This window comes from Mesorhizobium sp. M6A.T.Cr.TU.017.01.1.1 (genome assembly GCF_004023115.1).
In the GTDB taxonomy this organism is placed as follows: domain Bacteria; phylum Pseudomonadota; class Alphaproteobacteria; order Rhizobiales; family Rhizobiaceae; genus Mesorhizobium; species Mesorhizobium mediterraneum.
Map to the genome: position 1 here is coordinate 1 of NZ_RZTA01000038.1, position 54635 is coordinate 54635.

Annotated in this window: 60 protein-coding genes; 28 read left to right on the forward strand and 32 right to left on the reverse strand. The window is 62.6% G+C overall.

What is annotated here, in order from left to right:
* Both EOB36_RS14565 and EOB36_RS14570 read left to right on the forward strand, forming a co-directional pair.
* On the forward strand, positions 1 to 587 hold a 587-nt coding region (locus EOB36_RS14565), incomplete at its 5' end, for an ATP-dependent helicase (RefSeq protein WP_164897525.1).
* 157 nt (positions 588 to 744) lie between these two features.
* Entirely contained in the window at positions 745 to 1047 is a 303-nt protein-coding gene (locus tag EOB36_RS14570) for a DUF982 domain-containing protein (protein ID WP_095483233.1), read from the forward strand.
* 102 nt (positions 1048 to 1149) lie between these two features.
* On the opposite strand, the gene EOB36_RS14575 is transcribed toward EOB36_RS14570, so the two are convergent.
* Positions 1150 to 1662, reverse strand: a complete 513-nt coding sequence (locus EOB36_RS14575) for a DinB family protein (protein ID WP_095483231.1) — start codon at positions 1660 to 1662, stop codon at positions 1150 to 1152.
* Between the two features lie 171 nt (positions 1663 to 1833).
* Here EOB36_RS14575 and EOB36_RS14580 point away from each other — a divergent pair, with 171 nt between their 5' ends.
* The 3 genes from EOB36_RS14580 to ndk all read left to right on the forward strand — a co-directional run bounded on the left by EOB36_RS14580 (position 1834) and on the right by ndk (position 3836).
* A complete protein-coding gene (locus EOB36_RS14580; protein WP_128285102.1) occupies positions 1834 to 2526 on the forward strand; it encodes a glutathione S-transferase family protein in 693 nt (230 codons plus the stop codon).
* Positions 2527 to 2675: 149 nt separating this feature from the next.
* The gene (gene bluB, locus EOB36_RS14585) at positions 2676 to 3311 is read left to right on the forward strand and encodes a 5,6-dimethylbenzimidazole synthase (protein ID WP_128285103.1); all 636 of its coding nucleotides are present in this window, start codon (positions 2676 to 2678) and stop codon (positions 3309 to 3311) included.
* Positions 3312 to 3413: 102 nt separating this feature from the next.
* Positions 3414 to 3836: a nucleoside-diphosphate kinase gene (gene ndk / locus EOB36_RS14590; RefSeq protein ID WP_095483228.1), complete on the forward strand. Its 423-nt coding sequence runs from the start codon at positions 3414 to 3416 to the stop codon at positions 3834 to 3836.
* A gap of 71 nt (positions 3837 to 3907) precedes the next feature.
* Here the strand turns inward: ndk and EOB36_RS14595 are convergent, their stop codons facing one another.
* Positions 3908 to 4669 carry a YbaY family lipoprotein gene (locus tag EOB36_RS14595; RefSeq protein ID WP_128285104.1) on the reverse strand — a complete coding sequence of 254 codons (762 nt, stop codon included), beginning with the start codon at positions 4667 to 4669 and terminating at the stop codon, positions 3908 to 3910.
* A gap of 282 nt (positions 4670 to 4951) precedes the next feature.
* On the opposite strand from EOB36_RS14595, the gene EOB36_RS14600 reads away from it, so the two are divergent.
* From EOB36_RS14600 to EOB36_RS14615, 4 genes are read left to right on the forward strand one after another with little or no spacing between them, the layout of a single operon-like run.
* Positions 4952 to 5275 (forward strand): DUF2282 domain-containing protein, encoded by a 324-nt coding sequence (locus tag EOB36_RS14600; RefSeq protein WP_095483227.1) that lies wholly within the window; start codon positions 4952 to 4954, stop codon positions 5273 to 5275.
* Between the two features lie 33 nt (positions 5276 to 5308).
* A complete protein-coding gene (locus EOB36_RS14605; RefSeq protein ID WP_128285105.1) occupies positions 5309 to 6232 on the forward strand; it encodes a DUF692 domain-containing protein in 924 nt (307 codons plus the stop codon).
* Positions 6219 to 7019 (forward strand): DNA-binding domain-containing protein, encoded by an 801-nt coding sequence (locus tag EOB36_RS14610; protein WP_128285106.1) that lies wholly within the window; start codon positions 6219 to 6221, stop codon positions 7017 to 7019. Before EOB36_RS14605 ends, EOB36_RS14610 begins: the two co-directional genes overlap by 14 nt.
* Positions 7020 to 7021: 2 nt before the next feature.
* Positions 7022 to 7519: a DoxX family protein gene (locus EOB36_RS14615; protein ID WP_095483224.1), complete on the forward strand. Its 498-nt coding sequence runs from the start codon at positions 7022 to 7024 to the stop codon at positions 7517 to 7519.
* A gap of 34 nt (positions 7520 to 7553) precedes the next feature.
* Here EOB36_RS14615 and EOB36_RS14620 read toward each other — a convergent pair whose 3' ends face one another.
* The 5 genes from EOB36_RS14620 to EOB36_RS14640 form a co-directional block, all read right to left on the reverse strand.
* Complete coding sequence (locus EOB36_RS14620; RefSeq protein ID WP_128285107.1) at positions 7554 to 8042, reverse strand: molybdenum cofactor biosynthesis protein MoaE; 489 nt, start codon at positions 8040 to 8042, stop codon at positions 7554 to 7556.
* Between the two features lies 1 nt (position 8043).
* A complete protein-coding gene (gene moaD, locus EOB36_RS14625) occupies positions 8044 to 8301 on the reverse strand; it encodes a molybdopterin converting factor subunit 1 (RefSeq protein WP_128285108.1) in 258 nt (85 codons plus the stop codon).
* Between the two features lies 1 nt (position 8302).
* Positions 8303 to 8899 (reverse strand): CDP-diacylglycerol--glycerol-3-phosphate 3-phosphatidyltransferase, encoded by a 597-nt coding sequence (gene pgsA, locus EOB36_RS14630; RefSeq protein ID WP_095483221.1) that lies wholly within the window; start codon positions 8897 to 8899, stop codon positions 8303 to 8305.
* A gap of 97 nt (positions 8900 to 8996) precedes the next feature.
* A complete protein-coding gene (uvrC, locus tag EOB36_RS14635) occupies positions 8997 to 11087 on the reverse strand; it encodes an excinuclease ABC subunit UvrC (RefSeq protein WP_128285109.1) in 2091 nt (696 codons plus the stop codon).
* Positions 11084 to 11860, reverse strand: coding sequence for an SDR family oxidoreductase (locus EOB36_RS14640; protein ID WP_126107110.1), 777 nt, complete (start codon positions 11858 to 11860; stop codon positions 11084 to 11086). Before EOB36_RS14640 ends, uvrC begins: the two co-directional genes overlap by 4 nt.
* Positions 11861 to 12267: 407 nt before the next feature.
* On the opposite strand from EOB36_RS14640, the gene EOB36_RS14645 reads away from it, so the two are divergent.
* Positions 12268 to 12918: an outer membrane protein gene (locus EOB36_RS14645; RefSeq protein WP_128285110.1), complete on the forward strand. Its 651-nt coding sequence runs from the start codon at positions 12268 to 12270 to the stop codon at positions 12916 to 12918.
* Positions 12919 to 13014: 96 nt separating this feature from the next.
* On the opposite strand, the gene EOB36_RS14650 is transcribed toward EOB36_RS14645, so the two are convergent.
* Both EOB36_RS14650 and EOB36_RS14655 read right to left on the reverse strand, forming a co-directional pair.
* A complete protein-coding gene (locus tag EOB36_RS14650; protein ID WP_206637170.1) occupies positions 13015 to 13626 on the reverse strand; it encodes a Pr6Pr family membrane protein in 612 nt (203 codons plus the stop codon).
* A 25-nt stretch (positions 13627 to 13651) separates the two neighbouring features.
* Complete coding sequence (locus tag EOB36_RS14655; RefSeq protein WP_128285111.1) at positions 13652 to 14248, reverse strand: glutathione S-transferase; 597 nt, start codon at positions 14246 to 14248, stop codon at positions 13652 to 13654.
* Positions 14249 to 14791: 543 nt separating this feature from the next.
* Here EOB36_RS14655 and EOB36_RS34675 point away from each other — a divergent pair.
* Positions 14792 to 15097, forward strand: a complete 306-nt coding sequence (locus tag EOB36_RS34675; protein ID WP_206532270.1) for a hypothetical protein — start codon at positions 14792 to 14794, stop codon at positions 15095 to 15097.
* A gap of 82 nt (positions 15098 to 15179) precedes the next feature.
* On the opposite strand, the gene EOB36_RS14665 is transcribed toward EOB36_RS34675, so the two are convergent.
* Positions 15180 to 15365: a hypothetical protein gene (locus tag EOB36_RS14665; RefSeq protein ID WP_128285112.1), complete on the reverse strand. Its 186-nt coding sequence runs from the start codon at positions 15363 to 15365 to the stop codon at positions 15180 to 15182.
* A 261-nt stretch (positions 15366 to 15626) separates the two neighbouring features.
* Between EOB36_RS14665 and EOB36_RS14670 the strand changes: the two genes are divergently transcribed.
* Entirely contained in the window at positions 15627 to 15968 is a 342-nt protein-coding gene (locus tag EOB36_RS14670) for a transcriptional regulator (RefSeq protein WP_164759264.1), read from the forward strand.
* On the opposite strand, the gene EOB36_RS14675 is transcribed toward EOB36_RS14670, so the two are convergent.
* The 11 genes from EOB36_RS14675 to EOB36_RS14725 form a co-directional block, all read right to left on the reverse strand.
* Complete coding sequence (locus EOB36_RS14675; protein ID WP_095483215.1) at positions 15938 to 16390, reverse strand: hypothetical protein; 453 nt, start codon at positions 16388 to 16390, stop codon at positions 15938 to 15940. The genes EOB36_RS14670 and EOB36_RS14675 overlap by 31 nt on opposite strands.
* 123 nt (positions 16391 to 16513) lie before the next feature.
* Complete coding sequence (locus EOB36_RS14680; RefSeq protein ID WP_128243675.1) at positions 16514 to 17359, reverse strand: 23S rRNA (adenine(2030)-N(6))-methyltransferase RlmJ; 846 nt, start codon at positions 17357 to 17359, stop codon at positions 16514 to 16516.
* Between the two features lie 3 nt (positions 17360 to 17362).
* The gene (locus EOB36_RS14685) at positions 17363 to 17980 is read right to left on the reverse strand and encodes a hypothetical protein (protein WP_128285113.1); all 618 of its coding nucleotides are present in this window, start codon (positions 17978 to 17980) and stop codon (positions 17363 to 17365) included.
* Positions 17981 to 18239: 259 nt separating this feature from the next.
* Complete coding sequence (ugpC, locus tag EOB36_RS14690; RefSeq protein ID WP_128285114.1) at positions 18240 to 19340, reverse strand: sn-glycerol-3-phosphate ABC transporter ATP-binding protein UgpC; 1101 nt, start codon at positions 19338 to 19340, stop codon at positions 18240 to 18242.
* A gap of 10 nt (positions 19341 to 19350) precedes the next feature.
* Complete coding sequence (locus EOB36_RS14695; RefSeq protein WP_128285115.1) at positions 19351 to 20184, reverse strand: carbohydrate ABC transporter permease; 834 nt, start codon at positions 20182 to 20184, stop codon at positions 19351 to 19353.
* Between the two features lie 18 nt (positions 20185 to 20202).
* Positions 20203 to 21138 carry a sugar ABC transporter permease gene (locus EOB36_RS14700; RefSeq protein WP_128285116.1) on the reverse strand — a complete coding sequence of 312 codons (936 nt, stop codon included), beginning with the start codon at positions 21136 to 21138 and terminating at the stop codon, positions 20203 to 20205.
* 104 nt (positions 21139 to 21242) lie between these two features.
* Complete coding sequence (locus EOB36_RS14705) at positions 21243 to 22502, reverse strand: sugar ABC transporter substrate-binding protein (protein WP_095483209.1); 1260 nt, start codon at positions 22500 to 22502, stop codon at positions 21243 to 21245.
* A 27-nt stretch (positions 22503 to 22529) separates the two neighbouring features.
* Complete coding sequence (locus EOB36_RS14710) at positions 22530 to 23705, reverse strand: PLP-dependent transferase (protein WP_128285117.1); 1176 nt, start codon at positions 23703 to 23705, stop codon at positions 22530 to 22532.
* Positions 23702 to 24433: a FadR/GntR family transcriptional regulator gene (locus EOB36_RS14715; RefSeq protein WP_128285118.1), complete on the reverse strand. Its 732-nt coding sequence runs from the start codon at positions 24431 to 24433 to the stop codon at positions 23702 to 23704. Before EOB36_RS14715 ends, EOB36_RS14710 begins: the two co-directional genes overlap by 4 nt.
* Positions 24434 to 24709: 276 nt before the next feature.
* Positions 24710 to 25954, reverse strand: coding sequence for a glycerate kinase (locus tag EOB36_RS14720; protein ID WP_095483305.1), 1245 nt, complete (start codon positions 25952 to 25954; stop codon positions 24710 to 24712).
* Positions 25955 to 25986: 32 nt separating this feature from the next.
* Complete coding sequence (locus tag EOB36_RS14725; RefSeq protein WP_158302505.1) at positions 25987 to 27483, reverse strand: SLC13 family permease; 1497 nt, start codon at positions 27481 to 27483, stop codon at positions 25987 to 25989.
* 268 nt (positions 27484 to 27751) lie between these two features.
* Here EOB36_RS14725 and EOB36_RS14730 point away from each other — a divergent pair, with 268 nt between their 5' ends.
* On the forward strand, positions 27752 to 28474 hold the full coding sequence (locus tag EOB36_RS14730; protein WP_095483304.1) for a haloacid dehalogenase type II: 723 nt from the start codon (positions 27752 to 27754) through the stop codon (positions 28472 to 28474).
* A 129-nt stretch (positions 28475 to 28603) separates the two neighbouring features.
* On the opposite strand, the gene EOB36_RS14735 is transcribed toward EOB36_RS14730, so the two are convergent.
* The 3 genes from EOB36_RS14735 to EOB36_RS14745 form a co-directional block, all read right to left on the reverse strand.
* Entirely contained in the window at positions 28604 to 29053 is a 450-nt protein-coding gene (locus EOB36_RS14735) for a DNA polymerase III subunit chi (RefSeq protein WP_095483205.1), read from the reverse strand.
* 19 nt (positions 29054 to 29072) lie between these two features.
* Complete coding sequence (locus tag EOB36_RS14740; RefSeq protein ID WP_095483303.1) at positions 29073 to 30584, reverse strand: leucyl aminopeptidase; 1512 nt, start codon at positions 30582 to 30584, stop codon at positions 29073 to 29075.
* Between the two features lie 101 nt (positions 30585 to 30685).
* Positions 30686 to 31861 carry an NAD(P)/FAD-dependent oxidoreductase gene (locus EOB36_RS14745; RefSeq protein WP_128285119.1) on the reverse strand — a complete coding sequence of 392 codons (1176 nt, stop codon included), beginning with the start codon at positions 31859 to 31861 and terminating at the stop codon, positions 30686 to 30688.
* 28 nt (positions 31862 to 31889) lie between these two features.
* On the opposite strand from EOB36_RS14745, the gene EOB36_RS14750 reads away from it, so the two are divergent.
* From EOB36_RS14750 to rsmA, 7 genes are all read left to right on the forward strand, one after another.
* Positions 31890 to 32207, forward strand: coding sequence for a hypothetical protein (locus EOB36_RS14750; RefSeq protein ID WP_126107128.1), 318 nt, complete (start codon positions 31890 to 31892; stop codon positions 32205 to 32207).
* Complete coding sequence (gene lptF / locus EOB36_RS14755) at positions 32204 to 33406, forward strand: LPS export ABC transporter permease LptF (protein ID WP_095483204.1); 1203 nt, start codon at positions 32204 to 32206, stop codon at positions 33404 to 33406. The genes EOB36_RS14750 and lptF overlap by 4 nt, the downstream gene beginning before the upstream one ends.
* Positions 33407 to 33422: 16 nt before the next feature.
* Positions 33423 to 34505 (forward strand): LPS export ABC transporter permease LptG, encoded by a 1083-nt coding sequence (gene lptG, locus EOB36_RS14760; protein WP_095483301.1) that lies wholly within the window; start codon positions 33423 to 33425, stop codon positions 34503 to 34505.
* Positions 34505 to 36928, forward strand: coding sequence for an LPS-assembly protein LptD (locus EOB36_RS14765; protein ID WP_164547244.1), 2424 nt, complete (start codon positions 34505 to 34507; stop codon positions 36926 to 36928). The genes lptG and EOB36_RS14765 overlap by 1 nt, the downstream gene beginning before the upstream one ends.
* Positions 36929 to 37178: 250 nt before the next feature.
* A complete protein-coding gene (locus EOB36_RS14770) occupies positions 37179 to 38114 on the forward strand; it encodes a peptidylprolyl isomerase (protein WP_164759297.1) in 936 nt (311 codons plus the stop codon).
* A 12-nt stretch (positions 38115 to 38126) separates the two neighbouring features.
* The gene (pdxA, locus tag EOB36_RS14775; RefSeq protein WP_095483203.1) at positions 38127 to 39155 is read left to right on the forward strand and encodes a 4-hydroxythreonine-4-phosphate dehydrogenase PdxA; all 1029 of its coding nucleotides are present in this window, start codon (positions 38127 to 38129) and stop codon (positions 39153 to 39155) included.
* Between the two features lie 22 nt (positions 39156 to 39177).
* Positions 39178 to 40017, forward strand: a complete 840-nt coding sequence (gene rsmA, locus EOB36_RS14780; RefSeq protein WP_095483202.1) for a 16S rRNA (adenine(1518)-N(6)/adenine(1519)-N(6))-dimethyltransferase RsmA — start codon at positions 39178 to 39180, stop codon at positions 40015 to 40017.
* A 34-nt stretch (positions 40018 to 40051) separates the two neighbouring features.
* Here rsmA and gmk read toward each other — a convergent pair whose 3' ends face one another.
* The 6 genes from gmk to EOB36_RS14810 all read right to left on the reverse strand — a co-directional run bounded on the left by gmk (position 40052) and on the right by EOB36_RS14810 (position 45514).
* Positions 40052 to 40726, reverse strand: a complete 675-nt coding sequence (gmk, locus tag EOB36_RS14785; RefSeq protein ID WP_164759298.1) for a guanylate kinase — start codon at positions 40724 to 40726, stop codon at positions 40052 to 40054.
* 5 nt (positions 40727 to 40731) lie between these two features.
* The gene (locus EOB36_RS14790) at positions 40732 to 41622 is read right to left on the reverse strand and encodes a YicC/YloC family endoribonuclease (protein WP_095483201.1); all 891 of its coding nucleotides are present in this window, start codon (positions 41620 to 41622) and stop codon (positions 40732 to 40734) included.
* Positions 41623 to 41799: 177 nt separating this feature from the next.
* Positions 41800 to 43026 carry an endolytic transglycosylase MltG gene (gene mltG / locus EOB36_RS14795; protein ID WP_128285120.1) on the reverse strand — a complete coding sequence of 409 codons (1227 nt, stop codon included), beginning with the start codon at positions 43024 to 43026 and terminating at the stop codon, positions 41800 to 41802.
* A 102-nt stretch (positions 43027 to 43128) separates the two neighbouring features.
* Positions 43129 to 44391, reverse strand: a complete 1263-nt coding sequence (gene fabF, locus EOB36_RS14800) for a beta-ketoacyl-ACP synthase II (protein WP_095483199.1) — start codon at positions 44389 to 44391, stop codon at positions 43129 to 43131.
* 34 nt (positions 44392 to 44425) lie between these two features.
* On the reverse strand, positions 44426 to 44662 hold the full coding sequence (locus EOB36_RS14805) for an acyl carrier protein (protein WP_006203723.1): 237 nt from the start codon (positions 44660 to 44662) through the stop codon (positions 44426 to 44428).
* Between the two features lie 453 nt (positions 44663 to 45115).
* Complete coding sequence (locus EOB36_RS14810) at positions 45116 to 45514, reverse strand: hypothetical protein (RefSeq protein ID WP_095483198.1); 399 nt, start codon at positions 45512 to 45514, stop codon at positions 45116 to 45118.
* A 504-nt stretch (positions 45515 to 46018) separates the two neighbouring features.
* Between EOB36_RS14810 and EOB36_RS14820 the strand changes: the two genes are divergently transcribed.
* The 3 genes from EOB36_RS14820 to EOB36_RS35150 are packed head-to-tail and all read left to right on the forward strand — an operon-like array spanning position 46019 to position 46919.
* A complete protein-coding gene (locus EOB36_RS14820; RefSeq protein WP_095483196.1) occupies positions 46019 to 46420 on the forward strand; it encodes a hypothetical protein in 402 nt (133 codons plus the stop codon).
* A 25-nt stretch (positions 46421 to 46445) separates the two neighbouring features.
* Positions 46446 to 46742, forward strand: a complete 297-nt coding sequence (locus EOB36_RS14825; RefSeq protein ID WP_095483195.1) for a hypothetical protein — start codon at positions 46446 to 46448, stop codon at positions 46740 to 46742.
* A 9-nt stretch (positions 46743 to 46751) separates the two neighbouring features.
* Positions 46752 to 46919, forward strand: coding sequence for a hypothetical protein (locus EOB36_RS35150; protein WP_245329755.1), 168 nt, complete (start codon positions 46752 to 46754; stop codon positions 46917 to 46919).
* Positions 46920 to 47235: 316 nt separating this feature from the next.
* Here the strand turns inward: EOB36_RS35150 and fabG are convergent, their stop codons facing one another.
* Both fabG and fabD read right to left on the reverse strand, forming a co-directional pair.
* The gene (gene fabG, locus EOB36_RS14835; protein WP_095483194.1) at positions 47236 to 47973 is read right to left on the reverse strand and encodes a 3-oxoacyl-[acyl-carrier-protein] reductase; all 738 of its coding nucleotides are present in this window, start codon (positions 47971 to 47973) and stop codon (positions 47236 to 47238) included.
* 59 nt (positions 47974 to 48032) lie between these two features.
* A complete protein-coding gene (gene fabD / locus EOB36_RS14840; protein ID WP_095483193.1) occupies positions 48033 to 48974 on the reverse strand; it encodes an ACP S-malonyltransferase in 942 nt (313 codons plus the stop codon).
* Positions 48975 to 49241: 267 nt separating this feature from the next.
* On the opposite strand from fabD, the gene EOB36_RS14845 reads away from it, so the two are divergent.
* The 5 genes from EOB36_RS14845 to EOB36_RS14865 all read left to right on the forward strand — a co-directional run bounded on the left by EOB36_RS14845 (position 49242) and on the right by EOB36_RS14865 (position 54479).
* Positions 49242 to 51167, forward strand: coding sequence for an LTA synthase family protein (locus tag EOB36_RS14845; protein ID WP_095483192.1), 1926 nt, complete (start codon positions 49242 to 49244; stop codon positions 51165 to 51167).
* A gap of 304 nt (positions 51168 to 51471) precedes the next feature.
* The gene (rpsF, locus tag EOB36_RS14850; protein ID WP_029354402.1) at positions 51472 to 51966 is read left to right on the forward strand and encodes a 30S ribosomal protein S6; all 495 of its coding nucleotides are present in this window, start codon (positions 51472 to 51474) and stop codon (positions 51964 to 51966) included.
* Positions 51966 to 52214 (forward strand): 30S ribosomal protein S18, encoded by a 249-nt coding sequence (rpsR, locus tag EOB36_RS14855; RefSeq protein ID WP_006203718.1) that lies wholly within the window; start codon positions 51966 to 51968, stop codon positions 52212 to 52214. Before rpsF ends, rpsR begins: the two co-directional genes overlap by 1 nt.
* 213 nt (positions 52215 to 52427) lie before the next feature.
* Positions 52428 to 53012, forward strand: coding sequence for a 50S ribosomal protein L9 (rplI, locus tag EOB36_RS14860; protein ID WP_095483191.1), 585 nt, complete (start codon positions 52428 to 52430; stop codon positions 53010 to 53012).
* Between the two features lie 177 nt (positions 53013 to 53189).
* Complete coding sequence (locus EOB36_RS14865) at positions 53190 to 54479, forward strand: cyclopropane-fatty-acyl-phospholipid synthase family protein (RefSeq protein ID WP_095483190.1); 1290 nt, start codon at positions 53190 to 53192, stop codon at positions 54477 to 54479.
* Positions 54480 to 54635: the final 156 nt, after the last annotated feature.

A 54635-nucleotide genomic window follows, 5' to 3' on the forward strand; every position in this document is an offset into this window, starting at 1 on the left:
ATCTCGAACAGGTCAGGCTCTGGTATGAGCCGCATCTCGACCGCATCCACGAGGACGCAACGACGCGCCGGGCCGATATTCTGCAGCTCGAGCAGATCGCCTCGGGCTATGCCTCGCGCGAGCGTTTCCTCACCGAGCTGACGCTCGATCCGCCGGATGCAACCAGCGACGAGGCCGGACCGCCGCATCGCGACGAGGACTATTTGATCCTGTCGACCATCCATTCGGCCAAGGGCCAGGAATGGAAGAACGTCTTCGTGCTCAACACCGTAGACGGCTGCATCCCGATCGACCTCGCCGTCGGCTCGAAGGAGGATATCGACGAGGAGCGCCGCCTGCTCTACGTGGCGATGACGCGGGCCAAGGACGGCCTGCATCTGGTCATGCCGCAGCGCTTCTTCGTCCACGGCCAGGCGGCGCGTGGCGATCGCCACGTTTACGCCTCGCGCACCCGCTTCATCCCAGCCTCGATCCTCGGTGCCTTCGAACAGACATCATGGGCGAGCGTCCAGGCCAAGGACGATCCGCGTCGCCAGCCGCAAGTGCGCGTCGACCTCGGCGCCCGCATGCGTGACATGTGGAAGTAGGCCGCCTCTTCGGCACGGCGCTCATGCCACTGAGCTTGGTGGCGAAAATCAAATCTCGGCAACATGGAACCTGATGCCGCAATCCGCGTTTCTGGGCGTCCGACCCAGATCGGAGAGCGGCGTCCGCCGTCACCTCCGCCCAATACGAGAGGCCAGAATGCACGACACGATGCCCTTCACCCCGGTCGCCGTTACCGTCGGCGCCGGCCATAAGCGCATGATCGCTTCGCTCTTCGACATGCATGAGTTCCTGACCGAGTTCCCGCCATCGCGACGACGCCTGAGCTATGGCGCGGCGGTGAAGGCCTGCGAGGCAGCACGCGCCGGCGAGATCTCGCCGGAAGCGGCACGCGATGCCTTGATCACCTTCGCGGTGACGGCAGGCATTCTCTGGCCTTCGGCGCAGCCGGCGGTCTCAGTCAAGCCGGTCGCCCGAGGCCAGGGCGGATACGCCGCCTGACGCCTGGCTAGGCCTCCTTTGCGAGCGTGACCCGTCGAGATGCTGCACATCTTCGACGGGTTTTACTTTCAATCGATCATGATCGATCCGGATGATCCCAAATCAGGCGTAGGCGCGCCCCTCGTCGCTACGCTGGAACAGCGTCAGGTCGAGTGACACCGAAGGCCGGCCCAGAACGGTTAGGATCGTGTGCGCCTGGCCGCGGTGATGGGTCTGGTGGTTGAAGAAATGATCGAGCGCCGGCGCCAATCTCTGCGACACGGTGCGCATGTCAGAGACGGTCATGTAGGAGAAGCGGCCGGACAAAGCCTTGTCGCTCAACGCCCCGACCCAGTCGATGATCCTCTTGTCTTCGGCCTCGCGCGCCAGCCGCAAGCCCGGCAAGGCGCGGTGCAGGATCGTGTCGAGCCTGGCCGGCGCGTCGCCCTCGCCGGTAAACCGCCTCATCCAGATGCGGTCGGCGGTCAGAACATGGTTGAGCGTGCCCATTATCGAGCCGAAGAAAGCACCGACATTGCGGTGGAATTCTTCGTCGTCGAGATCGGCCGCGGCATCGTAGATGCGGCTATTGGCCCACTGATTGTAGGCCGCAAACATCATGAAGTGCTGTCTCATCTTTTTCTCCCGACCCGCAAGACCCCGTTCCGGGTGCCTACCGCATCGGCCCAAAAATCGGTACCGTTTTTCGGAAAAAACACGATGCGTAGATTCAAAAACGCTAGAGCATACTTTGTGCATCCAAGTGGACGCACCTCGTTCTAGTAGACCGCAAGGAAGCCGCCGCCAATGACCATTCTGCTCTATGACCTCGTCGGACGCGATGCTGCCCGTCCGTTCAGCCCGCATTGCTGGAAGGTGGCGATGGCGCTCGCCCACAAAGGGCTCGACGTCTCAACCGTGCCGACACGTTTTCTCGAAGTGCCCACTGTCGAAGGCGGCGTTTCAAAGCTCGTTCCGGTGATCCGCGACGGCCAGAAGGTGGTCGCCGATTCCTTCGCCATCGCGCTCTATCTCGACGAGGCCTATCCTGAGCGGCCGACATTGTTTTCCGGCGACGGCGGCAAGGCGATGGCGCGCTTCATCGAACGCTGGTCGCAACTGACCATCCACCCTTATGTCACCACTGCGGCGATCATGGACCTCCACGCCATGCAGGACGAGGCGAACGCCGCCTATTTCCGCCAGAGCCGCGAGCAGCGCTTCGGCAAGAGGCTGGAAGAGGTGATGGCGGCGCGAGACACCGGCCTAGACGCCTTCCGCGCCTCGCTGGAGCCGTTGCGCTCGACGCTCAGCTATCAGCCGTTCATCGGCGGCCAATCACCGCTGTTTGCCGACTACATCGTCTTCGGCGCGCTGCAATGGGCGCGCATCGCCTCGCCCTACCGGTTGCTCGACGACAGCGATGCGGTGGCGCAGTGGTTAGAGCGCTGCCTCGATCTGCATGACGGCCTCGGCCGCAAGGTGGCGGCGGCTGTATAGGGGAGTACGGGAATAGGGGAGTAGGGCAGTAGGTATGCGCGTCGCCGTGACTTCCCTTACTACCTTACTGCCTTACTGCCTTACTGCCCTATTCCCCTACTCCCCTACTGCCCTATTCCCCTACTCCCTCCCAAAGGCAACACGACACCATGACGTCAGGCCCGCAATTCCCGGAAGATTTTCGCGCCCAGCTGGTCGACCTCTTCCGGTGGCGGCGGGACGTCAGGCGATTCAAGCCGACGCCGCTTCCCGAAGGCGCGCTGGAGCGGCTGCTTGATGTTGCCAGCATTGCGCCCTCGGTCGGGCTGAGCCAGCCCTGGCGTTTCGTCATGGTCGAGAGTGCGGAATGCCGTGCCGCCGTCAGGGCCTGCTTTGAGCACTGCAATGCGGAGGCGCTCGCATCGTTCGGCGGCGAACGCGCCGCGCTCTATGCGCGCCTGAAGCTCGCCGGGCTGAACGAGGCGCCTTGTCAATTCGCGGTTTTCGCCGATCGCGCGACAGAACAGGGGCATGGCCTCGGCCGCCTGACCATGCCCGCGACCATCGAGTATTCGGCGGTGATGGCGATCCATACCTTTTGGCTGGCGGCGCGCGCCGAAGGAATAGGCATGGGATGGGTCTCGATCCTCGATCCGGCCGAGATGGCGACGATCCTCGACGCGCCGCCCGAGTGGACGCTGATCGGCTACTTCTGCGTCGGCTACCCCTGCGAGAACCACAGCGTGCCGGAGCTGGAACGGGAGGGCTGGGAGGTCCGGCGCGCTTCGACCATCATAACGCGCTGACTGAGCACCTCCCCTGTCGAGCACCTCCCCTTGGCAACAAGCCGGGCGGCTTGTATAGAGCCCGCCACCCTCAATTCCATTCTCCATCACAAGGACGACCCCATGGCGCTCGAACGCACATTTTCCATGATCAAGCCGGACGCGACCCGGCGCAATCTCACCGGCGCCATCACCCAGATGCTCGAAGAAGCCGGCCTGCGCGTCGTCGCCTCGCGCCGGGTGTGGATGAGCCGCCGCGAGGCGGAAGGTTTTTATGCCGTCCACAAGGAGCGGCCGTTCTTCGGCGAGCTGGTCGAGTCCATGTCGTCGGGCCCGACCGTCGTGCAGGTGCTGGAAGGCGAGAACGCCATTGCCAAAAACCGCGACGTGATGGGCGCCACCAACCCGGCCAACGCCGCCGAAGGCACCATCCGCAAGGTGCACGCGCTGTCGATCGGCGAGAATTCGGTCCACGGCTCCGACGCGCCGGAGACCGCCGCGCAGGAAATCAAATACTGGTTCTCCGACACCGAGATCGTCGGCTGAGCTGATAGTCCGGATCAACACGTCATATGCAGAAAGGCCGGCGCAATGCTGGCCTTTTTTCGTTGCGGCGATCAGGTCGCGGCATTGAAGCGCAGGATGACGCGATCGTCCTTGTCGACGATGATGAGCTTGCCGGCGTCGACGTGATATGATGCCGCCTTGGCCAGCGCCTCGAACAGCGCCTTTTCCTCGGCCATGATCTCCCGCGCGCAGGCCTTGAAGGTCGAACCAATGTCGCTGATCTCGATCTTGGCTCCATCCACCTTGGCGGTGGCGAAGTAGACGTTGCAAGGGCCGCTGCCGCCGGCCTTGCCGGCCTCGTCGATCCTGAACGTCGCCTGCGGCTCGGCGATCACACCAATGCCGTCGATATATTCGATCAGCCAGCTCTGCCCGAATACCGGGGCCGATGCCGGTTTTTCGCTCACCATCTTCAGCATGATGGTCTGCGGCGCGTCGCTCAGCGGATCGACCTGGTGGCGCGTATCGGAGATGAACAACAGCCTGTCGTCGACGGTGATGCGCGCCTGCAGCGCATAGGTCATGCCAGGCCGGATCACCTGGGGATCAAAGCTGATCTCGAACTTGATCGGCACCTGGCCGGCCGGCGCGACCTTATGCTCGCCGATGACAGTGGCTGGCGCATCGGCCAGCGAGACATCGGCAAGCTGCACGGAAAGCATGGCGTTGGGCGGCAGCGCGATGCGCTCGCGATACATCACCTCGCCCTTCAGGGTCTTCTCGGCAGCAACGGACAACTCAGGCACCACCAATATGCCAACAATCAGCGGCACGACACCGAAGATGAAGAACTCGGCGATCCTGCCCAGCATGATCCTGCTCCCCATAGCGCACCAAACTGATCGGAAGGTCTCGCAGGATTGCGGTGGTTCCGTGGCGCCCACACGGACTATTCGCACGACCGTGCGTTCCGGCGGCTTGCGTCCTTGTCGTCGGCCTCTTTTGGCGTGACCGGCAAAATTTTGCTCGAGCCAGCCCCCTCGCGATCACGAAGTCGTGTTCCCAAAAGATGTAACACAGCGAGCCTCGGGACCGAACTGACCAGTGCGCGCTTGAGGAACGGCGCGCTCAACAACCCAACCGGAGGTGAAATCATGTCAACAAGATCAACCGTGAGCGCGGCATTTCTGGCCGGCGCCGTTGCCACGGCTCTTGCTTCTTTTGCGACGGCCGCGCCGCTGTCCGAGGCAGAGGTCAAGGCAGCGATGGATGCCGGCAAGGAGAAGTGCTTTGGCGTCGCCCTGAAGGGGCAGAACGACTGCGCAGCAGGACCTGGCACGACCTGCCAAGGCACCTCGACTGTCGATTACCAGGGCAACGCCTGGAAGTTTGTCGATGGCGGCACCTGCACGACGATGGACCTGCCCGGCGACCGCAAGGGCTCGCCCACGGAGCTGACCCGCGACATCCCGTCCTAAGCAATGCAACCTGCCCGGAAAGCGGAGACGAAGATGTACGGTCTGGCCACTCACCCAGCGTCGCGCATGTCGAAAACCTCGCGCTTTCCGGCGCACCGGGTCGCTGGCCTTGCCGGCACCAGTTTCAAGCACGAGCATCTACCCGCGATCCTCGGCGACGACTCAAAAGACGGTTTCTTCGAGGTCCACGCCGAAAACTACATGGGCGCCGGCGGCCCGCCGCACGATGCGCTGACCAAGATCCGCCGCGACTATCCCGTTTCACTGCATGGGGTGTGCATGTCGATTGGCGGACCGCGGCCGCTCGACAAAGCCCATCTCGGTCGTTTCAAGGCGCTCGTCGATCGCTACGAGCCGGCGCTTGTTTCCGAACATCTCGCCTGGTCGACCCACGACACCACCTATTACAACGATCTGCTTCCCCTGCCCTATACGCCGGCAACGGTTTCGCGCGTGGCGGATCACATCGATGAAGTGCAGGGAGCGATCGGCCGCCCGATCCTGCTCGAGAACCCCTCGACCTACGTCCTTTTTCCGGAAGCGACGATGAGCGAGACGGATTTCATCCGCGAGCTGGTGCGGCGTACCGGTTGCGGCTTGCTGCTCGACATCAACAACGTCTTCGTTTCGGCCACCAATCACGGCTACTCAGCGCTTTCCTACCTCGCGGATTTCCCGCTCGATCATGTCGGCGAAATCCATCTGGCCGGGCACGCCGAGCAGGAGGATGACGAGGGCGATCTGCTGCTCATCGACAGCCATGACGGCCCGGTCGCCGACGCGGTCTGGACGCTTTTCGATATCGTTATCGGCCGATGCGGGCCGCTGCCGACGCTGATCGAATGGGACAGCGACATTCCCGAGTGGCCGGTGCTCAAGGCGGAAGCCGTCGCCGCCCAAGCGATCCTCGACCGTCATGCCGACAGCTTGTTCGGAAAAGCTCATGCCGCAGGATGAGCTCCAATCGGGCGATCTCGGCCGCCGGTTCGACTATGCCGCGGCATTCACCGCCGGTTTGCTCGATCCTGACCGTGCCCCGCCTGGCGCTGTCTCGGGGCCGAACGGCAAAGCTGCGGTCAAGCGATATGCCGTCTACCGCAACAACGTCACGGTCAGTCTGATCGATGCGCTGGCCGCCAGCTTTCCGGCGACGATGCGCATCACCGGCCCGGACTTCTTTCGCGCGATGGCGCGCTTTCATGTTCGCGAAACGCCGCCCACCTCGCCGCTTCTGTTCGAATACGGCCGCGACTTTCCCGATTTCATCGAGTGCTACGAATACGCGCAATCGATGCCCTGGCTGGCCGACGTGGCGCGCCTAGAGCGGGCCTGGCTCGACGCCTATCATGCCGCTGACGCGGAACCGTTGGCTTCCGGAGCGCTGGCGTCGATCCCGCCCGAACGACTGGCCGATACCGTGTTCATGCCGCACCCGGCAACGCGCGCCATATGCTCGCGCTATCCGGTCGTAACGATCTTTGCGGCAAACCGGAGCGACGGTCCTGTCGGGCGGATCCAGGCGGGCGGCCCTGAAGACGCGCTGGTCACGCGGCCCGGCCTCGAAGTCTTTGTTCGCCACCTGCCGCCCGGCGGCGCAGTTTTCTTGGATCGTCTCATGACGGGCGAGCCGCTCGGCGCGGCGGCCGCGGCGGCATTTGCGGAGCGTGCCGAATTCGATCTTTCCGCCAACATTGCCGGACTGCTGCAAGCGGGCGCCTTCACAGCGGCACACCAGGGAGGATGACCATGACGAACCATGGGCAGAACGCCAGCACCGAGCCGCGAGGGATCGCCGCCCTCGTCGAGAGGGTGAATAGAGCCCTTCGCACGAGTGCCACACCGTCGCTGACGCAGCTCGTCCTGCGCTGCGCACTCGCCGTCCCGTTCTGGCGGTCGGGCATCAACAAATGGGACGGTGTTTTGCAGCTGAATGACGTCGCAGTGCTGCTTTTCAGCTCGGAACTCAAGCTGCATCTGCCCGGCGGCCCTTACGATTTCCCCGCACCTGGGCTGGTGGCGTTCGTCTCAGGATCGGCGGAAATCCTGCTGCCAATTCTTCTTGTCCTCGGCCTGGCGACACGACTGGCGGCATTCGGCCTGCTGCTGATGACGCTGGTCATACAGCTCACCGTGCCGGACGGCTGGCCGCTGCACATCACCTGGGCGGCGATGGCGCTTGGCATCATGGCGTGGGGACCCGGCCGGATTGCGCTCGATCACTGGATCGGCGCCGACAAGGGCTGATGGGCTTCCACGCCTCTGGCGGTGACGCGAAGCATCAATTTCGTTTCGGCACGGCCTGCTTCCAGCGGCTTGCGGCCTCGTCGTCGGCCTCCTTGGCATCGACCCAGCCGCCTTGCGAGCCGTCGGTATGGTGTTCCTTCTTCCAGAACGGCGCGCGCGATTTCAGATAATCCATCAGGAAATTCGCCGCCTCGAACGCCGCCTGCCGGTGCGCGGAGGCCGCGACCACCAGCACGATGTTTTCGCCTGGCGCTATCCTGCCATGGCGATGGATGGCGGTGAGCCCCTGCAGCGGCCAGCGGCCGACCGCTTCGGCGGCGATGCGACCGATCTCGGCCTCGGCCATGCCGGGATAATGTTCGAGCTCGAGTGCCGCGAGCCTGCCCGCCTCATCGCGGCAGAGACCCGAGAAAGTCACCACGGCGCCGATGTCGGCGCGGTCTTGCGTCATCTTGATGATCTCGGCGGCGACATCGAAATCCTCCGCCTGGATACGCACCGTCGGCACGACCGCGCCAGGCATTTCAGCCACCCGTCATCGGCGGGAACAGCGCGATCTCGCGCGCGCCTGATATCTTCTCGCGGTGCTCGACATGTTCCTGGTTGATGGCGACGCGGATCACATCAGGATATTGCAGCGCGTTCTCGTACTCCTCGCCGCGCGATTTCAGCCAGCGCAGCAGGTCGGCTACGGTCTCGATGCCGGCGGGCAATTCGACATCCTCTTCCTGCTTGCCGATCCGCTCGCGCACCCAGGCGAAATAAATGAGCTTCGTCGACATCCTACTCGTCCATGATGTGCTTGAGGCCGGCGCGGAAATAGTCGTAGCCGGTATAAAGCGTGACTAAGGCGGCGATCCACAACAGCACCAGCCCGGTCTGCGTGGTCAGCGGGAAGATCTTGTCGCCGGCAGGTCCCGCCAGCAGGAAGGCGATGGCGACCATCTGGATGGCGGTCTTCCACTTTGCCAGCTGCGTCACCGGCACCGAGACCTTCAGCGCCGCCAGATATTCGCGCAGGCCCGAGACCAGGATCTCGCGGCACAGGATGATGATCGCCGCCCACAGCGACCAGCCGGCGATGCCGGCATGGCGATCGGTGTCGGCCGCCAGCAGCAGCAGGCAAGTAGCGACCAGCAACTTGTCGGCGATCGGGTCGAGCATCTTGCCGATATTCGAGGTCTGCTGCCAGGCGCGCGCCAGATAGCCGTCGAGATAGTCGGTGATCGAGGCGAGCAGGAAAATGATCAGCGCCGACCAGCGGGCGAAGTCGCTCGACTTCAGATGCCCTTCGAGAAAAAAACACAGCACAACCAGCGGCACCGCAAGGATGCGGGCGTAGGTGAGCATGTTGGGCAGGTTGAATGCGCGCTGGGCCATATTTTTGGGAACTCTTTCTGCCTGCGTACTCAAATCAGAAGCGAATGTGGGGGGTCAACAGGCGATAGTCGATGGACCAACCGAAAATAGCAATCCATCAACTCTCGTGAAAATGGTTGTAGACCAGCTTCGCCACCTGCTCGGATATACCATCGACCTTGACCAAATCCTCGATCGCGGCGCGGCTAACCGCCTTGGCGGTGCCGAAATGCATGAGCAGCGCACGCTTGCGGCCGGGACCGATGCCGCTGATCTCGTCGAGCGGGCTCTTGACCATCTCCTTCTTGCGGCGGGCGCGGTGCGAGCCGATGGCGAAGCGGTGAACCTCGTCGCGCAGCCGCTGGACGAAGTAGAGCACCGGATCACGAACTGGGAGCGAAAACGAATCCCTGCCCCTGACGAAGAAGCGTTCGCGGCCGGCGTCACGGTCCTGTCCCTTGGCGATGCCGATTGCCACGACACGGTCCTCGATGCCGAGATCGGCGAGCACTTTTCGCACCGCCGTCATCTGGCCCTGGCCGCCGTCGATGAGGATGACGTCGGGCCAGGCCGGGAAACCGCCGGTGTCCTCGATGTCGTCCTCCTGTTCACTCGGGGCGGCGTCGTCCGCCGGCAGTTCGCTCTGCGGCACATCGCCATGTTCCTTCAGCAGCCGCGAAAAGCGCCGCTCCATCACCTCGCGCATCATGCCGAAATCGTCTCCCGGCGTGATCTCGGTCGAGCGGATGTTGAATTTCCGGTACTGGTTCTTGACGAAGCCTTCCGGCCCGGCGACGACCATGGCGCCGACGGCGTTGGTGCCCATGATGTGCGAGTTGTCGTAGACCTCGATGCGCGCCGGCGGCTTTTTCAGGCCGAAGGTCTCGGCGAAGCCAGTGAGCAGCCGCCCTTGCGTCGAGGTTTCGGCCAGTCGGCGGCCGAGCGCCTCGCGGGCATTCTGCAGTGCGTTGTCAGTCAAATCCTTCTTCTCGCCGCGCTGCGGCACCGAGATCGCCACCTTGCGACCCGCGCGGGTGGAGAGAGCCTCCGCCAGCAATTCCTGGTCCTCGACACCATGCGACAACAGGATGGCGCGCGGCGTCGGCTTGTCATCATAGAATTGCGCCAGGAACGAGCCCAGCACTTCCGATCCCTCCAGCGCCGGATCGGCCTTGGGGAAATAGGCGCGGTTGCCCCAGTTCTGGCCGGTGCGGAAGAAGAACACCTGGATGCAGACCTGGCCGCCTTCCTGGTGGATGGCGAAGACATCGGCCTCGTCAACGGTCTGCGGGTTGATGCCTTGGTGGCTCTGCACATGCGACAGCGCCGCCAGCCGGTCGCGATAGATGGCGGCCCTCTCGAAATCGAGATTTTCCGAGGCCTGCTGCATGGCGGCGGAGATATCGGTCTTCACCTTCTGGCTGCGGCCGGAGAGGAAGTCCTTCGCCTCGGCGACCAGCCTGGCATAGTCGCCATGCGAGATCTCGCCGGTGCACGGGCCGGCGCAGCGCTTGATCTGGAACAGCAGGCAAGGCCGGGTGCGGTTCTCGTAGAAGGAGTTGGTGCAGCTCCTGAGCAGGAAGGCGCGCTGCAGCGAATTGATGGTGCGGCCGACCGCGCCGGCCGAGGCGAAGGGGCCGAAATAGTCGCCCTTGCGCGAACGCGCGCCGCGATGCTTGTAGATGCCGGGCGAGACATGATCGCCGGTCAGCAGGATATAGGGGAACGACTTGTCGTCCCGCATCAGAACATTGAAGCGCGGCCGCAAGCGCTTGATAAGGTTGGCTTCCAACAGCAGCGCTTCGATCTCGGTGCGGGTGACGACGAATTCCATCGTCGACGTCTCGCGCACCATCCGGCCGATGCGGCTGGTGTGGAAACGGCCTTGCGCGTAATTGGTCACCCGTTTCTTCAGGCTGCGGGCTTTGCCGACGTAGAGCACGTCGCCTGCGGCATTCATCATGCGGTAGACGCCGGGCGCGTTGGGCAGCCGTTTGACCAGTGTCTGGATGACTTCGGCGCCGACCATGCCGTCGGCATCGCCGGCATGCGGCGTCCAATCGATGGCGGTGAAGGCGACCTCCGGGCCACTGGGACCGGGAGCTGAAGACTCGACGATCTCCTCCGCCGCCTCGTCCTCGATGTCGATATCGGGGGGCAGGTCGTCGGCGGCGCTGCCTCGTTTGTGTTTCTGGTCCATGGGACTCATTCGACAATGCCTGTCACATCCGGCGTCTGCCATGCAAGGTGCTGGCCGCCGTCGAGCGCTATCATCTGGCCGGTGACCGAGCGCGCGCCCCAGAGATAGCGGATGGTGGCGCCGAATTCAGGCAATTCCGGGCCGCGCTTCAGGATCAGGCCGTCGACCTGAGCGGCAAAATCGCTGTCGTCCTGGCGTGCGCTCTTCAGCGTCGGGCCGGGGCCGATGGCGTTGACGCGAATACGAGGTCCCAGCGCCTGCGCCATCATCTGCGTCTGCGTCCACAATGTCGATTTCGACAGCGCATAGGAGAAATAGCGTGGCGTCGGGCGCCAAACGCGCTGGTCGATCATATTGACGATCAGCCCTTCCTGGCCTTCCGGCAGCGCGCGGGCGAATTTTTGCGCCAAAAGTGCCGGCGCCTTCACATGGATGGCGAAGTGGCGGTCCCAGGCAAGCCAGTCGAAGTCCTGAACCGTATCGTCCACGAACAGCGAGGCATTGTTGACCAGCAGTGTAACAGGTCCGAGCGCGGCTTCGGCGCGGCCGACCAGGTCGCCGACCGCGGCCATATCGGTCAGGTCGGCGGCGACCACAGCGGCGCGGCCATCCTGGCCAAAATGGCCGCCATTGATCCGCGCGGCCAGCGCTTCCGCCTCGGCCCGCGAGCGGTTGCAATGGATGGCGACGGCAAAACCGTTCGCGGCAAGATCCTCGACGATAGCCTTGCCGATCCGCTTGCCCCCGCCCGTCACCAGTGCCGTTCCAGCGGCCTTGCTCATCCTGTCAATCCTCAATGGCCTCGATTTCAGCCCGACGGCGAAATATGGCCGGCCAAGCGTTAAATGCCGTTCGTACCTTGGGCAGCATTGTGGCAAAGCGGCCGGATCGGTCTTTCGCAACTGGCCAGGGACTCGGCCGCCAGACCGCAATATAGGGTGCTGGACTCCTTGCTCCAAGCCGTGTTCAGCGCAGCATTGCAAAGCCTCCTGACACCATCTGTTGCGCAGATGCAACGTCAAAGTTCGGCCTCATTCGTGCCCGGTAATGACCCAAGTTCAGGTTCGCTTCAGCCGTATTTCGACACGACATTCGGAACCGTTGAGCGCCAGATCCGTTTATCCCCCCGGCGGGTTGAGGGCGCTCGTGAAAAGCAAGCCTGTGCCTGTGGCTTAAGGAGTAAAGAACAATGCAAGCCAATCTTAAATTTGCGCGACCGCTGGCGGTGGCGTTCGGGCTTTTCGCCCTCGGCGGAACCGCCTATGCTGCTGACGTGATCTCGGAAGAGCCGCCGGCACCCGCCCCGATCGCCGAACTTCCCGTCGCGTCCTGGGCCGGTCCCTATGCCGGTGTGAGCGTCGGCTACGGCTTCAGCGGCCATGCCGATGCCACGGATGCCGACGTCGACGTCGGCACCGACGGTTTTGTCGGCGGCGTCTTCGGCGGCTATCAGTGGCAGCAGGACAACTTCGTGTACGGTGCTGAAGCCGATATCGGCTATAGCGGCATCGAGGGCGACGATGCTGGCATCGAGGCTAAAGGCGGCTTCGAAGGCTCGCTGCGCGCCCGCCTCGGCTACGCCGTCACCCCGGAGATCCTGCTCTACGGCACCGCCGGCGGCGCGCTGAAGAACCAGGAGATCGAAGCCGGTGGCGTCAGCGACGAAAACACCATGCTCGGCTGGACGGCCGGCGTCGGCACCGACATCAAGATCACCGACAATGTGTTCGGCCGTGTCGAGTATCGCTACACCGACTTCGGCGACAAGGACTTTGACGGTGTTGGCAAGGTCAAGTCCAGCGACAACCGCGTCACCTTCGGCGTCGGTATGAAGTTCTAAGTCGTCCAAGCCACGACACGAAAAAGCCGGGCCTCGTGCCCGGCTTTTTTTGTGCCCGGCGCCTGCCTGTCGGCACAGCCATGCGTGATCTCAAGTTCAGCGTCGAGCCAGCACCCTGTCGACCAGAACCAGGGCTTCGGCTGCTGCGACAAAACCGAGAGCGATCACGACGGCATTTGACATCGCCCCGACCCAGCCATTCGCGGACACATCTATGAACGGGTAAGCGTATTTCCCTTCAGCGGCGCCACGAGCCAGGGCATAGGCTAGATACACCAGGGGATAGAGCGCCCAGAGAAGCGGATCGCGCCACGAGAGCGTCCCCTTTCGCGTGAACAGCAGCCAGAACAATACGACAAGAACAGGGTTGAGCTGATGGAGCAGAAAGTTTGCTTCAGCGGTGGCGCCAGCCAAGGTGCGCAGCCCTTGGAGCAGCAACGCGAAAATCACGCCGACCAAGGCCATGACGGCGGCAACCCCCGCCACCAACCGTGGGTGATCGAAACGCTCCCCGAGGAATGCGGCGGCTCCGAATACGACGGCGACCAGACCGTTGGTCAGGATCGTGAAATATCCAATCAACACCCATAGCGAGCCGAATATCGAGGCGCCACCATTCATCAAGGTGCTGAGTTCAAGCCCAATGCCAGCGCAAGCGGACAGACAAATGATCAGGGCAAGTAAACGACAGATCAAATCGCCACCCATCGGTCGGCAGCCCCGCTTCAGGCACTCACCCCGGAACGCAGGGTTTCAGCTCCGGGAACTTCTCGTCGAAACGCGCTGCCCAGCGGACCAGCCGGCTGCGGCCCTTTTCCCATTTTCCGGCAAAGCGCAGTGAGAGATAGCCAAGGCAGGCGCGCAGCGCCATCTGGCCAGCGGTGATCTTCTTGGGCAGCTTTGGCGGATTGGCGTTGAGCAGATCGAGCGCGCCGGTTATTTTCGCCCACTGGCGGTCGAGCCAGGGCTGGTACACCATGTCTTCGGGGCGCGTGCGCCGCTCATAGACCATTGACAGCGCGCAGTCGCAGATGCCATCGGCCAGCGCTTCAAGCACTTCCGCCTCAAGGCGCTTGTCGGAATTGCGCGGAAACAGCGCGTTCTTCGACACGCGATTGAGATGCTGGGTAATGGCGCGGCTGTCGTGAATCGAACGACCGTCGTCGAGCACCAGCGTTGGAATCTTGCCGAGCGGGTTGGCGCCGATCAGCTCAGCCGGCTTGTCTTCGGTTTTTACCGGCACGAGATCGACGGCAATGCCGGCATAAAGCGCGGCCATGCGCACCTTTGAACTGTAGGGGGACGTGGCAGCGTAGAGCAGTCTGGGCATGATCGGGTTCCTGTTTGCCAGCGGGCACTGTTGACCGATCAGCTTCCGCCGATCAACGGCCAAAAGCGGGAAAACCAGCCGCCAGCAAGCAGCAGTTGTCTCAACATCGATCTAGACGCGATAAGCAGAGCAGACGTGAGCAGATCTGTCCTTCCGGGCGCAAGGAAATGCCCCACCGGACTTCGCCGTAGGGCGAAGTCCTGGGAGCTGCGAAAAGCTGTCTTCCCTCCGCCTCTGTCTGCTCGCCCGAGCACCGAACCAGCGAGCGAGGCGCCTGTCCGGCACCCGCCCTCAACTGTCCTCAGTACTGCCCTCCGCGTGCGAAGAAAGGCGATTTACTTCTTGGCCTTCGCCTTCGCAGGCGCCGCCTTCGGCTTGGCCGCAGGCGCTGCTTTCTTCACGGCTGCGGAAGACTTCGCTGCCGCCGCTTTCTTTGCGGGCGCAGCCTTCTTGGCCGGTGCAGTCTTGGCAGGTGCAGCTTTTTTCACTGCCGGCTTTGCCGCGGCCTTTGCAGCTGGCTTCTTGGCCGGAGCTGCTTTTGCCTTGGCCGGCGCAGCCTTGGCCTTGGCAGGTGCCGCTTTGGCCTTGGCAGGCGCTGCTTTCTTCACTGCCGGTTTTGCCGCGGCTTTCGCGGCCGGCTTCTTGGCCGGCGCTGCTTTTGCCTTGGCCGCGGCGGCCTTCGGCTTGGCAGCAGGTGCCGCTTTCTTCACAGCGGTTGCGACTTTCGCCGCCGCTGCTTTTGCCGGTGCTTTCTTTGCTGGTGACTTCTTTGCCGGTGACTTGGATGCCGGCGCTTTGGATGACTGTTTAGCCATGTCATGCCCCTTCCGTTGTGCCGACGGCCATTAGTGACCCGGCGTGCAATGCATATCTGACTCGCGGCTTGCTAGCCAGCGAAGCATCAGCATGAATTTTGCAGTTTAAGTTTTGGTTACAGGCGACACAAGCTCGCGCTGATTTCACAAAATGCCGCTGCTGCTCTTCGACCTTTGCCGAGGGTTTGCGACAGACATTCTGCCCGCTTTACCGGAACCAATCCCGCTACGAAACGCTGAAGGTTAGCAAGCGTTTTTGCTCGTTGATCATCGACCGGCAACACCATGATGCGCTGCTTCATTGATCTCGTCGTCTTGTGCAAACGGACGGTCTACACAAGCGACAAAAGCAAAGCGCGATCCGTTCTGCGCCATGAGCTTGCCTGATCTCTATGAGGGCAACGGCCTTCGCTTGCATCGTTCCTTTTTGCTAGGATTGACAGATTACTCCATCTCACAGAGTATTCTGCAGTACGCGGGAGCAGCGCAATGTCATTCGCGCAAGATCGAGTAGCGCTGGCCGAGATCAGTGAGACTGAACGCCGGACACCACAGCAGGCCCGATGATGGCTGCCGACGAAATCATCCACCAGAGCGTGCGGCTCAGGATCATGGCGACGCTGAATTCTCTGGAAAGGCGCGAAGCGCTGGAATTCACCCGATTGAAGGCCATCGTCGATGCGACTGACGGCAATCTCGGCGCGCATATCGATACGCTTGCCAAGGCGGGATATATCGATGTCGAAAAGCTGTTCGTCGGACGCCGGCCGCAAACGCGCGTCAGGGCGACGTCAATCGGACGACGCGCCTTTCGCGGTCACGTCGCCTTCCTTCGCAAAATTCTCGATGAGGCGGAGCAGCCAGTTAAACGCGTTCAGCGCAGGACGCGGCAGCGACCGTTGTAGACCATCCAGCGGTCGAAGCCCGAGACGCAGAATTCGACGTTGTCGCCGATCGAGGCAAAGCCCTGCCCTTCCTCGATCAGATACCAGATGGTGCGGGCGTGGCCGTCGGAGAGGCTGACGGTGGCGCCGCAATAACGGCGGCCGATCGGCCAGGTGTCGTTGGCCGGGAAATAGCGGTGCTGGTGGATGCGCTGGAAATCGGTGATCTCCACATCGGGCAGATTCGGCACGTGGTGCACCTGGTAGGAGAAGCGGCTGGTGATCTTGTTCAGCACCCAGGCCTCGCCGCAAACGCCGCTGTCTTCGTCGGTATAGACGGCAAGGTCGGCCGCCTTTGCTGCCTGAGTGACAGCGAGGGATGTGCCGAGCGGCGTGCAAAGGGCGATCAGTGCGGCAAGGGCGGATTGGGCGAAGCGAGTCATGGCAGCCTCTTATGGTCGATCTGCGCGCACTGTGCGGATTCGCTTGCGCGCGGTCAAGCGGTTGTAGAGACGATGGTTTCTTAGTTTGAAATTGCCTTCAACCGAGGCAGGCGCTCTGCCGCCCTATGCCGCCAGCCATTCCAGCGTCCAGTGCGCCGGCTGTTCGACCACGAGAAGCCTATGTAGCGCCGGCAGCAGCGTGCGCAATTCACCTTCCAGCGTGAACGGCGGGTTGACCACCACCATGCCGCTGCCGTCGAGGCTGGGCTCGGCCGATGGCGGCCTGATCTCGAAGCCGATGTCGAGCAGCTTCGGAATGCCCGACTGCACCAGCGCCTTCCGGAAGGCGGCGACCGCCTTGCGATCCTTGACCGGGTACCACAGCGCATAGATCCCGCCCGGCCAGCGCTTGTGCGCTTTCTGCAGCCCGTCGACCAAGCGGGCGAACTCGCCCTCCTCCTCGAACGGCGGATCGACCAGCACGAGGCCGCGCTTTTCCTTCGGCGGCAGATGCGCGCCGAGCGCCAGCCAGCCGTCGAGCTCGATCACCCGGGTCTGGAAATCGCCTTGGAACAGCGCCCTCAGCTTAGCGGCATCCTGGCGATGCAATTCGATCGCCGACAGCCGGTCCTGCTTGCGCATGAGATGACGCGCGATCAGCGGCGAGCCCGGATATTTTTTCACGCCGCCTTCGGGATTGAGCGAACGGACGGCTTCCAGATAAGGCGCCAGGAGTGCTGCCGCCGGCGCATCCAATGCGGCATCGACCAGCCGGCCGATGCCGCCTTGCCATTCGCCGGTCTTTTGCGCTTCGGTCGACGACAGGTCGTAGCGGCCGATGCCGGCATGGGTGTCGATGACGCGAAACGCCTTGTCCTTCTGTTTCAGATATTCGACGAGCCGGCTCAGCACGACATGCTTGACGACATCGGCGAAGTTTCCGGCGTGATAGGCGTGGCGATAATTCACGAGCTAATTCGAGCCCCTGCCCCAGCGCGGCGGTGGCGGCTGCGAATTCGGATTTTGCGGCCGGCCGCCGCCGCCGAAACGCAGCGCTAACAGCAATCCGATCAGGCCGGCCGCCATCAGCGAAAACCCGACCGGCCGCGCCCGGCTGTCGATCTCGCCGACGCCGGAGCGCAGCAAGAGGTCCACCGCCCGCATCTCGATGCCCTCGGCATCGCCGGGGCCAACGGTGAAGATGTAGGGGCCGGGGCTGACCGTCGCGATCAGGCCTGCCTCATCGCGGAAGACCTTGTCCGGCAGTTGCGGGCTGACCTGGCGCGGATTCTCCGAATGGGTGAACTGCAGCGTCGAGGCGAGCACCGTTCTGCCGCCGGTGGCGGCGGTCAGCGTCAGCACCGTGCGCTGTTGCGAGACGACGATACGTTCGGCCCTGGCGGTGAGGTCGACCAGCACCCGCACCGGCGCGTCGCGAGCGGCCAGCGGCACCGTCACCGGCTTGAACCGGCCCTGTTCGTAGACCCGCCAGGTGCCGATCTCATGGCCGGAGAAATTGGTCATCGCCCAGGGATAGACGACGCCGATGCCGGTGCCGGCGAGCAGGATCAGAAGAAACAGAAAGCGCATGCGCTCAACTACCTAGCCCTCTTGTTGTTTGACCATGATCTTATCCGAAAACCGGTTCCCACTTTTGCTTCGCTGACCTTCGGTTCGGGATCATGGTCTAGCGCCGTCGCGGGCGCGTTCCATCTCGTCCAGGACCCATGTCGAGGCCGAGATCGAATGTCGTATCGAATTCGGCGGTGCCAAGATAGACAATAGCATCGGCCTCTAGGGTGGGAACCGGTTTTGGGAAAATTCGAATGATCTGAAACCGAACGGAGGATCAGCTCTTCCTCTTCTGGAGGCCCGATTCCAATGCGCGCTTTCCAGTCCCATCGAACAAATGCAAATGTTGCGGCGGGAAAGCGACCGTCACCGTCGGACCGGCCGTAAGCGCAGCCCGATCGAGCGTGAAGACGTTGAACGGCAGGCTATGCAGGCCAAGGTGCAGAATGATGCCGAAGCCGGTCGGCTCGATCAGGTCGACCGTCGCCCTCAGGCTGCTCTCCGAAGCCGGCGACATCTCGACATGCTCCGGCCGGATGCCGAGCGTCACCGCCGCGCCTTCCTCGAGTTGATAGGCTGACGGCAGCGCAATCAGCGTTCCATCAGGCAGTCGTGCGCCGGCCGTGCTCCCAGTGACCTCATAGCGTGCCGACAGAAAATTCATGGCCGGCGATCCGATGAAGCCGGCGACGAACAGGTTGGCCGGGCGGTCGTAAAGTTCCAGCGGGCTGCCGACCTGCTGCACCACGCCCTCATGCATGGCGACAATCCGGTCGGCCAGTGTCATCGCCTCGATCTGGTCGTGGGTGACATAGATCGAGGTCGCGCCGAGATCGCGGTGCAGCTTCTTGATCTCTGCCCGCATCTGCTCACGCAAGCGCGCGTCGAGATTGGACAGCGGCTCGTCGAACAGGAATGCCTTGGGCTGTCGCACGATCGCGCGGCCCATCGCCACGCGCTGGCGCTGACCGCCCGACAGTGCCTTCGGCCTCCGCGCAAGCAGCGGCTGCAGCTCCAACTTCCTGGCCGCGTTGCTGACGGCGGCTGTGATCTTCTCGCGGGCGGCCTTCCGGATCCGCAGGCCATAGCTCATGTTCTCGGCGACGTTCATATGCGGGTAGAGCGCGTAGGACTGGAACACCATGGCGATGTCGCGGTCCTTAGGTGCCCGCTCATTGACGCGCACGCCGTCGATCCGGATCTCGCCTTCGGTCACCTCCTCGAGCCCGGCGATCATGCGCAGCAGCGTGCTCTTGCCGCAGCCAGACGGACCCACGAGCACCACGAACTCGCCGTTCTTTATCGCCAGATCGACGCCGTGCAGCACGGAGACGATGCCGAAATTCTTGCGAACGTTGCGGATGTCGATCGATGCCATGAAACCTCACTCAGCCCTTGACCGCGCCGGCCGTCAGGCCCTGGACCAGATAGCGCTGGATGAACAGGAAGAAGAGGCAGGCCGGGATCAGCGCCAGCACGCCGGCCGCCATCATCTGCCCGAAATCGACCGAAAACTTCGACACGAAGGTGAGCAGACCGACCGGAAACGTGGCGGCGCTGTTGCCCGAAATCAGCATCAGCGCGAACAGCAGTTCGCTCCACGCGGCGGTGAACACAAAACCCAGCGTCGCGGCAATGCCCGGCAGCGTCAGCGGCAGGACGATCTGGCGAAATGCCATGAACTGCGTGGCGCCATCGATCTTGGCCGCCTCCTCCAACTCCTTGGGAATGCCGTCGAAGAACGACTGCATCAGGAATGTCGCGAAGGGAATGTTGAAGGCGGTGTAGACGACGACCAGTCCGGTCAGGCTGTTGGTCAGCCCGAGCGGCGAGAGCATCTTGAAGATCGGCGCGACCAGCATCACCAATGGAAACATCTGGGTGAGCAGCATCAGTGCGACCAGCCAGTATTTGCCGCGAAAGGTGAAGCGCGACAGCGCATAGCCAGAGAGGGACGCGAGCAGCGTCACGATCACGGCCGTCGCGCCGGCAACGATCATGCTGTTCCTGAAGAAGATCGGGAATGCGCTGTGGGCCAGCACGAAGCGGAAATGTTCAAAGCTCATCCGCGACGGCCACATCCGCACGCCCTCCGAATAGAGCAGGTCGTTCGGCGTGACCGATACTTTCAACAGCCAGAACAGCGGGAACAGCGCAAAGACCACGTAGCAGAGGATCGCCAGGCGGTGCAGCGCGGTGCCGAAGATCGAATACCTGTTCATCTGGTCATCCCCGATCCGTCAGGCCCGGTCCATCAGGACTTGCCGCAGCATGACGATCAGCATCGAATAGGCGAGCAGCAGGACGAGCAGCACCAGCGCAATGGCCGAGGCATAGCCGAAATCGAGCGCTCTGAAAGCCTGCGTGAAGATGTAGCTCGCGACGATCTGCGTGCGGTCGGCCGGCCCGCCGCTGGTCATGACGATGATCAGGTCGGCGAAATTCGAGATCCAGACGGTGCGCAACAGCACGGTGATCGCAATGGTCGGCGCAAGGAACGGCAAGGTGATCGATGTGAACCGCCTGACCGCACCGGCGCCGTCGATCGCCGCCGCTTCGTAGAGGTCGCGCGGGATGGCCTGGAGCGCGGCCAGCAGCGTGATGGCGAAGAAGGGAATGCCCCACCAGACGTTGGCAATGATTGGTCCCCACATGGCAAGCTGCGGATTTGAAAGGATGTTGGCTGGCTCGCTCATGAGGCCGAGGGCATAAAGCCAATGCGGCAGCGGTCCGATGACGGGATTGAACAGCCACGCCCAATTGAGCCCGGTCAGGAAGGTCGGCACCGCCCAGGGCAGGAACACCAGCGCCTGCGCGATGGCGCGGCCGGCAAACGGCCGGTCGAGCAACAGCGCCAGGATCAGGCCGAACACGAATTGCAGCAAGACGGATGCGCCGGTCCACCATAGCGTGTTGCGCAGCGCCCGATAGAAATTGTCGTCGTCATAAAGGGTGCGAAAATGATCGAGCCCGACATAGCCGCCAGAGAAGGGATTGAGCAAGTGCACGTCGCGGAATGCGTAGGACAGGCCAAGCACCAGCGGTGCCAGCATGATGGTGACGATCAGAATCAGCGCCGGGGCGGTGTAAAGATATGGCTCGGCGTGGCGCGTGATCCGGTCGACCAGCGACCGGCGGCGCGATTCCGGGAGGCCGGCGGTGGCGTCAAAAACCATCAGCTAACGCTTTCGTTCCAATTCGCCATCCTTCCAATCGACCATGGACGAGACCTATTCGGAGCCGCCCGCGATAAGCGGCTCCGAAGCTCGCGGTGCGCCGTTTATTTCTTGGCCAGGAATTTCTGCTGCGCCTTGGTCAAATAGTCGGCCCACTGGTTGGCCATTTCCTCGGGCGTGATGTCGCCGAGCAGGGCCTGTTGACTGGTCTTGATGACCATCGAGTCCTTGAAGAAGGCGAACTCCTCGAGGTAGGTCGGCATGACCGTCGGCACCGCATCCTTGTCCTCGAGTTCGGCGAACCAGCCCTTGAACTGCTCGCTCGCGTAGAACGGATCCTTTTCGGCCGACTTGTGGACCGGCAGCGCTCCGGTGCGCTTGTTCCACTCGACATTGCCCTCGGGCCCTTCGAGCGTTTCGATCAGCTTCCAGGAGAGGTCCTTGTTCTGGCTGGCCGCCATCATCGACCAACCGGCGTAGCCGATGGTCGGAAACGTCTTGCCGGACGGCCCCTTCGGCATGGTCATGACGCCGTAGTCTTCCGGCTTCATCCGCTCGGCGATTGCGATCAGCGCGTCTGGATCCTGATCGAGCATGGCACAGGTGCCGGTGTAGAAACCGGCGACGATTTCGTTGAAGCCCCAGTTGACGCTGTCCTTCGGCGCCAATCCCTTCTTGTAGAGGTCGACGACCCAGGTCAGTCCCTTGACCCAGCCTTCGCTGTTCATCGTCGAGGTGCCGTCTTCATTGAAGAATTTGTTGGAGCCGGCCATGGTTGCGCCGAACATCATCCAGCCGTTGAGACCACCCGGCCCGCCGCGCAGGCAGTAGCCATATTTGCCCGGAAGCTTGGAGACTTTCTCCGACGCCGCCACGAACTCGTCCATCGTCTTGGGCGGCTCGGCGACACCAGCCTCCTGGAACAGCTTCTTGTTGTAGAACATCGCCCGAAGATAGAAACCATAGGGCAGCATGTAGGCGGTGTTGTTCACGTCGCGGCCGAGCTCTAGCGCGCGATCGGTGAGGCCCGAGGTGTGCTCCCATTTGGCAAGATAGGGTTCTAGGCTTTCGAGAAGGCCGTTGTTGGCATAGAGCGAGAGCCACGTGTCCGGCATCTCCATGACGTCGGGAATTTCACCGGCGGACACCATGGTCGCGAATTTCTGGAACGCCTCGCCCCAGGGTAGCGAGATGACCTCGACCTTTGTGCCCGGGTTGGCAGCCTCGAATTTGGAGACGATCGATTTCAGGGTTTCGGTGCGCTCGGGGCTGGTGATCACCTCCACGAGCTTCAGCGTCGTGTCGGCGAGTGCAGCACCCGACATCAGCACGGTGGCGAATGCCGCGATAAGAAGCTTCTTCATTTTCCGTTCCCTTCTTGTCTGGTTGCTTCAGGTCTTTTCTTCGGAAGCGGCTGTGATCGCCGTTTCCAGGTCACTCCACAGCGCCTCGGTTCCCTCGAGGCCGACATGGAGACGCACGGACCGCGGATGGACGCCGAACGCCATCGCGGAATTGGGTTGGGCCTTCTGCTGCAGCACGACCTCGCCGGGCACGATGAGGCTTTCGTGGCCGCCCCACGACACGCCCAGTTTGAACAGCTTGAGGCGGTCGGCAAACGTCCGGATGTCGATGCCGTCGCGGAAGACAAATGAGAACAGGCCCGACGTGCCGGTGAGCCCGGCGGGAAGCAGGTTGGCTAACCCCGGATGGCAGACCTTCTCGACGATCGGATGATCCTGCAGGCGCCGTGCGATTTCGAGGCCGGAGGCCTGATGCGCGCGCATGCGGATCGGCAGCGTGCGCAAGCCACGGATCAAGAGCCAGGCATCGAATGGGGACAGTTTGCCGCCGAGATATGGATAGGCTTCGCCGCGGATGCGGCCGATCAAGTCCTTCGAGCCCGCGACCACGCCGGCCACGACATCGCTGTGGCCGCCCAGATATTTGGACGCGGAGTGGACCACAATATCGACGCCGAGCGACAGCGGCCGCTGGAAGACCGGGCTGGCCCAGCTGTTGTCGATGATGGTCGGGATGCCACGGGACTTCGCCAGCGCAGCGAGCGCAGCGATGTCATGCGTTTCCATGACCCAGCTGGTCGGGCTTTCCATATAGAACAGCTTGGCGCCAGGCAGGGCGCTTGCGACGGCCGCTTCGTCGCGCCCGTCGACATAGGTCACCTCGATGCGCATGCGCGCGAGCAGCGTCCCGAACAGCCGGAACGCGTCCGGGTAGATGTGCCTGACCGCGACGATGCGGTCGCCCGGCTCGACGAAACTCAGAACTGCCGACGAGATGGCGGACATTCCGCTAGCAAAACCGATAGCGTCCTCGGCGCCTTCCAGTTTTGCGAGCATTTCCTCGAACATGCGCACGGTCGGGTTCAGCCCGCGCGTGTAGGTCGGTCGCACTTTTTCGCCGCGGTATGTCTCGAGCATCTCGTCATAGTTCGGGAAGGTGAAGAGCGAAGTCTGCACGATCGGCGGCACGACGGCATCGAAGGCGTTGCCCTCGTCATGCGCGGCGATCAACGATGCCTGGTCGAAAAAATCGGGACCGTTCATTTCGACATTTCCTCGATATCCTCTTCCACGATCTCGAGGATCTTCAGCGTTCTTCCGCGTGCCAGCTCCGCGTCCCTGGCGACGATGGCATCGAACAGCTCGCGGTGATGCGGAAACGATCGCCGCGCGAAATCCTGGCGATCGAAAGGATGGTCCCAGAAGCGCTCGAACGCTTCGCGCATCTGCCCCAGGAGCTGTCGAAAAAGCGGGTTATGCGTGGCGTCGTAGACGGCTAGGTGAAAGGCCAGGTCTTCCGGACCCGACGTGCCGGTGGCAAAATGGACGCGCTCCATCTCGATGAGTTTTTCCTCGATCGTCCGCAGATCGTCGGTCGTGCGCCGCCGCGCCGCGATCATGCTCGCCTCGGCCTCGATGCCGCGGCGCACCTCAAGGGTGTGCAAGAGGCCGTCGCGCAGCTCTGCCGTATCGAGCGACAGCGGCAAGTGGATCGTGCCGGCGGATATCGGCTTGAGCAGATAGGTGCCGCTGCCTTTGCGGGTCTCGGTGACGCCGAGCGCTTCGAAACGTCCCATCGCCTCCCGTATCGTCGAGCGTCCGACGGAAAGCGCGGCCATCAATTCGCGCTCGGTCGGAAGCCGGTCACCGCTCTTCAGCGCGGCGCGCTCGACATAGTCGGCCAGCGCTTCCATGACCTGCTTGCCGCGATCCAGCGGCGGGAGCGTGGCGATTGCCACACGCGTGGCCCCGGACAGTTCGCCGCGCGCCATGGCCACCTACATCCAAAATTGGTCTGACATCTTAGCAGTTTTGCGCGCGGTCATCCTTTCGTCAAGTGGCTGGGCAGCATCTCAGTTTGAATTGCGGCTCACGACCCTTCTCCGCCAGAAGTTGAAGCGGAAACCGTGACCCTAGTCGGTCATTCCCCCTACCGAGATGGCATCTCGAAAGCTGACGTTCGAGGCAACTGGCGCTCGTGGGTCGGAGTTCGCATTCGCTAAGGCAAATCGCCGGGTAGGACGGATCTCTAAAGCCCCTTTTCGGCTTTAATCGCTATGAGGCCGCAATAGTCCGGTGTCGCCGCTGTGGCATACCAGGCCGTTTTCTGCCATGCGCCGCACAATGCGGGCTGGAGGTCGGGCGAGCCTTATACCAACGCTCATCAGGCGCACGGCATCCTCGGCGGCTCGCGTCAGCAGCTTGCCGGCATTTTCGATCGCTTCCTCCAGTGAGCACGGCCGTTTGAGAATGCTGGCGAAGGCATCAATGCCGTGCTCGAAGTTGAGCGTCACACCTTTGCCAATCGTTCCGGCGAGTGCAATGACGGGCAGGCCGCGCAGCTTGGCGCGGCGCGCCACCTCGGATGGCACCTTGCCATAGGGCGTTTGGCCATCCAGGCTTCCCTCGGCGGTGATCACCAGGTTCGCGCGATCGATCAACGCGTCGAGGTCAAGATACTGCATCACGATCTCGTAGCGCGGATGGAGCCGGCCCAGAAGAAGGCCGAGCACGGCTGCTCCTAGGCCGCCCGATGCGCCGGCACCCGGAGCGGTGTCAACCTGAATGCCGGTCGCACGCTCGATCGCCTTGGCATGGACTTCCATCGCTGCAGCAAGCTCCTCGACCTGCGCCGGCGTTGCTCCTTTCTGGGGACCGAACACGCGGGCAACACCTTTGGGTCCGAGCAGCACATTGTGCCAGTTGACGGCCGCATCGATCCGCACCTTCGCGAGGCGGGGATCGATGCCCGTCATGTCGATAGAAGCGAGATGCCGGAGCGCGGCCCCGCCTCGCGCGAGCGGGCGGCCGCTATCGTCGAGAAACCGCACGCCGAGCGCCTCGGCCATGCCGGCACCACCGTCATTGACGCCGCTGTCGCCGCAGCCAAGCAGGATTCGCTCGGCACCGGCATCGAGGGCGGCGCCGATGAGCTCGCCGACGCCGAAGCTTGTCGTCAGGCACGGGTCGCGGCGATCCCGTGGAACGAGACGCAGGCCCGCCGCTGCGGCCATTTCTATCACGGCGGTGCGGACTGGCTGACCACCCATGAATCCGATGAAGGAGTCTACCGGGTCCCCCACCGGGCCAGTGACGGATAACCGGTGCAGCGTGCCACCGGTCAGATTGACCAGTGCGTTGGTGAAGCCCTCCCCGCCATCGACCATCGGCGCCTTGAGAATGGTCGCGTCCGGCATCGCCCGTAGAATTCCGGCAGCGATGCACGCCGTCGCTTCATCGGCAGTCAGGCTCTCCTTGAAACCGGAAGGCGCAATCAGGATCGTCATCGACATTTTGGTTTCCTTTCTAAAATAGCAGGCGGAAGTCATGCCTTGGCGGGCATTGTGGAAAGTGTTTCGATCGGCAGGCCAAGGAGCGGCCAGACGAACAAGGAGAAGGCGACGAGCAGAGCGACGAAGAGCGGCAAGAGGAACAGAGCCAGCCGGAGGAGGTCTGCCTGTGTGAAGGTTAGGGTCTCCGCAGAACCGAACAGGAGAACCGGCTTTGCCGAGACCATCAGCGTCTGACAGAAGCCACTGCCGATCGTCGTCACGAAGATTAGGACCGATGGATCGACGCCGAACGCCGAAAGCGGCAAGGCAACCGCTGGGATGAGGACGCTCGCGCGCGCAGTGCGAGACATAATCACGATATGTGCCAGGCTTGAGATCACGGCAGCGATGGCGATGACCATCCATGGGGCTAATGACAGGTGGCCGCCGAGCGCCGCAAGCGTCTGGTCGACGAGGTAGCGTGCGGTGCCGGAGGTGAGCAGCGCCTCGCCGATCAAAAGCGTGGCCGCGAGGAACAGAAGCAGGTTCCACTCGACACCCTTAAGCGCCTCTTTAAGCGAAATCCCCGACACCGGCTTGGAAGCGGCAAGCAAGGCACCGACGAGCGCGATGACGGCAATATTCTGTCCATGCAGCGCGTTCGTCGCCCAAAGCAGGACGGTCGCGCCCATGATTGTCAGCACGGTAGCATCGCTGCATGAATTTGAACGGTGCCTGACCGGTAGCGTGCCGATCGCGGCCCTGCGGTCCTCGGCGGACAGAAACAGAAGTTGGATCAGGCCGCAGGCAAGCAGACTCGTGACGAACCCGAACGGCCCGCCGAGAAGCGCCCAGTGGGCGAAGCCGATGTCTGTGTCGCTGACACGCCTCATGAAATCGGCGGCAATCAGATGTGCGCCAGCTCCGGTCAGCGAAGCACAGGCTGAGAGCAAGATGACGGAGGGAAACAGAAGCGCGAGCCCTCTGGTCACGGATGGTCTGCCGATCGCACTCGAAAGACCGAAGAACACGGGCATGAGGATCGCCGCGCGGGCTGAGGTAGAAGGAATCACGAAGGCGGTCAGCGCAATGACCAGCGTCGCGCCCCAGAACATTCGGGAAACCGTCCTGCAGCGCGTCAGCGCGACGCCTGCCAGGCGCTCGGCGGTACCGCTGCTGCGCATGACCGACGCCATGACGAAAGCGGCAATCAGGAGCCAGATGATTTCGCTGCCGAGCGTGGCAAAGAGGGCCTCTTCGTCGACCGCACCCGAAACAACAAGGGCAAGCGCGCCGGCGAGCGCCACAGGCATGTCGGGCAGGCCGAGCACTACCCAGGCGATCAGGACCCCGGCGAAGACCGAGAGCGACAGTCGGCCTTCAATCGGCAGGCCGTCCAATCCGTAAAGAATGACAAAGGTGCAAGCTTGCAGGGAAAGCAAGCCGATGACCAATCTGGGTGATAGCGGCCGGAACAACCATGCCTGCCGCCCTTCGGCATCGGCGAATGCACCGACTGTGGCCCTCGTCGTGGGAACGCTATGCAGCATGGAAGCACCTTCCATCTCCGGTTGAGATGGCGGGTTAACGGGCCAAGCCGAGGCCTATTCCAGCTCACCTGACACTTTTTTGACAGGTAGATGACGGCGATGAGGTCGAGAACACGGAACCGGTGCTGCCAGAAGATCGACGGCCGGTTAATCCATGAAGGGCAAGCTGAGTTGGCGAACCAGCCCGTTTCCGACCGGGTCCGTGCGGTCGACTTCTCAGGCCGATCCATGCCAAAGACGCAGTGTGCGGATCAAGGAGCCGAATGTGATGCCATTGGATGGTGTACGTGCCTTGGTATTCGACGTATTCGGCACTGTCGTCGATTGGCGCAGCGGCGTGGCGCGCGAAGCTGAACCGTTCCTGAAGCGGCATGGAGCCGGAACGGCCATTCCTACCGCTTTCGCGGATGCGTGGCGCCGCCGTTACTCCCCAGCGATGGAGGAGGTGCGCAGCGGCCGACGGCCCTTTACACGGCTCGACGTGCTGCATCGGGAGAATCTGGAAGCTGTTTTGCCAGAATTCGGGATCGACCCGGCGTCGGTGCCGGCGTCCGAGCTGGACGAACTGAACCTGGCATGGCACCGATTGGAGCCATGGCCGGACGCGGTGGCAGGCCTCACACGGCTGAAGGCCCGCTATATCATCGCGCCGCTCTCGAACGGGAACATCGTCCTCATGCTCAACATGGCGAAGCGTAGCCGCATCCCCTGGGATGCGATCCTCGGCGCCGAAGTCGTGCGAGCGTACAAGCCGATGCCGGAAGCCTATCTTCGCACCGCTGACGTCCTGGCAATGAAGCCAGATGAGATCTGTCTTGTGGCCGCTCACAATGGCGACCTTGCAGCGGCTCGGGCATGCGGATTGCGAACAGCCTTTGTCCCGCGTCCGACCGAGCACGGATTAGCGCAGACCACGGACTTGCACCCTGATCAGGCCTGGGACCTGGTGATCAGCGACTTCATTGAATTGGCTGAACGGCTTCAGTTGTAGCGCGTCTCAACGATCAGCAAACCACCCTTTCAGGGTTCTTCCACTTTTGGTCCGATGCTCTTTATTCGACATCGCGACCCGATTGCTCGGCGATCTGATCCCAGGTTGACGATAGCCAAGGCGGCAGCTTCACGCCTTGCGTTCCCAGCGCCGATCTGAAGTCTGCTGCCAGTAGGTGACCGCGTGGCCGGCTTCCTTCATCGTCTTCCAGTGCATGCGCGCCGCCTCGACCTGGGCCGCATCGTGGCCGTCGAATAGGAACACGGCGCGCTCATAACTACCAAGCTCCGGCGGCGCCGCGCCGTCGACCAGGAAGCGTATCTGCGCCTCGTTCGGATTGTCCTGGCCGGTGGTCAAAAGGATCGGCTGCTCGGCCAGATGGGATTCGCGGTCCGTCGCGTGCGCCAGGAACGAATCGTCTCTGAATATCCACAGATGCTGGTCCAGCGCGTCGCGCCGCTCCTCAGTGCCGGCCTGCACCACGGCGCGCCAACCGCGATCGACGCTGCGCTCGAGCAGGCCGGGGAGCGCATCCTCCAGCGTCGATTCGGTCAGGTGATAGAATAGGACGTCAGCCATGATTGCGCCTTGAAAGGCCTCACCCCTCGTAATTGTCGCGCATCAGTCGGTCGAGCAGCCTGACGCCGAAGCCGGAGGCCCATGACTGGTTGATCTCGCTGGACGGCGCGCCCATCGCGGTGCCGGCGATGTCGAGATGCGCCCAGGGCGTATCCTTGACGAAGCGCTGCAAGAACTGCGCCGCGATGATGGCGCCGCCGTAGCGGCCGCCGATGTTCTTCATGTCGGCATTTTTCGAATCGATCAGCTTGTCGTATTCGGCGCCGAGCGGCATCCGCCACACTCGTTCCTGCGTCGCCTGCCCGGCGCTCGTCAGCCTGTTCGCCAATTCGTCATCGTTGGAGAACAGCCCGGCATAGTGCTGGCCGAGCGCGACCATGGTGGCGCCGGTCAGCGTCGCCAGATTGACCATGAATTTCGGCTGGAAGCGATCGTTGCAATACCACAGCGCATCGGCCAGAACGAGGCGGCCTTCGGCGTCGGTGTTGAGCACCTCGATGGTCTGACCCGACATCGAGGTGACGATGTCACCGGGACGCTGCGCGTGGCCGTCGACGGCATTTTCCACTAGCCCGATGATGCCGACGACGTTGGCCTTGGCCTTGCGCGCGGCCAGCGCGTGCATCAGCCCTGTCACGGCGGCCGCGCCGCCCATGTCGCCCTTCATGTCCTCCATGCCGGAGGCCGTCTTTATCGAATTGCCGCCGGTGTCGAAAGTGACACCCTTGCCGACGAAGGCAACCAGGCTGTCCTTGGCCTTGCCGCCGTTCCATCGCATGACGGCTATGCGGGCGCCACGCGGCGAGCCTTGCGCAACGCCGAGCAGCGCGCCCATGCCGAGCTTCTTCATATCCTTCTCGACCAGGATCTCGACCGTGACGCCGAGCGCTTCCAGTTCGCTGACGCGGGCGGCGAATTCCACCGGCCCGAGTATATTGGCCGGTTCGTTGACCAGGTCGCGCGCCAGGAGCACCCCGTCGATCACCGCCACCTCGTCGGCGAAGGCCCTTTTCGCCGCCGCCGGATCGGTGGTGTGGATGGTCACCTTGACCGGCTTTTTGGGCTCGGCCTTCTTGCCATCGCGCTGGCCGTCATTATTGTCCTTTTTCGTCTTGTACTTGTCGAAGGTATAGCTGCGCAGAAGGATGCCCGCGGCAAGCTGTGCCGCTTGCCTGCCGCCGACGTCAGCATCCGGCAGATCGAGCACGACGGTCACCTCGGTGGCCTTGCGCAAGGATGCAGCGATCGTGCCGCCGAGCTTCAGCCAGGCATGGTCGTCGAGCCCCGAGACCTTGCCGACGCCGACCGCCACCAGCCGGTCGAGCGATGTGCCCTCCGGCGCCAGCACTTCGACCAGGCTGGCGAACTTGCCGGAAAAGTCGGCCACCGGAAACGCCCGCTCCAGGGTCTTTGCCGGATCGCAAGCCTTTGCCGCATCGCCGAGACCGCCATCGTTGGCCGCCAGCACGAAGACACTGCCCTTTTTGGGCGCTGCGAATTTGGCGAAGGCGATCGAAGGTCTCGAAGTCATCATGTCCTGCTTTCGGGAACGGCGTTGGGTTTTGGAAGAGTGCCTTGACGAAACCCGATACTTGGCCGTTTCCGACCGCAAGCACCACCCTATTTTTCAGTTCATCGCCTCTGCCTGACGATCTGCTGCGCGATTGCCTTGGCCTGAATTCGGGCATTGGCGAAGCAACCGCGAATGCTTGGCCGCATGCCGGTAAACCACAGGCCGGGCAATTTCGGGTCGGTCTCGCCGCCGTTGAAAAGGGGAACGCCCCTGCCGTCGAGGACGCCGAGCTTGCCAACCATGCGTTCGAGCCCGGTGCGGTAGCCGGTCGCCGCGATGACGATATTGGGAGCGATCAGGTTGCCGTTGTCGAGGATGACGCCGTCGCGGGTAAATTCCCTTACCTGCGGCAGTACCACGACCTGACCGGCCTTGATGGCGCGAACGGCGCCGTCGTCGGTGGCGATCGCAGTGTAGTCGTCGGTCAGGCGGCTTGCGCCCCCCGAGGACGCGGGCGGCAAGCCAAACTTCGTCAGGTCGCCGAAAACCAGGCGCTGCGTTGCCGCCATCACCGCATCGGCGAGCCAAACCGGCAATCGCGCCAAGAACGGCGAAAGCCTGTGGACGGCGATCTTGCCGATGCGTTTGGGCAGCAGCGAGGGGCCGTTGCGCGCCGACAGCCAGATAGAGGCGGCGTTCGCCCCCGCCAGATGATTGAGCACGTCGAAGCCCGAATTGCCAGCGCCGACAACCAGCACCTTTTTTCCCGCATAATCCTCGGCTTTGCCAAAATCCGCCGAATGCATGATGCGGCCGGCAAAGTCGTCGGCGCCCTTCCACTGCGGAATGAACGGCTGCCGGTCGCGCCCGGTGGCAACGACGACATGATGCGCCGGCAGGGGCCCGGCACTGGTCTCAACGGTCCATTGATCGCCGTTGAACGCGATCTCCTCGACGGCGACGCCAAGCCGGATCGGAAGATTGTGCGCCTGGCTGAAATCGTTCAGGTGGCGGATGACTGCTGTTTTGTGGGGAAAGGCGGGGGTGCCTGCGGGATAGTCGACGCCAGGCAGCGTCGAGAGATCGCGATGCGAATTGAGATGCAACCGTTCGTGCCGCCGGTACCAGGGCTCGGCAAGCCGCCTTTCCTTTTCCAGGACAAGCGTCGGCACGCCGGCCTTTTTCAGCGCATGGGCGGCGGCCAGCCCCGCCGCGCCGGCGCCGATCACGATCGCACCGTGAAAAATCGATTCCTGGCCGGTTTGACCGCGCAATTCTGTTACTTCTGCTTCCATGTCTGTACCCGTCGCGGCCACGGCGGCCATGACCGTGATCGGCGCGACATTTGGTCGTTTTCCGGCATTTGGCAAGACTTTGCCGGAATCAGATCCCATATGGCGGATGGAATCGACGGCGATTCGTCGCGGCACGGCCCCGCTTTCCTGCCGCAACCTCTTGTTAACCATCGATGTTCGCCCTTTCTTATCCATTGCCGCCGACACTCCGGCCACCGGGAATAACGATGTGGGACGGGAAACCAGATCGAACCGCCAAACGGGACCGGTTGTGCAGGCGTCGCCGGACGACTACTTTGTCTGGAGGCATGATGCCGTTCGGCAAAATCGAGAAAAGCCTCTATGAAGGTCGTTGAACGCTACATCATGCGTCGCGCGCTGGCGGTGTTCCTGGCAGCGCTTATTTGGACGCTGGCGATCGTGTGGACGACGCAGGTGCTCGCCCGCATCGATCTCGTCACCGACAGCGGCCAGTCGGCGCTGACCTTCTTCGAGGTCGCTGCGCTGATCATTCCGTCGATCATCCCGATTGTCGTGCCTTTCGCCCTGGTGGTCGCCGTCGCTCAGACGCTGAGCGCGATGAATTCCGATTCTGAGCTTGCCGTCTTGAACGCCGCGGGCGCCTCGCGCTGGACCATCGTCAGGCCGATCATGCTGCTGGCGCTGGCGGCCAGCGTCTTGTCGTTCGCCGTCGACAACGGCGTCGATCCGTATGCACGCCAGAAAAACCGCCAGCTGGTGGCGTCGTCGCGTGCCGATCTGTTGTCGCTGATCATCCAGGAAGGCACCTTTCGCAAGATCGACGACGGCCTGTTCCTGCAGATTGGCGAGCGGCTTCCGGACAACCGCCTCGGCGGCATCTTCGTCGCCGATTCGCGCGAAGAAGGCGTTAACCTCATCTACTACGCCAAGACCGGAGCCATCATCGAAAACGGCGACGAGAAGGTGCTGATGATGAACGACGGCGTCATCCATCGCGAAACGCTGACCGGCGATCTTTCGGTCATCCGATTCACCTCCTATGCCTTCGACCTGTCCGCCTTCATGTCGGCCTCATCGGACGTGTTGCTTTTGCCGAAGGACCGGACGACCCAATACCTGCTCAATCCCAGTCCGAACGACAAGGCGTTCCAAAAAAAGCCGAACAGGTATCTGGCCGAGCTCAACCAGCGTTTTTCCGAATGGTCCTATTCACTTGTCTTCGCGCTGATCGCGCTTGCGGTCGCGGGAGATGCGCGGTCCCATCGCGAGGCGCGCATCCATCCGCTGATCACGGCCATCGCGATTGCGCTTTTCGTACGTTGGCTTGGTTTCTTTGCCGCCGGTAAAGCCGACAACGTTCCGCAATATGCCTATATGGTCTACGGCGTTCCTATCGTGGCGTCCGCGGTCGCGACATGGTTCATAGTCTCCAACCGGACCATGGAGCTGCCGGTCGCCTGGGCCGACTGGATGACGAATTTCGCCGGTCGCTTCAGTGACGGCTGGAGCGCCATCAAGCTTCGCTTCGCCAGGCGTGGCGCTTCTGGCCAAGGGGCCGGCTAATGGGCTGGACACGCTAATGGGCTGGACCCTGGGTAGATACTTCTTCTTCCGCTACGTGACGATCACCATCTGGTTCTTCATCGGCCTGTTGGCGCTCGTGTTCCTGATCGACTTCACCGAGCTTTCCGGTCGCACGACCGGCTTGCCGGGCTTCACCTACGGGACGGCGTTCGCCATTTCAGCGCTGAGGATGCCGATGATCATGCTGCAGACGGTGCCGTTCGTCGGGCTATTCTCGGCGATGGCGACGCTGGTCTCGCTCAATCGCAGATATGAACTGGTCATCGCGCGTTCCGCCGGCGTATCCGCATGGCAATTCCTGCTGCCGTGCTGCATCGGGGCGCTGCTGTTCGGCGTGTTGTCGGTCGGCGTCATCAATCCGATCGCCGCGCATGCGTTTTCCTGGTCCGAAAAGATCGAAACCCAGCTCCGCTCCGGCAAGTCGAACGCCGTGTCGGCCGACGCCGAGCCCTGGATCCGGCAGAAAACCAGTACCGGCGATACCATCATCGGCGCGCGCGCCATTCTCAATCAGGGCCTCGAGATGGCCGATGCCGTCTTCTTCATCCTCAGCCCGCAAGGCGACATCGTCGAACGCAAGGACGCGGCGCACGCCTTTTTGCGCGATGGCTACTGGGAACTGCAGGACGTCAAGGTTTTCCGGGACGGCAACATCCAATCGGTGGCAAGCGACCGGGTGTCGACCAATCTCAAGCCCGAATTCGTGCAAGAGCGGCTGGCGCGCCCGGAAACCATCCCTTTCTACGATCTGCCCAGCAAGATCGAGGTTGCCCGCTCCTTCGGCCTCAAGGCAAATGCCTTTGCCATGCAGTTTGATTCGCTGGTGGCGCTGCCGTTCCTTCTCGTCGCCATGACGCTGATTGCCGCAACGGTGTCGATGCGATTTGCGAGGATGGGACAATCCGCGACGATGATTCTGGGTGGCGTCCTGGCTGGGTTTCTGCTTTATGTCGTGACGGTGCTGGTCAAGGCATTCGGCGTGGCGGGATTCGTACCCACAGTCGTGGCTGCATGGGTTCCGGTTGTCGTGGCTATGTTCTTCGGGGTGACTTTCTTGCTGTACAAGGAAGACGGCTAGTGAGGGGGGCGGTTTTGCGCATCCATAGGCAGGCCGGTTTGGCGCGCCTCTATGGGGCGAGCGCCTTGGCATGCCTGCTCGCTTGCGTCGTCCCGAATATTCCGGCTTCTGCCCAGGATATCAGCGACATGGCAGCCGACGTCCCCGCCGGCTCGCAAATGCTGCTGGCGGCGGATACGCTGGTCTATGACAACGACAACCAGACAGTAACGGCCGTCGGCGGCGTCCAGATCGACTATGGCGGCAACCGCCTTGTCGCCCAGCGGGTCGAGTACAATCGCAACACCAAGCGCCTCGTCGCCAGCGGCAATGTCGAGGTCATCAACAGCGACGGCACCAAGATCTATTCGCAGCATGTCGACATCACCGACGATTTCGCTGATGGCTTCGTCAACGCGCTGCGTGTCGAAACCGTCGACAAGGCATATTTCGCCGCCGAAAGCGCGGAACGCATGGGCGGCGTGCTGACGACGTTCCACAACGGCGTGTACACGGCCTGCGAGCCATGCGAGGACCAACCAGACAAAGCGCCGACCTGGCGCATCAAAGCCAGAAAGATCATTTGGAACGGCGAGAAGAAGACGGTTCGCTTCGAGAATTCGAATTTCGAGTTCTTCGGCTTTCCGCTTGCCTATCTGCCGGCCTTCGAGATTGCCGACCCTACCGTTAAGCGCAAGAGCGGCTTCCTGATTCCCGGCATTGCCTACAAGAGCGAGCTCGGCGTCGGCGTCAAAGTCCCGTATTATTTCGCGCTCTCACCAACCTATGACCTCACCGTCACCGGCAGCGGCTACACCAAGCAAGGCTTCCTCGGCGAGGCCGAGTGGCGCCAGCGCTTCAACAACGGCCAGTATAGCCTGAAGGTCGCCGGCATCCGGCAAGAGGACCCCGACGAATTCATCGACAGCCACGGCAACAATGTCGATTCAGGTTCGGCCGGCGACCCGAACAAGTTCCGCGGCATGATGGGCACCAAGGGTCAGTTCGCCATCAATCCGCGCTGGGACTTCGGCTGGGATGTCCTGTTGCAGACCGACAAGAACTTCTCGCGCACCTACGCCATCGAAGACTTCAACGAGAGCGTGCACCACTCCTCGATCTACCTGACAGGCCTCAATGGCCGCAACTATTTCGACGTGCGCGCCATGCGCTTCGAGGTCCAGGAAAAGACGCTCCCTGACGATCCGACCGCGCGCGCCGGCAAGCAGCCCTGGGTGCTGCCCTCGCTCGACTACGCCTACATCCCCGACATGGCTGTGGGCGGCGGGCAATTGTCGTTCAACGTCAACGCACAGGCCATCAGCCGTGAAAGGCTGGATAGGATCCTTTCCGATCCGAACAACGCTGCGTCCGTTAATAATGTCCGCGGCATCGAGGGCCAGTCGGGCCGCCTCACCACCGAAGCGGAATGGAAGCGCACCTTCACCACCGATGGCGGGCTGCTGCTGACGCCGCTGCTGGCGCTGCGCGGCGACGTCGGTTATGTGAATGCGTCCTCGGCCTCGCTCACCGCCATCAACCAGATGGCGATGAACCCGGAGATAAATGCCAGCGATGACATGCGGACATCACTCGCCCGCTACATGGCGACCGCCGGGCTGGAAATGCGCTGGCCGGTGCTGTTCTCGTCGACCAGCTCCAGCCACATCTTCGAGCCGATGGCGCAGGTGTTCGTGCGTCCGAACGAGCAATATGTCGGTGGCCTCGCTGTCCCCAACGAGGACGCCCAGAGCTTCGTCTTCGACGCCACGACATTGTTCGAGCGTGACAAGTTCTCCGGCTACGATCGCATGGAAGGCGGCACGCGCGCCAATGTCGGGCTGCGCTATTCCGGCGCCTACGACAATGGCTGGAGCACCAACGCGCTGTTCGGCCAATCCTACCAGCTGGGCGGTCGCAACTCCTTCGATTCGCCGGACCTGGTCAATGTTGGAGCCGATTCCGGTCTTGAGACCGAGACCTCCGACTATGTCGGCCTCGTCGGCTTTAATAGCCCCAGCGGAGTTTCCGGCTCGGTCAGCGGCCGTTTCGACGAGCAGAGCCTTGAGGTTCGCCGCGCCGAGGTGAAAGCAGCCTATTCCGGCCTGCCGATTTCGCTCAGCGCCAAATATGCCTTCATCCAGGCGCAGCCGCTCTATGGCTTCACGACCGATCGCCATGAGGTCACGCTCGGCGCCTCGACGCAACTTGCCGAGAACTGGCGTGTCTTCGGCACCGGCACCTACGATCTGGAGCAAAGTGTCCTGGTCAAGGACGGGGTCGGCTTTGCCTATAGTGATTCATGCTTCACCTATTTGATGACGTTCTCAGAATCCCGCGACCTGGAAACCAAGGAAGTGTCGCAGAACATCGGTTTCAACTTGTCGTTCCGCACGCTCGGCGATTTCGGCTCGTCACAAAGCTCCATCGACACCATTCAGTAGCAGACACTAGCCAGTAGCAGACGGCTGGCCAGCAGCAGACGGCCGGAACAGGCGGCCAACGTGTCGGCCCGAAAGTCGGAATTGATTTTCGGAAAGCACGATGCGTAGATTCAAAGTGTTTAGAGAGTACCTTGTGCGCCCAAGTGGACGCACGTCGCTCTAACGACATCGTTTCGCCGCATAGGGCAGGCACGGGTTTCAGCTCCCTCATAATGAGATAGAATTGGGCCGGAACCGAGATAGAATTGGGATGCTTTCGATGAGGAAATACCTCTTTTCGGCAGGGTTCGCGCTGCTGGTGGCGGCGACCTCGGCCTCGATCACCATGATGACGCCGCCGGCTTTCGCCAGCCAGATCAAATACGTCGTCAACAACGTACCGATCACCACCGGCGACATCCAGCATCGGGCTGCCTTCCTGCGCCTGCAGCGCAAGAAAGGCGACGCCGCCGACGAGATGATCGAGCAGACGCTGCGCGTCGCCGAAGCCAAGCGTCTCGGCATCCGCATCAGCGACGCCCAGGTCGACGCCGCCTATCAGCGCTTTGCCACGACCAACAAGATGCAGCTCAAGCAACTCGATGGCGTCATGGCGCAGTCCGGCGTCGGCAAGGAGCATTTCAAGGAGTTCATCCGCTCCCAGATGGCCTGGAATCAGGCGCTGACCGCGCGCCATCGCTCCGAGAGCGGCGGCGGCGCCATGAGCGAGCAGGACGCAGTCAGGCGCATGCTCGACAAGGGCGGCGCCAAGCCGACCGCCATGGAATACATGCTGCAGCAAGTCATCTTCGTCGTGCCGGCGGCCGAGCGCAGCGCTACGCTGTCCAAGCGCAAGCGCGAGGCTGACGCCATGCGCGCCCGCTTCAACGGCTGCAACACCTCGCGCGAATTTGCCAAGGGCCTGATCGACGTCACCGTTCGCGATCTCGGCCGGGTGCTGGCGCCGCAATTGCCGCCGGAATGGGCCGACCAGATCAAAGCCACCAAGGTCGGGGGTGCCACCAGCACGCGCGAGACGGATCGCGGGGTCGAGTTCATCGGCATCTGCTCGTCACGCGAAGTGTCCGACGACAAGGCCGCCCAGATGGTGTTCCAGAGCGAAGGCGCAACCGGCAAGGACGCCGACGAGCTCTCCAAGAAGTACGTCGAGGAGTTGCGGAAGAAAGCCCGCATCGTCGAGCGCTAAGACACCCTGGGCGTGCCAGAGATACAGCTTCCGCTGGCGTTGAGCGTCGGCGACCCGTCCGGCATCGGGGCGGAGATCGCCATTGCCGCCTGGCAGGCGCGCGACAGCGCCGGTGTGCCGCCCTTCTATCTTCTCGCCGATCCGGCGCTGGTTTCCGCACGGGCGCGCCGGCTCGTCGCCGATATGCCAATCACGGAGACAATGCCAGCCGAAGCGGCGCGCGTCTTTACACGCGCCCTGCCCATCGTGCCGCTAGTCGCCCGCTTCGTCGACGACCCCGGCCGGCCGGACCCAGCCAACGCCGCCGGCATCATCGAGGCGATCGACCGCGCTGTTGACGACTGCCTTGGCGGTCGCGCAGCGGCTGTTGTCACGTGCCCGATCGCCAAGAAGCCGCTCTACGATGCCGGTTTCCGTTTCCCCGGCCATACCGAGTATCTGGCGCATCTGGCGACGCTCCACACCGGCGCCGAAGCAATGCCGGTGATGATGCTTGCCGGTCCCGAATTGCGCACGGTCCCGGTCACCATCCATATTGCGTTGAGCGAGGTGCCGAAAGCGCTGACGACGGACTTGATCGTTGCGACCGCCCGCATCACCGCTGCCGACCTCGAACATCGTTTCGGCATCGCCAAGCCTCGGCTTGCCATTGCCGGCCTCAATCCGCATGCCGGCGAAGGCGGCGCGATGGGCGCCGAGGATCAGCACATCATCCGCCCGGCGATCGACAGGCTGAGGGCAGAAGGCATCGATGCTTTCGGGCCGCTGCCGGCCGACACGCTGTTCCATGCCCGCGCCCGAACCGGCTACGATGTGGCGCTGTGCATGTACCACGACCAGGCGCTGATCCCGGCCAAGGCGCTGGCTTTCGACGAGGCGGTCAACGTCACGCTCGGCCTGCCCTTCATCCGCACCTCACCGGATCACGGCACCGCCTTCGATATCGCCGGCAAGGGCATAGCCCGGGCCGACAGCCTGATCGCGGCGCTAAGGCTCGCCCGCAGGCTTGCCGACACCGGGACGAAGGCTGCCATCGCATGAGGCTTTGCATGAGAGCGGTCGCATGAGCATCGACGGGCTGCCGCCGTTGCGCGCGGTGATCGAACGCCATGGGCTGCAGGCAAAAAAGGCGCTTGGCCAGAATTTCCTGCTCGACCTCAATCTGACCGGCAAGATCGCGCGCACCGCCGGCGACCTGACGGACGCCACGGTGATCGAGGTCGGTCCGGGTCCCGGCGGCCTAACCCGGGCGCTGCTTTCCCACGGCGCTGGTCGGGTCATCGCCATCGAGCGCGACGAGCGCTGCCTGGCGGCGCTCGCGGAGGTGTCGGATCACTATCCGGGCCGTTTGGAGATCATTGCCGGCGATGCGCTGAAGACGGATTTTGCAGCGCTTGCCCAAGGGGCGCTTGGGGGCAACGGATCTGTGAGGATCGTCGCCAACCTGCCCTACAACATCGGTACCGAGCTTTTGGTGCGCTGGCTGACCGTTGCCGATTGGCCGCCTTTCTACGCATCGATGACGCTGATGTTCCAGCGCGAGGTGGCCGAGCGCATCGTCGCCCGCCCCGGCAGCGATGCCTATGGCCGGTTGGGTGTGCTGGCAGGCTGGCGGACGGAAGCAAAGATCGCTTTCGACGTGCCGCCGCAAGCGTTCACGCCGCCGCCCAAGGTGGTGTCGTCGGTGGTGCATCTGGTGCCGCGGGCAAGTCCCCTGCCCGCCGAGGTCAAGAAGCTCAGCCGCGTCACCGAAGCGGCCTTCGGCCAACGCCGCAAAATGCTGCGCCAGAGCGTCAAGGGCCTCGGCGGCGAAGCCCTGCTCACGCGCGCCGGCATCGATCCGACGCGGCGCGCCGAAACGCTTGATATCGAAGAATTCGTGCGGTTGACCAACGCAGTGTAGCTCTTCTCCTCGTTTACGGGGAGAAGGAAGGCGCCTAATCCGTCTTCTCGTCGAGCAGGCCCGAGACGAAATCGAACAGGCCGGGCCGGCGGTCGCGCCTGAGTCGCTCGGCGATGACGATGCCGCGCACTTCGGCGAAGGCACGATCGAGATCGTCGTTGATGATGACGAAATCATATTCCTTCCAGTGCTCGATCTCGTTGCGGGCGTTCTTCAGACGCGTCTCGATCACCGATTCCTGGTCCTCGGCGCGGCGCTTCAGCCGTGCCTTCAATTCCTTCATCGAGGGCGGCAGGATGAAGATGGAAACGATATCGGCGCGCATCTTCTCCTTGAGCTGCTGGGCACCCTGCCAGTCGATGTCGAACAGCATGTCGCGGCCCTGTGCCAGCGCCAGTTCGGCCGGCTCACGCGGCGTCGCGTAGCAATTGCCATGCACTTCGGCCCATTCGAGCAGTTCGTCGGAATCGCGCAGCCGCTCGAACTCACGCATGGTGCGGAAATGATAATGGACGCCCTCGATTTCGCTGCCGCGGCGCGGCCGCGTGGTGACGGAGACCGACAGTTCGAGGCTAGAATCGCTTTCCAGGAGATTGCGCGCAATCGTCGACTTGCCGGCACCGGACGGCGACGACAGCACGAGCATCAGGCCCCGTCGGCGAATACGGGAGCCCAAATCCTTAGCAACCATCGGCTCCTTGGCGACCATCAGGGTTACTCCAGATTCTGGACCTGTTCGCGAAACTGGTCGACGACCGCCTTCAGCTCCAGCCCTATGGCGGTGACCGTAGCGGCGTTCGACTTCGAACACAGCGTATTCGATTCGCGGTTGAATTCCTGCGCCAGAAAATCGAGCTTGCGGCCGATGGCGCCGCCGCCTGCCAGCAGCACCCGGCCGGACGCGACATGCGTCTTCAGCCGGTCGATCTCCTCGCGGATGTCGGCCTTGGTGGCCAGGAACGCCGCTTCCATATGCAACCGGCTGGCGTCGAGATTGGCGGAGGCATCCATCAGCAGCCGGACCTGCTCGGCAATCCGTTCGCGGATCACCGCCGGCTCACGCGACGGATCGGCCTCGGCGCGCAGCGTCAGCGCCTCGATGGCGTCGATATGGCCGGACAGCAACGAGCGCAGTGCGGCGCCCTCGCCCTGGCGTGCCTGCTCCAGCCCGCCCAGCGACACTTCGAGCGCCGAGAGAATCGCGCTGTCGAGTGCCGCCCGCGCCTCTTCGGTTTCGGTGGTTTCGGGGATGTCGAGCACACCGCGTAGCGAAAGCAGCCCGTCGGCTGTCGCCGGCGCTGCGCCGAACTGCTCCTGCAGCCGCTTGGCCAACTCCGCCAGATCCCTCAGGAAGGCCTCGTTGACCACGGGCTGCGCCTGCTGGCCGGCGGCGCGGCCGACGGTCAGCGTTGCTTGGAAATTGCCGCGCGAGAAGCGCTTTTGCACCGTCTGTCTGACGGCCGGCTCCAGTCGCTCAAGGCCCTGCGGCAGCCGCAGCCTGACCTCGGCGCTCTTGCCGTTGACCGACTTGACCTCCCAGGCGATCGACGTGCCGTCATGTTCGGCGACAGCCCGTGCAAAACCGGTCATGCTCTGCAAATTCATGTTGCCCTTGCGACCCCCTGGCGCATGACCCCGGAAGCGATTCCGGCCAGATCATGCGGTTTCAAAATGCTGGAGCGCCTTTTCGCGCCGAATCGGACGCAAGGCGCTCCGGATTAAAAAATCGGCACGTCCCTGCCGTCAAACGAATCGGAGGGACGATCCCAGAACCGTCCGGCGCTACTGCGCCGCTCCCGTATCGCCGTCCACCGGCGCATCGGTCTGACCTTCCACTTTGGCGGCGTCGGCCTTGGCAGCGCCGGCCTTGGCGGCTTCATCGGCAAGCTTCTTCTGGAGAGCCCGGTAGCGGGCGACGTTCTCGTTGTGCTCGGCGAGCGTTGCAGCAAAGACGTGTCCGCCGGTGCCGTCGGCGACGAAATAAAGGTCGTCGGTCTTCGACGGGTTGGCCACCGCTTCCAGCGCCGCACGGCCGGGATTGGCGATCGGCGTCGGCGGCAGGCCGTTGATCAGATAAGTGTTGTAGGGCGTCGGCTTCTTGATGTCCGACTGGTAGATCGGGCGGTCGGCGGGTTTGCCCTTGCCGCCGAACAGCCCATAGATAATGGTCGGATCTGACTGCAGCCGCATGCCCTTGGCCAGCCGGTTGAGGAAGACGGCGGCGACCCGTGAGCGTTCGTCGCCCTTGCCCGTCTCCTTCTCGACGATCGAAGCCAGGATGACGAAGTCATCGACACTGGCCAGAGGCAGATCGGGAGCGCGCCGCTGCCAGACGTCGTCGACCAGCTTCTTCTGATCCGCCAAAAGCTTGTCGACCATCTGCTGGCGTGTCGCGCCGCGGGTGAAACGCAGCGTGTCGGTAGCAAGGCTGCCCTCGGGTGGAATGGTCGCAGGCATATCGCCGTCGAGCGCTGCCTGATCGGCGATGCGCTGCAGCGCCTGCTCGACGGTTAGCCCCTCGGGGACGGTCAGCGAATACATCACCGACTTGCCGCTCTTCAGCAGCTCCATGATGTCGCGCATGGAGGCCTGCGGCTTGATCTCGTATTCGCCGGCCTTCAGCGCGGCGTCATTGCCAAAGGCACGCACGCCAAGGCGGAAGATGCGCGCGTCGCTGATCAGTCCGCGCCGCTCGAGCTGCTCGGCAATTTCCTGGACGCCGGTGCTCGGTTTGACCAGGAAGGTGTCGGCATTGGCCGACGGGCCGGGCTCGTTGAATTCCTGCTTGCCGAAATACAATGCAAAGCCGGCCGCCAGAACCAACAGCATCACCAAGGAGATGACGAAGTTCATGAACACCACGAACTGGCTGCGCGAAGCGCGCGAGCGCTTGGGCGGCGGTGTGCCGGCTTCAGGCCGTAATGCCTCGCTGGCCGTCTTCGGCACGATCGGACCCGACGGTGCGGACCGTTGCCCGAATTCCCCGTTGTCCGCCGAATTTGTGTTCATGGCGCCCTACCGTTTGATCTTGCAACGAATCCCCTTGGGCAGAGTAGGGGCGAATATGGCAAAATTGACGACACGCGCGAGCCGTGCCGGTCGGCGGACCGGTCAGCCATTGTAGCGCTGGAAGACCAGCGAGGCGTTGGTGCCGCCGAAGCCGAAGGAATTGGACAGCGCCACGTCGACCTGGCGGGCGCGCGGCTTGTGCGGCACCAGGTCGATCGCCGTTTCGCGCTCCGGGTTGTCGAGATTGATGGTGGCCGGCGCGATGTTGTCGCGAATGGCGAGGATCGAAAAGATCGCCTCGGCGGCGCCCGCCGCACCCAGAAGATGGCCTATCGACGACTTGGTCGACGACATCGATATTTTCGACGCGGCGTTGCCGACCAGCCGCTCGACGGCGCCGAGCTCGATCGTGTCTGCCATGGTCGAGGTGCCGTGCGCGTTGATGTAGTCGACGTCTGCGGGCGTCAGCTTGGCCCGGTTCAGCGCCGCTACCATGCAGCGGAAGGCGCCGTCGCCATCTTCGGCCGGCGCGGTGATATGATAGGCATCGCCGGTCAGGCCGTAACCGGTGACCTCGGCATAGATCTTGGCGCCGCGCGCCTTGGCATGCTCCAGCTCCTCCAGAATGACGACGCCGGCGCCCTCGCCCATGACGAAGCCGTCGCGGTCGCGATCATAGGGACGCGAGGCCGTTTCCGGAGCGTCGTTGCGGTCGGTGGACAGTGCACGGCAGGCAGCGAAACCGGCAATTGAAAGCCGCGTCACCGGCGCCTCGGCGCCGCCTGCGACCATTACGTCGGCATCGCCCCACATGATCAGCCGGGCGGCATCGCCGATGGCGTGCGCGCCGGTGGAGCAAGCGGTGACAACGGCGTGGTTAGGGCCTTTCAGCCCATGCCGGATCGAAACCTGGCCGGAGACGAGATTGATGATCTGGCCGGGGATGAAGAACGGGCTGATGCGGCGCGGGCCGCGCTCCTTCAGGATCATCGCGTTCTCGGCGATGCCTTCGATGCCACCGATGCCGGAGCCGATCAGCACGCCGGTGGCGCACTGCTCCTCATGCGTTTTCGGCGTCCACCCCGAATCCTTCAACGCCTCGTCGGCGGCCGCGATCCCGTAAAGGATGAAGTCGCCGATCTTGCGCAGTTCCTTCGGCTCGAGAACGGCCTCGGGATTGAAGGTGGCGTTATCACCGTTGCCGCGCGGAATGACGTGGGCGACCTTGCAGGCAAGATCCTCCACCTCGAACTCGGTGATGCGCTTGGCTGCGCTGCGGCCGGTCAGAAGCTTCTTCCAGCTATGCTCGAAGCCCATGCCGAACGGCGAAAGCAGCCCAAGGCCCGTGACGACGACACGCCTCATCGCAGGTCCTCCTCGGTGATGACTGCAAATAGCGTCAGGCCGAAGCCTTGTCGATGTACTTCACTGCATCGCCAACAGTCAGAATGGTTTCGGCCGCATCGTCGGGAATTTCGACGCCGAACTCTTCTTCGAACGCCATGACAAGTTCGACCGTGTCGAGGCTGTCCGCGCCCAGATCATCGATGAAGCTCGCCTGCTCCGTCACCTTATCGGCATCGACGCCAAGGTGCTCGATAACGATCTTCTTGACGCGCTCTGCGGTGTCACTCATTTGGGCATCCTCGTCTTTTGGTTGTCTGTCTTCGTTAGCGGGCAGAATGCCGCTAATCAAGCTGAAAGATGGTCCTGCCGGAAACGCAACGGCACCGGACCGGTTTTTGCCCGAACCGCCGGGTTGCGGGCCGCATTACACGAAAAACGCCGCGCGTCCAAGACGAAATGGTCTCTTTTCCAGTGTCGCAGTCGAGGCTTGCCCAATAACTCGCTCTGCCAAGACAAGCAGCGTTTTGTCGAGAGCCGGAGCGGAGCCGGCCTACAAGTCCAAGGGCCGCGGAAGCGCAGAAAACGGCGCTGGGCGACCGGCGAAAGCGCAGTTTGCGGGTCAGGCCAAATCAGATCGTGAGTTCATTCAATACAGTCGAATAGCGTGAGGCAATCTGTTCGGATACGAGGAGCGAACGCGAAGGAAAATTACTTCGCGAACAGTGTCCATGACAGGAGCAGGTCAAGGGCACGGACTTCTATCGCCGCCGCAGGCCTCGTCTTCGGTCCCGTCAACGTCACCCCCATTGCCCTGTTGACCCAGCGATTGATCATCGCCACTTGAAGCCGCACTTTCCGCCTCGGGGGCGTCGACCAACGCGCCGAGACCGTGGGGGCCAATATAGTTACCCTCCGTGTCGAAATTCGGTTCCCCGTTCCTATCGAATTGTGGCGTCGAATCTATCTCGCGCGTTGCCTCCGGGTCCGCTACACGTGCGGTATCGTGAGGATTATTGATGATTGTCAGTTCATTCTTTTGAATCATCACCTTCTGGTTGATCGTATTTCTCTTCACCACGATCAAAGGGCCGTAGCCGATAAAATTCCCCTGGTTGCTGTACCGCCTTGCACGTGGGTCCATGCCGCCGGCTTGCCCGTGGTGGTAGCCATGCTGGTCAGCGAAGACACCCCCGGCAACCGCCGGTAACCCAGATATAACCTGTCTCTGGGTTGTATCCCCATGTGTTGTTCAGAATGCATGGGCGCCACGATTTCTGCATAACAAGCACAGGTGCAGCATACCTTGCCGCGCATTCCACATACCTATTCTTGACCGAACTGCAGTCTACAGTGTGAGGCGCTGCCGCAGCCGGCATGAGAGAGATGCCTGGGAAGACGACCAACGCCGCCGAGAAGAATGCCGATGGAAACTTTTTCACAAGGTGTTCCTCCTGAAATGGGAAGCGGCAACCGGACCCAGTTCGAGTCGTACATGTGGCACGGGCAGACGCACGGGGGCAAATGAACGATTTTTGTCGCCTGAAAAGCCCGCGAGTTTTACCTGTCTCCAGTGAAATAAAGGCACCGATATTGTGTTCACCTGACGTCACTTGATGAAGGTCTTGCAACGAACTTGTGCCGGTCTATGCTGTTTTTCATGAACATTATCCGGAAGGCTGCGCTCAGCAGTACAAAGTCGCTCATCGCACTGGCGGCAATATCACTCGTTGTTTCCGGTTGCGGTTCAACGAATCCGACGCCTTATGCAGGCTACCGTCAGCCAGTCGTGAGCTATTCAGCTCCGAAAGGTCCGACACAAGCCGAGTCGGGGTCTCGGCCACCCGCGTTCGACAAGAATGGCAACGCCAACTACGACGCCAATGGGAACTATATTGGTGGACATGGGGTTGGCACGCTCGTCGATAGTCCCGAGAATTCAGCGCCTGCGCCGACATCGCCGAGCGACCTTGTGCGCAAAGATCAAGCAGATATCGACGATGCGATGTGCAAATCGATGAAGGCCGCCGATCCGGATGCGGGCTGCTGACCGATTGTGGTCTTAAGGGGGTTAGATGCTGCGCTTCTTTTCTTATGTTTTGGTGCTAGGCCTTGGCGTAGTCGTAGGCGCATTGGGCGGCGGACTCATAGGCGAAGTCGGTGGCTCCGCGATCGGTGGAATCGGAGCGGTCTGCAGGACCATCGATACCGCGGTGGGCCAAAAGCTGATGACGCAAGAGCAGGCGAACACACTTGCAAGCTCCCTTGTCGCACAGCTTGGCCTCGACAAAGCCGATCTAAAAGCCGCAATGGCAAAGTTCGGTCCACCTGAGGAAAAGACTGCTTGCGCCATCGCTGCCGAGACGCTCTGACCGCCAGAAATGGAAATCGAAACGTTCAGTGAGCTGAATACTGTTCTTCGTGGGAAAAGAGGGGCAAAAGATGCGAAACTCGATTGCTGCAATCTTGCTTTTGATCGTCACCGCGATTTCGACAGCACTGCCGGTGCACGCAAAAGAAGTGAACCACCGATTGCCGAACGAGCATAAGGCCGGTCCTATCTTTAACGATGCGGACGCTCAGAAAAAGTGCCCTCAGGTGTGCGGAAATAGTTCCTGGTCCGGTCTGTGGCGGACTACCGTCTGGGGGACCATGTCGGTTTGTTCCTGTTCAAGAGGATCATCCGGTTCTTCTTTTCCCACCGGTCGTGAAACCTCCTGCAACGCGCCTTCGAACGAGGCTTGCGGGGGCTGTCAGGTTACCTGCCCGGCAGGTAAGCAGGCATCATGCATAGAGGGTGAGGTCCACGGGGAAACGTCGCCGGTTTGCTGGACGAACGCCAAATGTGAATGCAACTGACTTTTATCAAATCATCGCCATGCCGCCATTCACGTGGATGGTCTGGCCGGTGACATAGGCAGCTTCGTTGGAGGCGAGGTAGGCGACGGCGGAAGCGACTTCGGCGCTGGTGCCCATGCGCCGTGTCGGGATCGCCGCCATGATCGCCTCTTTCTGCTTGTCGTTGAGCTTGTCGGTCATCGCCGATTCGATGAAGCCCGGGGCGACGCAGTTGACGGTGATGTTGCGGGTGGCGATCTCCTGCGCCAGCGACTTGGAAAAGCCGATCATGCCGGCCTTGGAAGCGCAGTAATTGGTTTGGCCGGGATTGCCGGTGACGCCGACCACCGAGGTGATGTTGATGATGCGGCCGTGCCGGCGCCGCATCATCGGATGGGTGAGCTCGCGGGTCAGCCGGAACACGGCGGTCAGATTGACCTCGATCACGCTATCCCAGTCGGCGTCCGCCATGCGCACGAACAGCCCGTCCTTGGTGATGCCGGCGTTGTTGACGAGAATGTCGACACCTTCGAGATCGGCCTCGGCCTTCTGGCCGAGCGCCTTGACCTCGTCGCGGTTGGAAAGGTTGGCCGGGAACAGCTTGACCCGGTCGCCGAGCTCGGCGGCCAGCGTCTCCAGCTTTTCGACGCGGGTGCCGTGCAGGCCAACGATGGCGCCCTGCGCATGCAGCACCCGGGCGATCGCCTCGCCTATCCCTCCTGATGCGCCTGTGACGAGCGCCTTGCGGCCAGTCAATTCGAACATGTCTTGTCTCCTGATCTAAGAGAACACCCTTCACACGGGTGGGGTCAAATCGTGGCCGGTTATGCGAGCGCCGCCAATGCCGCCTCGACATCCGCCGCCGTGCCGACAGCGCCTGTGGCGATATCGCGGTTGATGCGCCGAGCCAGTCCCGACAGCACCTTGCCTGCGCCCACCTCGTAAAGCGTCGCAACGCCATTCGCGCCGAACCACTCCACCGTCTCGCGCCAGCGCACGCGGCCGGTCACCTGTTCGACCAGGCGGCGGGCGATGGCGTCGGGATCGCTGGACGGGGTGACCGACACGTTGGAGACTACAGGCACGAACGGCGCGTTCTTCGTCACCCCGGCCAGCGCCTCGCGCATGATCTCGGCCGCCGGTGTCATCAGTGCCGAATGGAAAGGCGCAGAAACTTGCAGCATCAGCGCCCGCTTGGCGCCCTTTTCCGTGCACAGCTTCGCCGCCAGTTCAACCGCCGCCCTGGCGCCGGAGATCACCAACTGGCCACCGCCATTGTCGTTGGCGATCTGGCAAACTGAATCTTTGGCCGCTTCAGCGCAGGCGGCTTCGACATCGGCCTGTTCCAGCCCGATGATCGCCGCCATGGCGCCCTCGCCGGCCGGCACTGCCGCTTGCATGGCATTGCCGCGGATACGCAAGAGCCGGGCGGCATCGGCGATCGAGACGAAACCGGCGGCAGCAAGTGCCGAATACTCGCCGAGCGAATGGCCGGCGACATAGGCGACCTTGTCCTTCAGCGAGAAGCCGCGCGATTCCATAGCCCGGATTGCGGCAAGCGACACAGCCATCAGCGCCGGCTGGGCATTGGCGGTCAGCGTCAGCGTCTCTTCCGGCCCTTCCCAGATCAGCTTCGACAGGTTTTCGCCGAGCGCGTCGTCGACCTCTTCGAAGATCTTCCGCGATTCCGGAAAGGCGTCGGCGAGGTCCTTGCCCATGCCGACAGCCTGGCTGCCCTGTCCCGGAAAGGTGAATGCGACGGCCATCTGTGGCTCCTAAGCGGCTGATTTTTCCTGCCTGTGACGCAAGGCAGGCGGGCAAGTCAAGTCCGCCATCAGCCCAACTCAGGCCGCTCCGGCTCGGCATCGCTGGCCGAGTGCCTGTTCCAAAAGGCTTTTTGTCGATCACTCATGATGAAAATCGCTCACGATTCGTTTGCTGGCTCTTCTTATTTCAGCCACAGGCGCTAGCTTTTTGTGACATATCGATGACAGCTCAATGACGCTTTTGTGTATGGTCGGGGGAATTGTAAGTTGGCAAGGACTAGGAAAGGCGCCGGCAAGGCCGCGCCACAGTTTCTGGAAGGCGATCCGGCCACCGGCTATCTGCCGGGCCGGAAATGGCCCGTTATCCGCTATGGCCTCGTCAGCCTGCTCGCTGCCGCCATTCTGGTGTTTGCGGTCGAACTGATCGTGCGCGGCGACTTTGCCGGCACCGTCGCCTTCTTCCTGCAGCCGTTCAAGCCGGGCTGGACCACCATCATCATTTTCGCGTTGATCCTCATCGGTCTCGATGCCGTGCTCGGCCGCAGCCACCAGAGCCTGATGATCGTCGCGCCGCTGACGCTGGCGCTGGCCTTTGTCGGCCATCAGAAATCGCTCTATCTCGGCGATCCGCTCTATCCGACCGATTTCTTGTATTCACGCCAGATCGTGGCGCTGATGCCGCTTCTGGTGCGCGAACGCCCGGGGACCGCCATCGCTATGGCGGTCGGCATCGTTGGCGGCCTATCGCTGCTCGTCTATGGCTGGCGACTATGGCGCCGCCGGGTACCGGCGCTCAGCCGTAAGGGCCGCCTTGCCCGGCTGACATTGACAGTGCCGCTGCTCGCCTTCTTCGTCTCAATCATGGATTACGCGACCTTCTCGTGGACGCGTGACCGGTTGCAGATCATCCCGATCATGTGGGACCAGAAGGAAAACTACGCCTCCAACGGCTTCGCGCTCGCCTTCGCGCTCAACGTGCCGATGGCCCACGTCTCGGCGCCTGCGGGCTATTCCGACAAGTCGATCGCGGCAATCGACAGGCCTGACGTGACGGTCTCCGTACCGGCCGAGAAGCCCGACGTCATCATCGTCATGAGCGAATCCTTCTGGGATCCGACCGAGTTGCCCGGCGTCACCATCACGCCCGATCCGATTCCCAATGTGCGGACGCTGCGCTCGGGCTCGATGTTCTCGCCCGAATTCGGCGGCATGACCGCCAATGTCGAGTTCGAGGCGCTGACCGGCTTTTCCAATGCCTTCCTGCCGGCCGGCAGCATCCCTTACCAGCAATATGTCCGCGCGCCGGTGCCGTCGATGGCCACGTTCCTGAAGAGCCAAGGCTATGAGACGCGCGCCATCCATCCGGGCACGAGCTGGTTCTGGAACCGCACGCCGGTCTATGCGGATTTCGGTTTCGACGACTTCAAGTCGGAGGAAAACCTGCCATATCTCGAAAAGCGCGGGCCGCTGGCCTCGGACGCGGCGATGACCGACGAGATCATCCGCGAGGCCGACGCCACCGACGATCCGTTCTTCTTCTTCGCCGTCAGCCTGCAGAACCACGGTCCCTATGAGCCGAATCGCTACTACAATCCGACCCACAAGGTGCAGGCGCCGACCAGCCAATGGGCGAAGGATTCGCTGCTGAGCTTCACAGAGGGAGCATCCGACGCCGACAAGGGCCTCGAGCGCCTTGTCGAATGGGCGAAGAACCGCCAGCGGCCGACGGTCATCGCCTTCTTCGGCGACCATCTGCCGCCGCTCGGTCCGGTCTATGTCGAAACCGGCTTCCTCAAGGACAATGTCGCGCCGCGCAAGGAGTCGCCTGACCAGATGCTGCGGCATCACCAGACGCCGCTGATCGTATGGTCGAACCGCACCGGACCGGCCGCGGAAATGGGCGCGGTAAGCCCCGCCTTCCTGCCCTACCATATCCTGACCACGGCCGGGATCAGCCACCCCTATTACACCGGCTTCCTCGGCCAGATGCGCGAGCATTACCGTGTCGTCGACCGCAATCTGCTGTTGACGCCGGCGGGCGAAGCCACGCCGGACTGGGCGCGCAAGAAGAAAATCGACCCGGCCATTCGCGATTTCCGCCTGCTGCAATACGACATGATGTTCGGCAAGCGCCACGCAGCGCCCGATTTCTTCCCGGAAACGGTGAAGAAGCTGGTCCCGCATACAAGCTAAAGCTGCCGCGCGACATGTCGTCCTTGCAGCGGCGGATTTTCGGCTCGCCCTTGCCATCCAGCCGGATTCCTGTATAGACGCCCGCAATCTGCCGGTCCTTGCTGGGGGCTGAACGGAGGGCCGGAGGTTTTTCGAAACCTTCGTGTGGGGCCAGAAGCGCTTCCGCCTCCCGTGTCTCCGCTCTCGACCGTCTCGTCATGCTCCTTTCTTCCCCGCCTCCTTTAGGGATCGGCGGGTCAGAGAAGTTGCAGAGGCTTTTGCCGCCGGGAACCGGGAGAGAAACGAAGAAAGGCAAAAGAACAATATGGCTCTTTACGAACATGTGTTTCTTGCCCGGCAGGACCTCTCGCAGCAGCAGGTCGATGCGCTTGTCGAACAGTACAAGGGCGTCATCTCAGCTAATGGCGGGTCCGTCGGCCGGGTCGAGAACTGGGGACTGAAGTCCCTCACCTACCGGGTCAACAAGAACCGGAAGGCATACTATACGCTGATGGACATCACCTGCCCGCCGGCCGCGCTCAACGAGATGGAGCGCCAGATGGGCCTGTCCGAAGATGTGCTGCGTTTCCTCACCATCAAGGTCGATGCGCATGAGGAAGGCCCGTCGGCGATGATGCAGAAGCGCGAAGAGCGCTCGGAACGCGGTGGCTTCGGCGACCGTGACCGCGGCCCGCGCTCGTTCGGCGACCGCGATCGCGGCGACCGTGGCGATCGTCCGCCGCGCAGCTTCGGTGGCGACGCCGGTGCAGACCGTGGTCCGCGCCGTCCGCGCGAAGGTGTTGAAGGGGGTGCAGAATAATGGTCGACATCAACCAGATCCCGACCCGGCGCCCGTTCCACCGCCGCCGCAAGACCTGCCCGTTCTCCGGCGCCAACGCGCCCAAGATCGACTACAAGGACGTACGTCTTCTGCAGCGCTACATTTCCGAGCGCGGCAAGATCGTGCCGTCGCGCATCACCGCCGTCAGCCAGAAGAAGCAGCGCGAACTCGCCAAGGCGATCAAGCGCGCCCGCTTCCTTGGCCTGCTGCCCTACGTGGTTCGCTAACACTCTTTCAGCGGGCGGTTCGCCGCCCGCTTTTTCCCACGGCGACGGGCGCCGCGGGGTCTACCATCAAACCCCGGGTTGAGGTGAAGACCTCTAACTGCCGCGACAGGCAGGACAGCGACATTGGCGGCGACGCCCTCTGCTTCCTGACCTGTTCCAGACAATTCGGCGTCGATGCCAGTGATTTTGGCGCCCAAACGAAGGAACAAAACCATGGATGTCATTCTTCTCGAGCGCGTTTCCCGCCTCGGCCAGATGGGCGACACCGTCAAGGTCAAGGACGGATTCGCCCGTAACTTCCTGCTGCCGCAGGGCAAGGCGCTGCGCGCCAACGAAGCCAACAAAAAGAAGTTCGAAGGCCAGCGCGCCCAGCTCGAAGCCCGTAACCTCGAGCGCAAGTCCGAGGCCACGCAGGTTTCGGAAAAGCTCGACGGCAAGAGCTTCATCGCCGTGCGTTCGGCCGGCGAAACCGGCCAGCTCTACGGCTCGGTGTCGACCCGCGACATCGCCGAGTTGCTGACGGCGGAAGGCTTTTCGGTCAACCGCAACCAGATCCTGCTCAACCAGCCGATCAAGACCATCGGTCTTACCAACGTGGCGATCGCGCTGCATCCGGAAGTCGAGGTCACCATCACGCTCAACATCGCCCGCACGGCCGACGAAGCCGAGCGCCAGGCCAAGGGCGAGATGCTGACCACCGCCGAAGCCATCTATGGCGAAGACATCAATGACAATGCGCGCCCTGACAACTTCTTCGACCCCAATGCCGAGTTCGAAGGCGGTGAAGACAACGGCTGATTGCACGTCACAGGGCGTCAGCGCGGCGCTCTAAACAATTTCGTCGGCTTCCAGTTATTTCTGGACCAATGCCCGGGCGCCTCGCCCGGGCATTTTTGTGCCAACAGGAACTTTTCGAAACCCTATATGTTGATGCAGAGTAGGACAGGCTGTCTGACCGAGAGGGGACATTTGGTCATGAATATTCTGCTGAAACGCGTTCTCGACCGCCTGGTGCGCACCGGCAATCTCAAAGTCACCGGACCCAAGGGCTTGTCGGTGATGTTCGGCGACGGCAGCGGCGAGCCGGTGCACATGCACATCAAGACCGCGCATGCCGAGCGCGCCATTACCTTCGATCCGATGCTGGCGGTGCCGGAAGCCTATATGGACGGCGAACTCGACATACTCGAGGGCGGCGTGCTGGGGGTCATGCGCATCGCCTTCCAGAACATGGGTAGCGGCGGCATCGATGCCACCTGGTCGAAAGCGATCGAGGGCCTGCGCCACGCCTTCCGCCGCCTGCAGCAGATCAACACGGCGGCGCGCGCGCGCCGCAACGTGCAGCGCCACTACGATCTGTCGGGCGACCTGTACAGGCTCTTCCTCGACGAGGACATGCAGTATTCCTGCGCCTATTTCGAGCAGCCGGATATGACGCTCGATGAGGCGCAGGCTGCCAAGAAGCGCCACATTGCCGCCAAGCTCAGGCTGAAGGCCGGCCAAACCGTGCTCGACATCGGTTCCGGCTGGGGCGGGCTCGGTCTCTATCTCGCCAAGTCCTTCGACGTGGACGTGCAAGGTGTGACGTTATCGACCGAACAGCATGGCGTCGCCACCGACCGGGCCCATGCGCAAGGTCTGGAAAACCGCGTGCATTTCGAATTGAGGGATTATCGCGAACTCAACGAGCGCTTCGACCGCATCGTATCGGTCGGCATGTTCGAGCATGTCGGCGTCAACCACTACCGCACCTTCTTCGACAAATCGGCGACGCTATTGAAGCCGGACGGCGTCATGCTGCTGCACACGATCGGCCGCTCCGGTGTGCCGTGGGCAACCAGCGCCTTCATCCGCAAGTATATCTTCCCGGGCGGCTACATCCCTGCGCTATCGGAGGTGATGCCGGCGATCGAGAAGTCGGGCCTCGTCGTCACCGACATCGAAATCCTGCGGCTGCATTATGCCGATACGCTGAAGCACTGGGGCCAGCGCTTCGCTGCCAATCGCGACAAGGCCAAGGCGATTTACGACGAGCGCTTCTGCCGCATGTGGGAGTTCTATCTGGCGGCCTCTGAAGCCGCCTTCCGCTGGCAGGACCTGGTGATCTTCCAGATCCAGATTGCCAAGAAGAACGATACCTTGCCGATGACGCGCGACTACATGGCCAAATGCGAGAAGGCGCTGGACATGCGCGACATGGGGCATCGCCCAAAAGCCCCTGCCGCCAAGCCCGCGCGCCGCCGCAAGGTGGCGGATACGGAATAGACTTCCGGCGATCTCGCCATTGCCGCTTGCCATTGCCGGCCCGCACGCTGAAAAAGGTCTCGCCATCGCCGCGAGACCTTTTTTCATGACCTATCTCATCTATATCGTTGCTGCCCTTGCCGAGATCGCCGGCTGCTTTTCGGCGTGGGCGTGGTG

What these genes read in the sequence shown, in the direction of transcription:
- rsmA (WP_095483202.1), top strand. Translation starts at nt 39,178, where the DNA reads ATGAGCATCGACGGGCTGCCGCCGTTGCGCGCGGTGATCGAACGCCAT.
- lptF (WP_095483204.1), top strand. Translation starts at nt 32,204, where the DNA reads ATGAAGGTCGTTGAACGCTACATCATGCGTCGCGCGCTGGCGGTGTTC.
- EOB36_RS14615 (WP_095483224.1), top strand. Translation starts at nt 7,022, where the DNA reads ATGACGAACCATGGGCAGAACGCCAGCACCGAGCCGCGAGGGATCGCC.
- EOB36_RS35150 (WP_245329755.1), top strand. Translation starts at nt 46,752, where the DNA reads ATGGAAATCGAAACGTTCAGTGAGCTGAATACTGTTCTTCGTGGGAAA.
- EOB36_RS14605 (WP_128285105.1), top strand. Translation starts at nt 5,309, where the DNA reads ATGTACGGTCTGGCCACTCACCCAGCGTCGCGCATGTCGAAAACCTCG.
- EOB36_RS14820 (WP_095483196.1), top strand. Translation starts at nt 46,019, where the DNA reads ATGCTGTTTTTCATGAACATTATCCGGAAGGCTGCGCTCAGCAGTACA.
- EOB36_RS14740 (WP_095483303.1), bottom strand. Translation starts at nt 30,584, where the DNA reads ATGACTTCGAGACCTTCGATCGCCTTCGCCAAATTCGCAGCGCCCAAA.
- EOB36_RS14665 (WP_128285112.1), bottom strand. Translation starts at nt 15,365, where the DNA reads ATGAAGCAGCGCATCATGGTGTTGCCGGTCGATGATCAACGAGCAAAA.
- EOB36_RS14580 (WP_128285102.1), top strand. Translation starts at nt 1,834, where the DNA reads ATGACCATTCTGCTCTATGACCTCGTCGGACGCGATGCTGCCCGTCCG.
- EOB36_RS14600 (WP_095483227.1), top strand. Translation starts at nt 4,952, where the DNA reads ATGTCAACAAGATCAACCGTGAGCGCGGCATTTCTGGCCGGCGCCGTT.
- mltG (WP_128285120.1), bottom strand. Translation starts at nt 43,026, where the DNA reads ATGAACACAAATTCGGCGGACAACGGGGAATTCGGGCAACGGTCCGCA.
- EOB36_RS14595 (WP_128285104.1), bottom strand. Translation starts at nt 4,669, where the DNA reads ATGCTGGGCAGGATCGCCGAGTTCTTCATCTTCGGTGTCGTGCCGCTG.
- EOB36_RS14570 (WP_095483233.1), top strand. Translation starts at nt 745, where the DNA reads ATGCACGACACGATGCCCTTCACCCCGGTCGCCGTTACCGTCGGCGCC.
- EOB36_RS14685 (WP_128285113.1), bottom strand. Translation starts at nt 17,980, where the DNA reads ATGCGCTTTCTGTTTCTTCTGATCCTGCTCGCCGGCACCGGCATCGGC.
- EOB36_RS14750 (WP_126107128.1), top strand. Translation starts at nt 31,890, where the DNA reads ATGACCGTGATCGGCGCGACATTTGGTCGTTTTCCGGCATTTGGCAAG.
- rplI (WP_095483191.1), top strand. Translation starts at nt 52,428, where the DNA reads ATGGATGTCATTCTTCTCGAGCGCGTTTCCCGCCTCGGCCAGATGGGC.
- EOB36_RS14705 (WP_095483209.1), bottom strand. Translation starts at nt 22,502, where the DNA reads ATGAAGAAGCTTCTTATCGCGGCATTCGCCACCGTGCTGATGTCGGGT.
- EOB36_RS14700 (WP_128285116.1), bottom strand. Translation starts at nt 21,138, where the DNA reads ATGGTTTTTGACGCCACCGCCGGCCTCCCGGAATCGCGCCGCCGGTCG.
- rpsF (WP_029354402.1), top strand. Translation starts at nt 51,472, where the DNA reads ATGGCTCTTTACGAACATGTGTTTCTTGCCCGGCAGGACCTCTCGCAG.
- EOB36_RS14620 (WP_128285107.1), bottom strand. Translation starts at nt 8,042, where the DNA reads ATGCCTGGCGCGGTCGTGCCGACGGTGCGTATCCAGGCGGAGGATTTC.
- gmk (WP_164759298.1), bottom strand. Translation starts at nt 40,726, where the DNA reads ATGGTCGCCAAGGAGCCGATGGTTGCTAAGGATTTGGGCTCCCGTATT.
- EOB36_RS14575 (WP_095483231.1), bottom strand. Translation starts at nt 1,662, where the DNA reads ATGAGACAGCACTTCATGATGTTTGCGGCCTACAATCAGTGGGCCAAT.
- uvrC (WP_128285109.1), bottom strand. Translation starts at nt 11,087, where the DNA reads ATGAGTCCCATGGACCAGAAACACAAACGAGGCAGCGCCGCCGACGAC.
- EOB36_RS14675 (WP_095483215.1), bottom strand. Translation starts at nt 16,390, where the DNA reads ATGACTCGCTTCGCCCAATCCGCCCTTGCCGCACTGATCGCCCTTTGC.
- ugpC (WP_128285114.1), bottom strand. Translation starts at nt 19,340, where the DNA reads ATGGCATCGATCGACATCCGCAACGTTCGCAAGAATTTCGGCATCGTC.
- EOB36_RS14810 (WP_095483198.1), bottom strand. Translation starts at nt 45,514, where the DNA reads ATGGACCCACGTGCAAGGCGGTACAGCAACCAGGGGAATTTTATCGGC.
- EOB36_RS14715 (WP_128285118.1), bottom strand. Translation starts at nt 24,433, where the DNA reads ATGGCGCGCGGCGAACTGTCCGGGGCCACGCGTGTGGCAATCGCCACG.
- EOB36_RS14610 (WP_128285106.1), top strand. Translation starts at nt 6,219, where the DNA reads ATGCCGCAGGATGAGCTCCAATCGGGCGATCTCGGCCGCCGGTTCGAC.
- EOB36_RS14730 (WP_095483304.1), top strand. Translation starts at nt 27,752, where the DNA reads ATGCCATTGGATGGTGTACGTGCCTTGGTATTCGACGTATTCGGCACT.
- EOB36_RS14805 (WP_006203723.1), bottom strand. Translation starts at nt 44,662, where the DNA reads ATGAGTGACACCGCAGAGCGCGTCAAGAAGATCGTTATCGAGCACCTT.
- pgsA (WP_095483221.1), bottom strand. Translation starts at nt 8,899, where the DNA reads ATGGCCCAGCGCGCATTCAACCTGCCCAACATGCTCACCTACGCCCGC.
- moaD (WP_128285108.1), bottom strand. Translation starts at nt 8,301, where the DNA reads ATGTCGACGAAGCTCATTTATTTCGCCTGGGTGCGCGAGCGGATCGGC.
- lptG (WP_095483301.1), top strand. Translation starts at nt 33,423, where the DNA reads ATGGGCTGGACCCTGGGTAGATACTTCTTCTTCCGCTACGTGACGATC.
- EOB36_RS14825 (WP_095483195.1), top strand. Translation starts at nt 46,446, where the DNA reads ATGCTGCGCTTCTTTTCTTATGTTTTGGTGCTAGGCCTTGGCGTAGTC.
- fabD (WP_095483193.1), bottom strand. Translation starts at nt 48,974, where the DNA reads ATGGCCGTCGCATTCACCTTTCCGGGACAGGGCAGCCAGGCTGTCGGC.
- EOB36_RS14695 (WP_128285115.1), bottom strand. Translation starts at nt 20,184, where the DNA reads ATGAACAGGTATTCGATCTTCGGCACCGCGCTGCACCGCCTGGCGATC.
- EOB36_RS14640 (WP_126107110.1), bottom strand. Translation starts at nt 11,860, where the DNA reads ATGAGCAAGGCCGCTGGAACGGCACTGGTGACGGGCGGGGGCAAGCGG.
- EOB36_RS14735 (WP_095483205.1), bottom strand. Translation starts at nt 29,053, where the DNA reads ATGGCTGACGTCCTATTCTATCACCTGACCGAATCGACGCTGGAGGAT.
- EOB36_RS14745 (WP_128285119.1), bottom strand. Translation starts at nt 31,861, where the DNA reads ATGGAAGCAGAAGTAACAGAATTGCGCGGTCAAACCGGCCAGGAATCG.
- EOB36_RS14725 (WP_158302505.1), bottom strand. Translation starts at nt 27,483, where the DNA reads ATGCTGCATAGCGTTCCCACGACGAGGGCCACAGTCGGTGCATTCGCC.
- EOB36_RS14655 (WP_128285111.1), bottom strand. Translation starts at nt 14,248, where the DNA reads ATGCCCAGACTGCTCTACGCTGCCACGTCCCCCTACAGTTCAAAGGTG.
- fabG (WP_095483194.1), bottom strand. Translation starts at nt 47,973, where the DNA reads ATGTTCGAATTGACTGGCCGCAAGGCGCTCGTCACAGGCGCATCAGGA.
- fabF (WP_095483199.1), bottom strand. Translation starts at nt 44,391, where the DNA reads ATGAGGCGTGTCGTCGTCACGGGCCTTGGGCTGCTTTCGCCGTTCGGC.
- EOB36_RS14670 (WP_164759264.1), top strand. Translation starts at nt 15,627, where the DNA reads ATGATGGCTGCCGACGAAATCATCCACCAGAGCGTGCGGCTCAGGATC.
- rpsR (WP_006203718.1), top strand. Translation starts at nt 51,966, where the DNA reads ATGGTCGACATCAACCAGATCCCGACCCGGCGCCCGTTCCACCGCCGC.
- EOB36_RS14650 (WP_206637170.1), bottom strand. Translation starts at nt 13,626, where the DNA reads ATGGGTGGCGATTTGATCTGTCGTTTACTTGCCCTGATCATTTGTCTG.
- EOB36_RS14710 (WP_128285117.1), bottom strand. Translation starts at nt 23,705, where the DNA reads ATGAACGGTCCCGATTTTTTCGACCAGGCATCGTTGATCGCCGCGCAT.
- EOB36_RS14645 (WP_128285110.1), top strand. Translation starts at nt 12,268, where the DNA reads ATGCAAGCCAATCTTAAATTTGCGCGACCGCTGGCGGTGGCGTTCGGG.
- EOB36_RS14720 (WP_095483305.1), bottom strand. Translation starts at nt 25,954, where the DNA reads ATGTCGATGACGATCCTGATTGCGCCTTCCGGTTTCAAGGAGAGCCTG.
- EOB36_RS14790 (WP_095483201.1), bottom strand. Translation starts at nt 41,622, where the DNA reads ATGAATTTGCAGAGCATGACCGGTTTTGCACGGGCTGTCGCCGAACAT.
- ndk (WP_095483228.1), top strand. Translation starts at nt 3,414, where the DNA reads ATGGCGCTCGAACGCACATTTTCCATGATCAAGCCGGACGCGACCCGG.
- EOB36_RS14865 (WP_095483190.1), top strand. Translation starts at nt 53,190, where the DNA reads ATGAATATTCTGCTGAAACGCGTTCTCGACCGCCTGGTGCGCACCGGC.
- EOB36_RS14770 (WP_164759297.1), top strand. Translation starts at nt 37,179, where the DNA reads ATGCTTTCGATGAGGAAATACCTCTTTTCGGCAGGGTTCGCGCTGCTG.
- bluB (WP_128285103.1), top strand. Translation starts at nt 2,676, where the DNA reads ATGACGTCAGGCCCGCAATTCCCGGAAGATTTTCGCGCCCAGCTGGTC.